The organism is Thermodesulfobacteriota bacterium, assembly GCA_035559815.1.
GTDB lineage: Bacteria > Desulfobacterota_D > UBA1144 > Nemesobacterales > CSP1-2 > DATMAT01.
In genome coordinates this window covers 1-56,743 of record DATMAT010000077.1, presented here as the reverse complement: position 1 = coordinate 56,743, position 56,743 = coordinate 1, and the positions used below count along the sequence as shown (strand labels likewise).

Annotated in this window: 53 protein-coding genes and 1 tRNA gene; 24 read left to right on the top strand and 30 right to left on the bottom strand. The window is 46.2% G+C overall.

Features of this window, described 5'->3' with window-relative positions; genetic code table 11:
- From VNN20_17615 to trxB, 3 genes are all read left to right on the top strand, one after another.
- The coding region (locus VNN20_17615; protein ID HWP94005.1) for a transposase at window positions 1–600 on the top strand (600 nt) is incomplete at its 5' end.
- A gap of 880 nt (window positions 601–1,480) precedes the next feature.
- Window positions 1,481–2,188: an alpha/beta fold hydrolase gene (locus VNN20_17610; protein ID HWP94004.1), complete on the top strand. Its 708-nt coding sequence runs from the start codon at window positions 1,481–1,483 to the stop codon at window positions 2,186–2,188.
- A gap of 328 nt (window positions 2,189–2,516) precedes the next feature.
- Window positions 2,517–3,467, top strand: a complete 951-nt coding sequence (trxB, locus tag VNN20_17605; GenBank protein HWP94003.1) for a thioredoxin-disulfide reductase — start codon at window positions 2,517–2,519, stop codon at window positions 3,465–3,467.
- Window positions 3,468–3,515: 48 nt separating this feature from the next.
- Here trxB and VNN20_17600 read toward each other — a convergent pair whose 3' ends face one another.
- From VNN20_17600 to VNN20_17575, 6 genes are all read right to left on the bottom strand, one after another.
- On the bottom strand, window positions 3,516–4,271 hold the full coding sequence (locus tag VNN20_17600; protein HWP94002.1) for a TerC family protein: 756 nt from the start codon (window positions 4,269–4,271) through the stop codon (window positions 3,516–3,518).
- A gap of 148 nt (window positions 4,272–4,419) precedes the next feature.
- Window positions 4,420–4,524, bottom strand: a complete 105-nt coding sequence (locus VNN20_17595; GenBank protein ID HWP94001.1) for a hypothetical protein — start codon at window positions 4,522–4,524, stop codon at window positions 4,420–4,422.
- Window positions 4,525–4,670: 146 nt separating this feature from the next.
- Window positions 4,671–5,588 (bottom strand): dienelactone hydrolase family protein, encoded by a 918-nt coding sequence (locus VNN20_17590; protein ID HWP94000.1) that lies wholly within the window; start codon window positions 5,586–5,588, stop codon window positions 4,671–4,673.
- 108 nt (window positions 5,589–5,696) lie between these two features.
- On the bottom strand, window positions 5,697–7,937 hold the full coding sequence (gene clpA / locus VNN20_17585; protein ID HWP93999.1) for an ATP-dependent Clp protease ATP-binding subunit ClpA: 2,241 nt from the start codon (window positions 7,935–7,937) through the stop codon (window positions 5,697–5,699).
- Complete coding sequence (gene clpS / locus VNN20_17580) at window positions 7,934–8,275, bottom strand: ATP-dependent Clp protease adapter ClpS (GenBank protein HWP93998.1); 342 nt, start codon at window positions 8,273–8,275, stop codon at window positions 7,934–7,936. Before clpS ends, clpA begins: the two co-directional genes overlap by 4 nt.
- A 596-nt stretch (window positions 8,276–8,871) precedes the next feature.
- On the bottom strand, window positions 8,872–10,080 hold the full coding sequence (locus tag VNN20_17575) for a GNAT family N-acetyltransferase (GenBank protein ID HWP93997.1): 1,209 nt from the start codon (window positions 10,078–10,080) through the stop codon (window positions 8,872–8,874).
- Window positions 10,081–10,253: 173 nt separating this feature from the next.
- On the opposite strand from VNN20_17575, the gene VNN20_17570 reads away from it, so the two are divergent.
- On the top strand, window positions 10,254–10,679 hold the full coding sequence (locus VNN20_17570) for a hypothetical protein (protein ID HWP93996.1): 426 nt from the start codon (window positions 10,254–10,256) through the stop codon (window positions 10,677–10,679).
- 55 nt (window positions 10,680–10,734) lie between these two features.
- On the opposite strand, the gene VNN20_17565 is transcribed toward VNN20_17570, so the two are convergent.
- The 9 genes from VNN20_17565 to miaB form a co-directional block, all read right to left on the bottom strand.
- A complete protein-coding gene (locus tag VNN20_17565) occupies window positions 10,735–11,451 on the bottom strand; it encodes a hypothetical protein (GenBank protein ID HWP93995.1) in 717 nt (238 codons plus the stop codon).
- Window positions 11,452–11,775: 324 nt separating this feature from the next.
- Window positions 11,776–12,006: a TraR/DksA C4-type zinc finger protein gene (locus tag VNN20_17560; GenBank protein HWP93994.1), complete on the bottom strand. Its 231-nt coding sequence runs from the start codon at window positions 12,004–12,006 to the stop codon at window positions 11,776–11,778.
- 460 nt (window positions 12,007–12,466) lie between these two features.
- Complete coding sequence (locus tag VNN20_17555) at window positions 12,467–12,979, bottom strand: NADAR family protein (GenBank protein ID HWP93993.1); 513 nt, start codon at window positions 12,977–12,979, stop codon at window positions 12,467–12,469.
- A 119-nt stretch (window positions 12,980–13,098) separates the two neighbouring features.
- Window positions 13,099–13,551: a hypothetical protein gene (locus VNN20_17550; protein ID HWP93992.1), complete on the bottom strand. Its 453-nt coding sequence runs from the start codon at window positions 13,549–13,551 to the stop codon at window positions 13,099–13,101.
- 176 nt (window positions 13,552–13,727) lie between these two features.
- Window positions 13,728–14,366: a hypothetical protein gene (locus VNN20_17545; protein HWP93991.1), complete on the bottom strand. Its 639-nt coding sequence runs from the start codon at window positions 14,364–14,366 to the stop codon at window positions 13,728–13,730.
- Between the two features lie 239 nt (window positions 14,367–14,605).
- Complete coding sequence (locus tag VNN20_17540) at window positions 14,606–15,988, bottom strand: VWA domain-containing protein (GenBank protein HWP93990.1); 1,383 nt, start codon at window positions 15,986–15,988, stop codon at window positions 14,606–14,608.
- A gap of 2 nt (window positions 15,989–15,990) precedes the next feature.
- On the bottom strand, window positions 15,991–16,650 hold the full coding sequence (locus VNN20_17535) for a PspA/IM30 family protein (protein ID HWP93989.1): 660 nt from the start codon (window positions 16,648–16,650) through the stop codon (window positions 15,991–15,993).
- Window positions 16,651–16,867: 217 nt separating this feature from the next.
- Window positions 16,868–17,344, bottom strand: a complete 477-nt coding sequence (locus VNN20_17530; GenBank protein HWP93988.1) for a bifunctional nuclease family protein — start codon at window positions 17,342–17,344, stop codon at window positions 16,868–16,870.
- A gap of 12 nt (window positions 17,345–17,356) precedes the next feature.
- The gene (gene miaB, locus VNN20_17525; GenBank protein HWP93987.1) at window positions 17,357–18,661 is read right to left on the bottom strand and encodes a tRNA (N6-isopentenyl adenosine(37)-C2)-methylthiotransferase MiaB; all 1,305 of its coding nucleotides are present in this window, start codon (window positions 18,659–18,661) and stop codon (window positions 17,357–17,359) included.
- A gap of 191 nt (window positions 18,662–18,852) precedes the next feature.
- On the opposite strand from miaB, the gene VNN20_17520 reads away from it, so the two are divergent.
- The 10 genes from VNN20_17520 to VNN20_17475 all read left to right on the top strand — a co-directional run bounded on the left by VNN20_17520 (window position 18,853) and on the right by VNN20_17475 (window position 27,586).
- A complete protein-coding gene (locus VNN20_17520; protein HWP93986.1) occupies window positions 18,853–20,208 on the top strand; it encodes an MFS transporter in 1,356 nt (451 codons plus the stop codon).
- 85 nt (window positions 20,209–20,293) lie between these two features.
- Window positions 20,294–20,491 (top strand): hypothetical protein, encoded by a 198-nt coding sequence (locus VNN20_17515; GenBank protein ID HWP93985.1) that lies wholly within the window; start codon window positions 20,294–20,296, stop codon window positions 20,489–20,491.
- A 669-nt stretch (window positions 20,492–21,160) separates the two neighbouring features.
- Window positions 21,161–22,549: an ammonium transporter gene (gene amt, locus VNN20_17510; GenBank protein ID HWP93984.1), complete on the top strand. Its 1,389-nt coding sequence runs from the start codon at window positions 21,161–21,163 to the stop codon at window positions 22,547–22,549.
- 124 nt (window positions 22,550–22,673) lie between these two features.
- Window positions 22,674–24,023, top strand: a complete 1,350-nt coding sequence (locus VNN20_17505; protein ID HWP93983.1) for an outer membrane beta-barrel protein — start codon at window positions 22,674–22,676, stop codon at window positions 24,021–24,023.
- 264 nt (window positions 24,024–24,287) lie between these two features.
- Window positions 24,288–24,360 (top strand) — tRNA-Phe (locus VNN20_17500).
- A 289-nt stretch (window positions 24,361–24,649) separates the two neighbouring features.
- A complete protein-coding gene (locus tag VNN20_17495; protein ID HWP93982.1) occupies window positions 24,650–25,096 on the top strand; it encodes a hypothetical protein in 447 nt (148 codons plus the stop codon).
- A 56-nt stretch (window positions 25,097–25,152) separates the two neighbouring features.
- On the top strand, window positions 25,153–25,500 hold the full coding sequence (locus VNN20_17490; protein ID HWP93981.1) for a PilZ domain-containing protein: 348 nt from the start codon (window positions 25,153–25,155) through the stop codon (window positions 25,498–25,500).
- A 534-nt stretch (window positions 25,501–26,034) separates the two neighbouring features.
- Window positions 26,035–26,448, top strand: a complete 414-nt coding sequence (locus VNN20_17485) for a helix-turn-helix transcriptional regulator (GenBank protein HWP93980.1) — start codon at window positions 26,035–26,037, stop codon at window positions 26,446–26,448.
- Entirely contained in the window at window positions 26,439–27,200 is a 762-nt protein-coding gene (locus tag VNN20_17480) for a hypothetical protein (GenBank protein ID HWP93979.1), read from the top strand. The genes VNN20_17485 and VNN20_17480 overlap by 10 nt, the downstream gene beginning before the upstream one ends.
- Window positions 27,197–27,586: an FxLYD domain-containing protein gene (locus tag VNN20_17475; protein HWP93978.1), complete on the top strand. Its 390-nt coding sequence runs from the start codon at window positions 27,197–27,199 to the stop codon at window positions 27,584–27,586. Before VNN20_17480 ends, VNN20_17475 begins: the two co-directional genes overlap by 4 nt.
- Before the next feature lie 467 nt (window positions 27,587–28,053).
- On the opposite strand, the gene VNN20_17470 is transcribed toward VNN20_17475, so the two are convergent.
- Together VNN20_17470 and VNN20_17465 are read right to left on the bottom strand one after the other, a co-directional pair.
- On the bottom strand, window positions 28,054–29,109 hold the full coding sequence (locus VNN20_17470) for an OmpA family protein (protein HWP93977.1): 1,056 nt from the start codon (window positions 29,107–29,109) through the stop codon (window positions 28,054–28,056).
- On the bottom strand, window positions 29,106–29,528 hold the full coding sequence (locus VNN20_17465; GenBank protein ID HWP93976.1) for a hypothetical protein: 423 nt from the start codon (window positions 29,526–29,528) through the stop codon (window positions 29,106–29,108). The genes VNN20_17470 and VNN20_17465 overlap by 4 nt, the downstream gene beginning before the upstream one ends.
- A gap of 265 nt (window positions 29,529–29,793) precedes the next feature.
- Between VNN20_17465 and VNN20_17460 the strand changes: the two genes are divergently transcribed.
- From VNN20_17460 to pdxA, 5 genes are all read left to right on the top strand, one after another.
- Window positions 29,794–31,896, top strand: a complete 2,103-nt coding sequence (locus tag VNN20_17460; protein ID HWP93975.1) for a sulfatase-like hydrolase/transferase — start codon at window positions 29,794–29,796, stop codon at window positions 31,894–31,896.
- 95 nt (window positions 31,897–31,991) lie between these two features.
- Window positions 31,992–33,239, top strand: coding sequence for a serine hydroxymethyltransferase (gene glyA / locus VNN20_17455; GenBank protein ID HWP93974.1), 1,248 nt, complete (start codon window positions 31,992–31,994; stop codon window positions 33,237–33,239).
- Complete coding sequence (gene nrdR / locus VNN20_17450; protein ID HWP93973.1) at window positions 33,240–33,779, top strand: transcriptional regulator NrdR; 540 nt, start codon at window positions 33,240–33,242, stop codon at window positions 33,777–33,779.
- A 3-nt stretch (window positions 33,780–33,782) separates the two neighbouring features.
- Entirely contained in the window at window positions 33,783–34,550 is a 768-nt protein-coding gene (locus tag VNN20_17445; protein ID HWP93972.1) for a TatD family hydrolase, read from the top strand.
- Window positions 34,551–34,629: 79 nt separating this feature from the next.
- Window positions 34,630–35,598 (top strand): 4-hydroxythreonine-4-phosphate dehydrogenase PdxA, encoded by a 969-nt coding sequence (gene pdxA / locus VNN20_17440; protein ID HWP93971.1) that lies wholly within the window; start codon window positions 34,630–34,632, stop codon window positions 35,596–35,598.
- A gap of 244 nt (window positions 35,599–35,842) precedes the next feature.
- Here pdxA and VNN20_17435 read toward each other — a convergent pair whose 3' ends face one another.
- A complete protein-coding gene (locus VNN20_17435) occupies window positions 35,843–36,607 on the bottom strand; it encodes an NAD-dependent deacylase (GenBank protein HWP93970.1) in 765 nt (254 codons plus the stop codon).
- A 90-nt stretch (window positions 36,608–36,697) separates the two neighbouring features.
- On the opposite strand from VNN20_17435, the gene ndhC reads away from it, so the two are divergent.
- From ndhC to nuoD, 4 genes are read left to right on the top strand one after another with little or no spacing between them, the layout of a single operon-like run.
- Window positions 36,698–37,054, top strand: coding sequence for an NADH-quinone oxidoreductase subunit A (gene ndhC, locus VNN20_17430; protein HWP93969.1), 357 nt, complete (start codon window positions 36,698–36,700; stop codon window positions 37,052–37,054).
- A complete protein-coding gene (locus VNN20_17425) occupies window positions 37,045–37,530 on the top strand; it encodes an NADH-quinone oxidoreductase subunit B family protein (GenBank protein HWP93968.1) in 486 nt (161 codons plus the stop codon). Before ndhC ends, VNN20_17425 begins: the two co-directional genes overlap by 10 nt.
- Window positions 37,527–38,048 (top strand): NADH-quinone oxidoreductase subunit C, encoded by a 522-nt coding sequence (locus tag VNN20_17420; GenBank protein ID HWP93967.1) that lies wholly within the window; start codon window positions 37,527–37,529, stop codon window positions 38,046–38,048. The genes VNN20_17425 and VNN20_17420 overlap by 4 nt, the downstream gene beginning before the upstream one ends.
- Complete coding sequence (gene nuoD / locus VNN20_17415; protein ID HWP93966.1) at window positions 38,048–39,274, top strand: NADH dehydrogenase (quinone) subunit D; 1,227 nt, start codon at window positions 38,048–38,050, stop codon at window positions 39,272–39,274. The genes VNN20_17420 and nuoD overlap by 1 nt, the downstream gene beginning before the upstream one ends.
- A gap of 161 nt (window positions 39,275–39,435) precedes the next feature.
- Here nuoD and lolA read toward each other — a convergent pair whose 3' ends face one another.
- The 5 genes from lolA to VNN20_17390 all read right to left on the bottom strand — a co-directional run bounded on the left by lolA (window position 39,436) and on the right by VNN20_17390 (window position 46,613).
- Entirely contained in the window at window positions 39,436–40,110 is a 675-nt protein-coding gene (gene lolA, locus VNN20_17410; GenBank protein HWP93965.1) for an outer membrane lipoprotein chaperone LolA, read from the bottom strand.
- Window positions 40,107–42,359, bottom strand: coding sequence for a DNA translocase FtsK 4TM domain-containing protein (locus VNN20_17405; GenBank protein ID HWP93964.1), 2,253 nt, complete (start codon window positions 42,357–42,359; stop codon window positions 40,107–40,109). The genes lolA and VNN20_17405 overlap by 4 nt, the downstream gene beginning before the upstream one ends.
- A gap of 362 nt (window positions 42,360–42,721) precedes the next feature.
- The gene (locus tag VNN20_17400) at window positions 42,722–43,069 is read right to left on the bottom strand and encodes a hypothetical protein (GenBank protein ID HWP93963.1); all 348 of its coding nucleotides are present in this window, start codon (window positions 43,067–43,069) and stop codon (window positions 42,722–42,724) included.
- A 197-nt stretch (window positions 43,070–43,266) separates the two neighbouring features.
- The gene (locus VNN20_17395; protein HWP93962.1) at window positions 43,267–44,538 is read right to left on the bottom strand and encodes a glycosyltransferase; all 1,272 of its coding nucleotides are present in this window, start codon (window positions 44,536–44,538) and stop codon (window positions 43,267–43,269) included.
- Window positions 44,539–45,080: 542 nt separating this feature from the next.
- Window positions 45,081–46,613 carry a lipase maturation factor family protein gene (locus VNN20_17390; GenBank protein ID HWP93961.1) on the bottom strand — a complete coding sequence of 511 codons (1,533 nt, stop codon included), beginning with the start codon at window positions 46,611–46,613 and terminating at the stop codon, window positions 45,081–45,083.
- 170 nt (window positions 46,614–46,783) lie between these two features.
- Here VNN20_17390 and VNN20_17385 point away from each other — a divergent pair, with 170 nt between their 5' ends.
- Entirely contained in the window at window positions 46,784–47,242 is a 459-nt protein-coding gene (locus VNN20_17385; protein ID HWP93960.1) for a hypothetical protein, read from the top strand.
- Between the two features lie 289 nt (window positions 47,243–47,531).
- On the opposite strand, the gene VNN20_17380 is transcribed toward VNN20_17385, so the two are convergent.
- The 7 genes from VNN20_17380 to VNN20_17350 form a co-directional block, all read right to left on the bottom strand.
- Entirely contained in the window at window positions 47,532–47,903 is a 372-nt protein-coding gene (locus VNN20_17380; GenBank protein HWP93959.1) for a metallopeptidase family protein, read from the bottom strand.
- A gap of 263 nt (window positions 47,904–48,166) precedes the next feature.
- Entirely contained in the window at window positions 48,167–52,414 is a 4,248-nt protein-coding gene (locus VNN20_17375; protein HWP93958.1) for an isocitrate lyase/phosphoenolpyruvate mutase family protein, read from the bottom strand.
- Window positions 52,415–52,939: 525 nt separating this feature from the next.
- Complete coding sequence (locus VNN20_17370; GenBank protein HWP93957.1) at window positions 52,940–54,262, bottom strand: AGE family epimerase/isomerase; 1,323 nt, start codon at window positions 54,260–54,262, stop codon at window positions 52,940–52,942.
- Window positions 54,263–54,271: 9 nt separating this feature from the next.
- A complete protein-coding gene (locus VNN20_17365; GenBank protein ID HWP93956.1) occupies window positions 54,272–55,204 on the bottom strand; it encodes an SMP-30/gluconolactonase/LRE family protein in 933 nt (310 codons plus the stop codon).
- Entirely contained in the window at window positions 55,167–55,577 is a 411-nt protein-coding gene (locus tag VNN20_17360; protein ID HWP93955.1) for a hypothetical protein, read from the bottom strand. Before VNN20_17360 ends, VNN20_17365 begins: the two co-directional genes overlap by 38 nt.
- 31 nt (window positions 55,578–55,608) lie before the next feature.
- Window positions 55,609–56,076, bottom strand: coding sequence for a hypothetical protein (locus VNN20_17355; protein HWP93954.1), 468 nt, complete (start codon window positions 56,074–56,076; stop codon window positions 55,609–55,611).
- Between the two features lie 50 nt (window positions 56,077–56,126).
- Window positions 56,127–56,743, bottom strand: a 617-nt coding sequence (locus VNN20_17350; GenBank protein ID HWP93953.1) for a Gfo/Idh/MocA family oxidoreductase, incomplete at its 5' end; no start/stop codon positions are given.

Here is a 56,743-nt window from a genome sequence, read left to right as displayed (position 1 = left end):
ATATTACGGGATCCGAGGAGACGGGGGTTAAAACTGGGGAGATTGACCATAGCGGATGGGAATCTGGGGATATGGTCGGCATTGGGGGAGGTGCATCCACATGGGGATGAGCAGAGGTGCTGGAACCATAAGATTACTAATGTTCTTGATGCTATGCCCCGGAGGGTGAGGAACGAGGCAGGAGAGTATATTAAGAGAATTCCCTATGCGGAGAGCAGGGAGGAATGCGAGGGTTTAAGGGATGAATTTATTAACCGATATAAGAGAGAATATCCGAAGGCGGTAGAGAAGCTTCTTAGTGACTGGGAGCGGATGGTGACGTTTTATTCCTATCCCAAGGAGCATTGGGTGCATATAAGGACAACCAATGTTGTGGAATCACCTTTTGGTTCAATAAGACTAAGGACCGATGCAGCCAAGAGGTTCAAGAGAGTAGAGAACGCCACGGCGATGATATGGAAGCTTCTTTGTGTAGCAGAGAAGAACTTTTATGCACTCCGGGGATACTGGTTGTTACCGGAAGTTTATGCAGGGAAGAGATTTGTTAATGGGATAATGGTAGAAGAAGTAAAAGTAAAGCAAAAAAGGAAGGCCGCCTGAATGATTTTTACACACCTATTGAAAAATCCCCCATTTTGGCTTTCTCTTGAGCAAGTTCATCTCGGGCCTTAGTAAAGCATTTTAGGTATAACCTTACTTTTACTTGTTACGCTTAGAATAAACTCCAGCAATATACCAAAGAGAAATTTGAGTTTTTGCATATAGAAATGTGCTTATATATTTGCTTTCGTCAACTTGGGAAATCATGTTTTCCTTGGTTTTATCATACCTCATATTGATGGGTAACCTCAACCAGGATAAATAAAGGACATTGAGCTTTCTTAAAATCAGTAGCTGAAGCGGTTTATTTAACCAAACTCTTAATTTGTGATACAATCAAGCTCATGGATAATAAGACCAGTTTTCATAACCGTTCTTATCAACTGAATGCTTGCAAAAATTAAAGATGAAAGAATATACAGATGAAAAGGTTAAGAAAACAAACACAGAAAAAAGCTAACGAGCCTCCAAAGATAAAAGCTAAAAACCCTACTACCCAACTCAACCTGTGAATGTATATATGACCCGTAACCCATCGGTTGTGCCTCCCGATACCGGAGCAAAAACAGGCTTCCGGATATTACAAACCAAGGGATTTAAACAGCTCCTTGTAATGGGGAAAGCATGTCGGCATCGTTAGCGACAGATAAATTCCGCAACCGAAGCAATCCCTTTTCCGAAAGCTAATGTTATGAATATCACCCACATGATAAGAGTCTACCCGGTCTTTGTCTGAGTTCGCCGTCATGTTAAAAGAAACCGTGTTTGAGAGGATTAGTCTTATTGACCTGCTTAGTTGTACTCACTACAATTGCTATAAAGCCAGGGAGCCTGATTTACAGTTGCTCTTATTTTAACCGGACAGTACTGAAACCGGTATATAAAAAATGTTGTAGATAAGGTAAAAAGAATCTCCGGCTCGGATAAAGTAAACATACTTGGATATTGTATGGGCGGGACGATGTCCGTGATGTACACAGCTCTTTATCCTGAAGATGTAAAGAACCTAGTTCTTATGACTACCGGCATTGATTTCAAAGCTTCAACTGAAGGTCTCTTAAACCTGTGGGGAGATAAATCGTATTTTAATGTGGATAGATTCGTAGAAGCTTATGGCAATGCACCTCCGGAATTTTTACAGGCCGTTTTTATATTTCTCAAGCCGGTTCAGAACCTCATCACAAAGTATGTGAATTTCTACGAAAAGCTCGACGATAAGAACGTCGTCGAAAATTTCCTGGCTATGGAGAAGTGGCTTAACGATAATATACCGGTTGCCGGAGAGGTTCTTAGAGAATTTATAAAGTATTGCTACCAGGAAAATTTGCTCGTAAAAAACAAGCTTAAAATCAACAACAAGGGCGTCAGCTTAAAAAAAATAAAATGCCCGGTATTAAACCTCGTTGCTGAAAATGACCATCTAGTCCCCCCTGCCACCAGCACAGTTCTTGAGAAATTGATATCCAGTAAAGACAAAGAGACCTTAGTTTTTCCGACAGGACACATTGGACTATCGGTAAGTAGCAAGTCTTTGAAAGAACTGTGGCCCAGGGTTTGTAGCTGGTTAGCTAAAAGGTCCGAGAAGTAGGTTAGAGATTTGACACTTCCTTAAAATTATAAACTGGAAAGCCACGACTATATTTGCCGCTCGCATCTATCATGCCGAATGCGTTAACTATAAAGTAGAGACGCAAAATTTTGCGTCTCTACGCTAGTTTCCCCCAACCTCGTATCCAGAAGTCTTAATCAGGGTGAAATAAGGAAATAACAAATTTTGCTCCCCCGCATCTCAAGTGATTTGAGAGCATCTAATATCTGACCCTCGTTGAAACAGTATGCACACATCGGACGTTATTTAATTGGAAATTCGTTTTTCTGATGTAATATAAATAAAAATCCAACTGAAAGGGTCAGAAATGGACAAATCCGAAGGAATAAAAGATAGGTACAAAGTAGTGATTATCGGTTCCGGGCCGGCCGGGCTTACCGCAGCACTTTATGCGGCAAGGGCTAACCTGGAGCCGCTCGTTTTTGAGGGAATACAGGCCGGGGGCCAGCTTACGTTGACCACCGCTGTCGAGAATTACCCCGGCTTTCCCGAAGGAATTATGGGGCCTGAGCTAATGGATGCTATGAGAAAACAGGCAGAGAGATTCGGTGCTAAGTGTATATTAGCCGAGGTATCGTCTGTAGACCTCTCCAGAAGACCGTTTAAGGTTGTAGCCGGTGAAATGGTTATACTGGCGGACACGCTTATAATCGCTTCGGGTGCCTCGGCGAAGCTCCTTGGACTGGAGTCGGAGAGAAAACTGATGGGTCACGGGGTTTCTACTTGTGCTACCTGCGACGGGTTTTTCTTCAAGGACAAGGAACTCGTGGTTGTAGGCGGCGGCGACACTGCGGTGGAAGAAGGAATATTCTTAACTAAGTTTGCTACCAAGGTAACGATAATACATCGACGGGATAAGCTAAGGGCGTCTAAGATTATGCAGGAAAGGGCATTTAAGAATAAGAAAATAGACTTCATCTGGGATTCCGTGGTGGAAGAGATACTTGGGGATAAGGAAACGGGAATTACCGGCGTCAGAATTAAGAACACCAAGACCGGGGAGGTTAGTATAAAGGCATGTCAGGGGGTCTTCGTTGCCATCGGCCACACTCCTAACACCAAACTCTTTGAGGGTCAGGTAGAGATGGACGACAAGGGATATATCATCACAAACAACCATACAAGCGAGACCAATGTGCCCGGAGTATTCGCGGCAGGGGATGTTCAAGACCACCGCTACCGCCAGGCCATAACCGCCGCCGGGACAGGCTGCATGGCCGCTATGGACGCGGAAAAATTCCTCGAAGAAAACGGCTAAATTGCATAATTCTTGTAGGAATAGGCCATGGCGTCTTCTTACTAAATTCTAAACGCTGCTAGCTTGATCGCTGTAGGGCTTACGTAACTTGACCGGTTCAACCTTATATCGCCGCATCCTCAAGTTGAGCATCTCCACGAACACCGAAAAGGCCATAGCGAAATAAATATATCCTTTTGGTATGTGCTGGTCTAAACCCTCCGCAATAAGAGATACACCGATCAACAGAAGAAAACTCAATGCCAGCATCTTAACGGTCGGATGGCGATGGACGAAGTCGCTTATGGGACCGGCAGACACCATCATAAATACCACTGCAATAACCACAGCGGTAATCATGACCCAGAGCTGGTTGGCCATGCCAATCGCTGTTATCACCGAATCCAGTGAAAACACTATGTCCAGTAATATTATTTGAATTATTACACTGACAAAAGAAGAGGCAATCCGCGCCGAGGAATGTCCTTCCTCGCCTTCAAGCTTGTCGTGTATTTCGTATGTGCTCTTGGCCAGGAGGAATAGTCCACCCAAGATAAGAATGATATCGCGGCCGGAAATTTCATTCCCAAACAGGGAGAAAAGAGGAAAGGTAAGCCGCATGATCCAGGTCAGTGAAAATAGAAGCGCTATTCGCATCAGCATGGCCAAGCCTAGACCTAGGGTTCTTGCCCTACCCTGCTGATTCCCCGGCAATTTGCCAGCCAGTATCGAGATGAAAATGATGTTATCTATGCCCAGGACAACCTCCAGAGCAGTGAGTGTAACCAAAGCAATCCATATTTGAGGATCGGTAAGCCATTCCATTTGGCAAACTCCTTTTGCGTGATTTTCGTTAATTATACATGTGAGCTCAGTGCTAGGTCGTTGGTAACAACAAGACGTACGATGAAAGTTTCCGCTTGGTCTAGTACGATATAAGGCTTGTTTTTACCGCTGTGGGATTTACTAACTATTAGAGGTCATATCCGGTTTCACCGTGGTGCGTCAGGTCAAGGCCGGCATTCTCTTCGTCTTCCTTGACCCGCAAGCCAACCGCAAGGTCAATTAGCTTAAGAATAATAAATCAAAGCAGGAAACGCTTACCTGTCCTGAGCTGGTCCCCGATTTAATCGGGGAAGGATATGCGTTCCCTACTTTTAGATTACGCTCAAAGGGGAGTTTAATACCTGTTTTATTCGAAGAGATAGTATTTTCGAGTTCTAATTAACCTTCTTTACCAAAAATCTTCTTGAAAAACGCCTTCATCCTTTCCCATGAGTCCTTATCCGCTTCCTCGTTGTATCCCAGGGGAATATCAAATTTTTCTGCAAAAGAATCTGCTTCTACCACCGTAAAACTGTGTTTGGCATCCGGATAGACTATGACCTCGTAATCGACGTTCAGGTTTTCCATTAGCCCCTTAAACTGTTCGACCTGTTCGTTGGTTAGAAACTGGTCAGCTCCGCCGTGGAAAACAATGACATCGGCTTTAACCTCCCCCGGTTTGGCATCGGAGCTGGTGGGGAGAATCCCGTGAAAACTGGCCACGCCATCCAGGTCTACGCCCCTAAGTGCCATGTTTAGCACGACCGCTCCGCCGAAGCAATAGCCGATTGCGGCGACCCGTTCTGGATCTACCGTCTCTTGACCTTTAAGCAAATTCAAAGCCGCCTCAAACCGGGCTTGGGCATCTTCCATTTTTGACATGACCATACCGGAGAGCTTCCCGGCCTCATCGGGATTGGCCGCCTGTTTAGCATCTCCATACATATCTACCGCCAGTGCAGTATAGCCTAATTCAGCCAGCATAGTGGCGCGCTTACGGGCATAATCGTTTAGCCCCCACCATTCGTGCACTACCAAGACTCCTGGCCTTTTGCCCTCTATGTTCTTGTCATACACCAGATATCCCTTCAACGTCGTCCCATTCGAGCTATATTCAACCTCCTCCCCCACTATGTTTGGACCCTTGGGAGCTTCCTCCGTTACGACTTCTTCTTCCACCACCTCCGGAGCCTTTTCCGCCTTCTCGGTCTTCTCCGCTTCTTCCACCTTTTCCTCCACCTTCTGACAGGCGGAAACGGCGAAACCTAGGATAATAGCCAATACAAAAACTTGCTTGAGCATTTTAAAAGCCGTCATGCGGCACCTCCTGTGGGCTTTAAAGGATTGTTAACTTAGCTAAATCAATAAGGCAACTTAGTCCGGCTTGAATTCGGCCGGCCCTAAGATTTTGTGATAATACAATAATCAGGAATCAAAATCAAAATCCAGTTTGTCTTCCTTCAAGATGATTCTGACATTTCCACCACTGGCTAATTTGCCGAACAAGATTTCCTTGGACAGCCTTTCCGTAATTTCGCTGTCGATCAACCTTTGAATAGGCCTTGCCCCTAACTGGCTGTCGTACCCCTTTTCCGCAAGATAGGACCTGGCTCTTGAGTCGAGTTTTACATTAACTTTTTTGGCTTTTAACCTTTCGGCCAATTGTCCTATGATTTTATCCACTACCATTTCCACTACCTTTTTATCCAGGGAATTAAAGTGTACGATCGCATTCAGGCGATTTCTAAACTCGGGACTGAAGTAGCGTTCAATCGCCTGTGCGGTCTTATCCTCATACTCGCTCTTGCCAAACCCCATGGTGCGCCTGCTGCTCTCCCGGGAGCCGGTATTGGTAGTGAGTATCAGTATTATTTGCCTGAAATCAACCTTTCTTCCGTTGGAATCGGTTAGGGTAGCATGGTCCATCACCTGGAGCAGTATGTTGTATATATCCTCATGTGCCTTCTCTATTTCATCCAGGAGCAATACCGCGTGCGGGTTTTGATATATCACCTCGGTAAGCTGACCGCCCTGGTCGAATCCCACATAGCCGGGAGGAGAGCCGATGAGACGAGAAACGGTATGTTTTTCCATGTATTCGCTCATGTCGAACCGGATGAACTCTATGCCTAAAGCCTGCGCTAGTTGCTTTGCTAGCTCTGTTTTGCCCACCCCGGTAGGGCCGGCAAACATGAAGGAGCCGACCGGCTTATGCGGCTCGTTGAGGCCCGCCCTGGACATTTGGATTGCCGTTACTACTTTATCGACGGCTTCATCCTGTCCAAAAATCACTCTTTTTAGGTCATCGGCCAGCGTCAGCAATCTTTGACGGTCGTCGATTTTTACGGAGCGGGACGGGATTTTGGCTATCTTCGACACCAGGGCTTCTATATCTTTAACCGTGACCTGCTTTATCTCGGATTTGTAATCCCTAAGCTTGACCTCCGCTCCGGCCTCGTCGATAAGGTCTATAGCCTTATCCGGCAACCTTCTGTCGTTTATATACTTGGCCGATAATTCTACGGCCGCCTTCAATGCCGAGGCTGAGTACTTAACCCCATGATGATCCTCGTAGTACTTCTTCAAACCCATTAGTATCTGGAACGATTCCTCCTGGCTAGGCTCGTAAACATCTATTTTCTGGAACCTCCTGGCCAGGGCATGGTCTTTCTCGAAGACGCTGCGATACTCTTTTAAAGTGGTAGTTCCGATACAGCGTATCTCCCCGTTGGCCAGGGCCGGTTTCAACATGCTCGAAGCGTCTAACGTGCCGCCGGAGACCGCGCCTGCACCTATGACCGTATGTATCTCGTCGATGAATAACACTTTGTTAGGATCGCCTTTCACCGCATCGATTATGGCTTTTAATCTCTCCTCAAAATCCCCCCGGTAGCGTGTCCCGGCGGTGAGAGAGCCCATGTCCAAAGCATAGATCTCTAGCTTCTCTAAAGATTTCGGAACCTTTTTCTCGACAATTCTTAGGGCAAGCCCTTCTGCAATCGCCGTCTTTCCGACCCCGGCATCGCCCACGAATATGGGGTTATTCTTTCGCCTTCTCGCCAGTATGTGGATGGTTCGCTCGATCTCCGTTCCTCGTCCGATAAGCGGGTCAATTCTGCCCTCCCTGGCTTTTTTCACCAAATTAGTACAGAACTGTGTGAGCGGGTCTTTTCGCCTGACCTCTTCCTTTTCAGCGTCATCCGAAGGAGTTTTGGATTCTCTATCCTGAGAATATCTAGAAACCCCGTGAGATAAGTACTTAATCACGTCGAGGCGGGTAACACCTTGTTCATTCAAGAAGTACACGGCGTGTGATTCTTGCACCCTGAACATAGCCGCCAGTACATTTCCGCTGGTCAGCTCCTTCTTCCCGGCTGATTCGACATGCATCGCCGCAAACTGCAGTACAAACTTGCTGTCAAGAGAGTATTCCGGCTCGGGAAGGTATTCCGACTTGATAGGCGGCATGTTCTTCTTCATGAACTCATCCAAAGAACTCTTCAACCTATGTATATCCGCACCGCAAGCTATTAATATATCGGCTGCGGCTGTATCTTCAGTTAAAGCAAGCAGAATATGCTCGAGAGTGATAAACTCGTGCCTCCTAGTCTTCGCCTCACGGTAGGCCCTTTGTAAGGTTTTTTCTAATTCTTCCGATATGATCATTCTTCTTCTCCCCCTTCCTCCACTTCTAGAATACATTTGAGAGGATGTTCATATTGATCAGCCAGAGTCTCCACCTGCATCACCTTCGTCTTGGCGATATCGTAAGTGTAAACGCCGACGATGCTCTTTCCGGTCGTATGCGCTTCCAGCATTATTCTAGTGCTCTCCTCCTTGCTTTTATAAAATACCCTCATCAAGACCCACACCACAAAATCTCTGGGGGTATAGTCATCGTTGAGAAGTACAATCCTGTACATGTCCGGTCTTTTTAACTTGACCCTTTCTTCGGTGAGCAGTTCACCTTCCGGGTCATCCCACTTTTTTCTTTCGTCTGACATGATTCTATGCCTCAAACAATCTTCGTTATTACCCTATAGTGAGTTGGAGGGCACAGTCTCACAATATGCACCAGAACCCGGTTTACCTAGCACTGTGCGAAAAGTTCCTCTGTCTTTTTCATCAATCCCTTCCTTAATTTTGACCGCTTCCTTTGTCATTTCAACCCCGTGAGATAATTGCATATCTCATAGGGGGAGAAATCTTACTGACGATATTGGTTAAGACTCCTCACATCCGCTCGGAATGACAAAGAAAGGGATAGATCCTTGAACCTAGCAAGATTCATTACTAGTCCTTCGCCAAATTTACCCTGAGCGATAATCCCCCGATTAAACTGGGGCAACAACTCAGGACAAGGTTCAGAATGACACCTAGTATAAGATTGCTTCACGGAGTCTATTCCTACGCTTCGCTCAGGACAGGCCCTGCGCGCAATCGAAGCCTCACAATGACAGTATAATGAGAATCTCCTAGCATCCCTATGTTAACCCTAATCTTAAATTACAATCACAAACAATTATAAACTCCAAATATCAAACATTTAGAATTTGGAAATTGTTTATAACTTGTGATTTGGTCATTGGAATTTATCTTTCTATGTTTCTTCTTGTCCATGCAAGTACTTCAAAGGCGATTTTCTATTAAGGTCCTCGATTAATTTAGTATTATGGTTTCTCTCCTTTCTAAGGTAATCACTAATCGCTATTCTCGCCCCCTCGTGAAAAATAAAATGCGAACTGTATGTGGGCATGGCGGCGAAACCTCTCAAGAATTTATGGTCGCCCTGTGCTCCGGCCTCAAACACCTCTATTTTATTTTTTATAGCATAGTCAATCAGACTGTAGAAACAACATTCAAAGTGCAGGTTATCATGGGCAGAAGTTGTCCCCCAATAGCGTCCAAAAAGCCTCTTTCCCCCCACTAGGTTAAAAGTCCCCCCAATCCACTTTCTCCCCTCCCTGGCTAAGACCATGACCAGACGGCGTCTGAAATTATCAAAAATTTGGTCAAAGAATTTCTTATTGAGATAGGCGCTGCCCCACTTTCTAGAATGCGTGTCCATGTAGAATCGCCACATGGCATCTATATGTTCCTTCTTTATATCTTCTCCCTCGACTATTTTTATCTCTAGTCCTAGCTGTTCTAGAAACCTTCTCTCCTTTCTTATTTGTTTCTTCCTATTGGAGCGCAAATCATCCAAGAAGTCCTCAAAGTTTTTATAATCCCTATTCCTCCAGTGATATTGATACGTTTTCCTTGAGAGAAAACCCAGATTTTCAAGAAAAACCTGCTCTCTCCCGGTTAAAAATAAAAAATGAATTGAAGATAAATTTTCCTCCCGGCAAAACTCAATCAAATACCTAACCATTAGCTCTGCGCATTCATCAAAAGAATAATGGGGATGGACCAGAATACGCACCCCCGTGGTCGGGGTAAAGGGTATCGCCACCACTGCTTTGGGATAATAAGGGAGTCTTGCATTTTGATATGCCCGGGCCCATTCCCAGTCAAAGATGAATTCGCCGTAGGAATCGTATCGAATATAAAAGGTCACGGCTCCAACTACTTTCCCCTTATCGGAGAGCACTATGTAATAAGGGAGCCAGGTTGTTTTTGGCCCTACGCAGCCCGACTCCTCGAGTGCTTCTAAAAACTCATACTCCAGAAATGGGTTGTCCGGGTCTACAATATGATTGTATTGCTCCTTGTCGATGTGTTTTATGGAGTCATAAATATTGATATTTAGCTTCTCCAAACTATCCTTGCTACCTATTTCTAAATACGGCTTTCCCGCTTTTCCCATCTTTTATCCCCGGCTCATGACCCTGCAATCGAACATCTTTCAAATCAGGCTTTCCACAATCCCTTCCCCGATATAATACTTTTTAATTCTACCTTAGATTTAATTGACAAGTGTTAACTCTTCGTGAGATAATGGTGACAAGAAGTTACCCGTAAGTATCGGATGGTTAAAATATGAAAAAAGATTCGAAGCTTCGTTTAAACATTCAGATAACTCTTCTCTCGATAACGATGGTTCTCTTGATTAGCGTCCAACCAGGCTTGGCCGATCTTCCTCCTAGCGCCTATAAAGAAATGCAAGAATCTGCACCAGAGTACATTGATATCGAGGTCCTAAAAGTAAAAACAGAAAAAGTGACGGACGCTATTATGGTAGACATTGAGGCAAAGGTGACAGGGGTCAAGCGATCAGAATCTAATCTTAAAGCAGGAGATACAATAGTTATAAGATATTTCCACGACACCAGGGGTCTAATCGGTCCAGCGCCAATACCTATACTAGATGAAGGGAAAAGTTACCCTGCATTTTTAGTAAAAGAAGACGGAAACGACTTTTATCAACCGTCGGCAATGGGGAGAAGCTTTTCGGTTGTTAATTAAGTGCTTCTTCATGCTTTAAAAGCAGTGTCTAAAATCTGCCGCACTGGTTTCCAGACTATTTCGTAACCAGCCAGGCCCGGCTCCAGATGCGGTATATTCCGTGATACTGATTCTCCACCATAAACCCAAAACAAAGACTCTCCTTCGCCCAGTCTCCGTCTCCGCCCATCACCCCGCTCAGCTCCTGACTCATACCTGTTCCCCACGTCTTCTGTTGATTCTCGATAAACTTCCAAACAAGCTCGCCAATGCTGATATTCTGGGCAAGTAGAGACTCCGAATCTTTGTCAGTTTCGGCGCGGAACACATTCGCAAGCGCAAAGCGACTTACGATTCTGAGCTGGGTCAGGTAACGCTCTTCAACTGGATTGACCGCATGTCCAATAAAAACAGCATAGTCCTTGAGATGGTGATAAACTCCGAGTAAGCGGAGGAAAACCTGCACCTCTGATTCGCTCGGTCCGTCATCGAAATAAATCACCCCTCCTGCCGGCTCAGTTATAGGAGCGCCGTGGAATGGGTGGTTTGTGTGGGAATGATAACTGTAATAACCGGAGGGCAATCCGGATAACGTGGATAAAGGGTCATCCCAAGGACGTATTGGAAACGGACCTTGAAATCCCATGCCCATAGGGGCAAATAAGCTCAGGTCTCCCGGTTGTATTTCCAATTTCTTACCCGGCCAAATTGGAGGTGAAATCTTAATCAGGTCTTCGAGGTTATCGTGCTTCTCACCCATCTGCTTTTTCCTCTTATTAATAAGGTCTTTCATCTCTCCTCGCCATCTCCTCAAGATAAGCAACAACGCGGTTATATTCATCATCACTCTCTATTGTCTGGAAGATTGTCTGGTTATTCCTTTGAACAAGACGTACAACCACCAAACTATCTTTGTCCATGGGCAAAAGCAAGGCATACTCGGTGTCTTCAAATTCAAATATGTCAAGGAGCTTGCAGGGTATGAATTCCCGTCTTCACCTTCGAGGGTTATGACTGCATCTTTTTCATCATTCATGCTTAATTCTCCTGATATATCATCCAGCTTTCACTCAGACAAATATATGAGCCGACGAAGGCACTGGTAATATGACCCCGCCTACTTGTCTTTAGGCTTGATCCGCCTCCTCCTTTTCTTTACCGTCCAGGAACCGTAGTTCTTCTTCAAGCTCCCGCTTTTACCGATATTTTCCGGGATGACCGTAACTTCGAAATCCCCGCCAACCTCCTCGCTGCACTGGACACACAGCATCGTATCCGGCAGAGCCTCCAGCCGGGCAGCGGGAATCTCTACATCACACCTCTGGCAAAACCTCGTTCCCATAATCATTCAATTTCCTCCTTCCTACGATACAGTAAGATGCCTATATCGGGCAATTCCAGGAAGACTAGCGATTTAGTTTACACATTGCCTGGGCGAAATAGTAGACGGGACTTCCGGCACGAGCTCTACGGCGAATCACCCGCACCACACGGCCATCCCTGCGTGCATTGACAGCAACAAAACGCCCGATCCTACGCCAGCCCTTCTCCGTAAAATAAAATCGGGCACGTTGGTCGGCGATATCGAGTTGTTTCAGATTAAAGCCATCCACCCCGGCCATAAAAGCACCCAAAATGCGAGATGGAATGCGCCCAGGAATGCCTATTGCGCTGCATATGATACGGTAAATCATAATTCAATTCCGATTGGTAAATTAAAAGTCATCTCAAGAATGGCATGTCATGCTGAGTGCAACGAAGCATCTAGGTTTAAGTAGGAGAAGTTGAGAGATTCTTGAAGATAGCTTCTAGCCTTTTTCTCCTGGATTCAGCTTTTTCAGCTCTTCTCGAAGCTCCATCCACAAAGTGCCTAGTACATTTCTCCCCACCCATTCCCCATTTTCCAAAACAGCGCCCCAAAATTTGGCAGAGCCTCCCGGGCGAGCCGTGCAGTCCTCAATAATCAGGGCATCGCCGGTATCAATCAACATCTGCTTAAGCTCCGGATGCTGTTCCAGTTTTAGCTTTAAACATAGCCTCATTCTCTCGATGTCGTCGCTTGCTTCGTCCCACTCGCTGATTCGGTTAAGAAGATGACGGTGCTTCTTGGCAACCATTTTGGCTGACATAGGCGATTTCTGAGCCCGAATTTCTTCCATGATTTCAGGATATTCTTGAAACCGGAGTGCCTGAAACAAGGCTTCGGTAGTACGGTATGTTTTTCCTTCGTATTCAACGGGATAGGGAGACATGTTCCCCAGCCAACCATAGGGCAGCCTGACCTTGGTGAATGCGATGATTCTTGATTCTCCCACTTTCATGATGTTAAGCCTCGTTACCTCATGTGCGTTTTTACTCTTTTGTAAAGTATTGTTTTGCTTCTGGCCGTTCGTCCTGAGCCCAGTTGAAGGGCGAACACCGCTACTTTCCAAGTCATTATTCACCAATCATAGTAATACTTTCTTAAACCTCCAAAAGGGCCTAAGTACCATCCGGTCCACTCGTAGCCGTATGTCCACTGCACTATGCCTTCCACCCGAGTACCAAAAAGAAACCATGGTCCATATCGGCGAAATTTGATATCATGAACCTCGGAGAGCGAATTGGCAGTGGCATAGACACACCATTTGATCTTGTTATCCCCGTCTCGTAATAGCACCGTCGGCGCTGAGTCATTCCCTTTCCTCTTGTAAACCTCGACCCTGCTCGCAGGACTAATAACCAATACCTGTTCAGGATTATCCAACAAATCGCAGTTCTCTCTGGCCTCTCCCGTAAATGGGCTATCCGCCGAAAAAGGGTTTAGGTAGAGAAGAAATACCAAAGCGGCTATAACGAGAAAAACAAAAGCCGCTGAAATCGAGCCTATGGAGATTTTAATAATTCGCCTCATGTTAATTTTTCGAGTAGGGGCTAATCAGATCGACAGGCTCGCTACAGGTTTGTATTCGCCCTGAACAAGCAATGGGCGATCACAAGTCGCCCCTACAATTTTTTGTAAGATTTGGCCACCATGTTATTTTATACTGCTAAAATGCTGACTTCTTAAATTTTTAACAACTCGCCTAATTAAATGTCATTGCCCTGAGTTCCACAGCCAAACCTTGATTCCATCTGGTCTAACTCCCTAAGGATTTGCCGAACCTCGGATTTGAACTCATCCAACTCAGAGAGCGTTTTAAAGTCTTCCTCCGTATCGTCTGTGCTAAATATGGAAATAGTGATAAGGCAAACTCCCAAGCCTATCCATGCTCCCCAGAAAAACCAGAGAAAGAAATCAGAATCAAAAATGCCACTGGAAATACCTGTGATAAGGCCGCCAGTATAGATAAAAAAGGGTAAGACGAAAACACCTTTTATAGTAGAAAAAATTCTATTAAAAAAATCTCCCCACTTACCCTCATCGGCTATCAAACCACCTCCCAGGCTTACCCCGGCAAGCACCGAGGATAAAAAGGGGAAGATGGGCGATAAGACCTGATAAATAAACCCGGAGAGCAGTCCTACAACCAAGGCTCTTATGAACGGTATTCTCAACTCCAAAGTCACGGAAACTATTGAAGTAATTCCGCCAAAAAGGATCGAATAGAATAAAAAAGATGCAATCTGGGATTGATCAAATATAAAAGTTCCGAGAAGGTAAATAAACGTTCCCCAGAAACCACAAATTATTAAAGGTATTAACATGGATTTTAGTTTGTTATTCATGATTGGCTTCTCCGCTTAGTGACCTCGTTCGCCCTGAGCCCAGCCTGCCCTGAACTTGCTGAAGGGTCGAAGGGCAGCTTAAGTGCCTTATACACTTTATGAAACTTAACTTCATCCTTCCCCCGGTTTAACCGGGGGACCTAGGCTCAGAATGAGCGGATTGTTTGCTTTCGTATGTCAAGCGGGATTACAAAACCCGCCTATATTTAGGGCACGCCGCAGCGTGCCCCTACAAAAATCTACTTCTGCTGCTCTCTAGCCTTTGCCTTGTAATCTTTTATTAACTTCTTTCCCGGGTCGGAAGCCGGAGCAGGCGCCGCTACCGACATATCTTCCATAGCCTTACGAAGCTCTTCCTCTTGCTTCACCGTAGCTTCAGTCCTTTGAGCAGAGCTATTAAGCACGGATATTCTTCCCAAGGCCTTTTTAATATTGTCGACTGCGCTATCATAATCTCCACTCTCATAGAATGTAGTAGCCTGGTACATCTGGTATGCGGCATCTACCGATACGCCTCTCGCTGAAACCTCTTTGTTTTCGTTAGAGGCCACCTTATTCATGTCCTCGGTGACTTCATAGTTTAGCTCTTTCTGCAGGCTAACCGACTTTCCGTCTCCAGTGATTTCACTAAACTCCAGGGAGGCGGTTAAAAGTGGGTGCAGTCCAAGGTCATTTGTCGGTGCATTCAACTTCACTAAAATGTTCCGTTCTTGGCCGCCGAAGACATCGCCCAGCCTAATCTGAACTTTGCCGTCTTTGATGGCGTGAGTATATCCATAGATACTGTTTATCTGCACACCGGGAGCAAGGGAAAGGTAAATAACCGAGTCTTTAGCCACGGTCGCCAGTATTTGACCGAACTCCTTCTCGAATATCCGGGTAAGCTGGGTCGGAGACTCGATGAAGTAGTAGTTTCCGGCTCCGTGCTCGGCGATGTTCATCATCAGGTTCTCGTCATAATTCAAGCCCAGCCCCATGGTGGTTATATGAACGCCTCTTTCCGCCGCACTGCTGGCAATACGGCTAAGCTCGCCTATATCGGTTATCCCCACGTTGGCCAAACCGTCGGAAAGAAGAATCACCCGGTTAACGAATCCTTCACCCACGAGCGATTTAAGCTGGTCAATACCGCTAGTCAGACCGCCGGATAGATTCGTCGAATCGGTCGGGTAAAGGGAATCAACTACGGATAACGCACTTTGTTTGTCCTTCAAGAACTGAATTCGATAAATCAACTCCACTTCGGTGGAATAGGCAACGATACCTATTCTGTCGCTGCTTCCGAGACCAGAGATTATCCTTTTAGCCGCTTCCTTTGCGTATTCTATTTTTCCTGCTTCGCTCATGGAGCCGCTTCTATCGATAACCAAGACCAGATTAACCGGTGCTCTTTCCGGCACCCTGATTTCCTGACCCTTGATTTGCAGGTTCACCAAAACCTCTCCGTTAGAACCCCTGTGGACATAAGGATGGCTTGATTTGATGTCCCACGAAACCGTACCCGTGTTTGAGTCTATAGGCCGTGGTATGGTGGGAAAAGCCTTCAAGTATCTTCCCCCTATGACAAGGGCAAATAAACCCAGAATAAGAACCAATAACAGCGCATTACTCTTTAATCTCATTTCTACTTCCCCCCTTTCTTGATGTTTCTTTTGAGTGCTTCAATCTCTTCGTTGATTAACTTCTCTTCCCTCTCCCGAGCTTCCTCTTCCTTCTCCTCTCTTATGAAGGTGTGCTCGCCTTCTTCCTCTATCCTCTCCTCCATCTTCCGCATAATGGAGAAGGGCTCCTCAAAACCAACCTCGTCAACCGCCTCTACTGCTTTTGTCTTATCCGACATGCCTCTTCTCAGCCTAATGTCCTTGATAAGCACGTTCCTTTTTGCTTTCACCATCTGAACCCGGTCTTCCAGCACCTTGAGCGCATCTCCCATTTCTTTTAGCTTCTCCTCGTCCCTTGTCTGGCTGATATTTAGCTTTCTCTCTTCCTCTTCGAAGTCTCTTCTTTTCCGGAGAGAATCCCGGGCATTTTCCTCCATATCCTTCTTGATAAACTCCTCCGCACTTTTCTGCCAGTAGGAAACCTGGTCACGAATTCTTTTAAGAAGACGCTCTCGTCCGTTTGACCTGAATTTGAGTGCAGCATGCCTTGCTCTGGCACTTTCCAGTGCTTCCTCCATCTCCTCAACTGCCTGATTGATTATCTTTTCCGGGTCCTCCGCCCTTGTTATCCAATGGTTCAGCTGAGATTTAAGCAGAACTCCTATTCTTTTCCCGAAGCCCATTTGAATATCCTCTATTTAGGTTTTTAGGGTTTATTACGAATGAGACCAGAAAAGGATTTAAAAGGAAGGTTTTTAATATTTTTGGGTATAACCTGGGTGAGGTTTAAGGTTGAAAATTAAGAATGAATGTGAAGATAGATAATTGCTGGTTTAAGTCAATCCAGTAATGTTTACAGCCGAATTGGCCGTTCCACATATACCATCAGCTTCTGGCAAACTACATCTTGTATTTCCCGAAGTCGCCGGCAGGAATCTTGTCGAGCAGGTCGGATAGCTTATCCTTATCTTCGTCAATCTCTACCTTCTTCGATTTTTCCAGCACCTGGTCGTTCACAAAGATTGGAGAACCAGTTCGGAGGGCTATGGCTATTGCATCGCTCGGCCTGGAATCGATTATATGTTCCTCGCCGTCCCGCTTCAGGTGTATCTCGGCATAGAATGTGTCGTTTCTTAAATCGGTAACCTCGATTCGGGTCACGGAGAATTTCACGCTATCCAGCAGATTTTTGACCAGGTCATGTGTGAGCGGCCGAACCCGTGGAGTTTTTTCTAGCTCCATGGCAATGGAGCTTGCTTCCATGAAACCGATCCAGATTGGAAGCACCTTTTCCCCGGTGAGGTCCTTCAGGATTACGATCGGGCTATTAGTGAACGGGTCTAAAGCAATACCTGACACTTTCATTTCCAGTAACATGCTTCACCTCCATTAAAGATTTTCCGCCAACTCACCCCGGAGGGAGTTTGTAAATCCCTCTGTAATCTTTACCTTTACTATTTTACCCTTGTAATCCTTGGTTCCAAGAAAATTTACGATACGGTTGTGGGTCGTTCGGCCAGAAAGGCACTCCGGGTCATTCTTGCTTTCACCCTCTACTAACACCTCTTCAACCTGCCCGATCCTGCCTCGGTTTTTAGCGGAGGTGATCTCCCTCTGAAACTCTAGTAATTGGGATAGCCTCCTGCCGGCTACGTCGTCAGGAATAGCACCGGGCAAGTCTGCTGCCGGCGTACCCGGACGGGGTGAAAATTTGAAAGAAAAGACACCATCGAACCGAACCTCTTCTAGTAATTTCATAGTGTCGTCAAAATCTTCCTCTGTCTCTCCCGGAAATCCTACGATTATATCCGTGGATATAGCTATATCCGGGACAGCATCCCTAAGCCTGTTCACAGTGTCTTCGTACCATTCTCTTGTGTAAGTCCTTTTCATGTTTGCCAAGACCCGGTTAGAGCCCGATTGAACCGGGAGATGGATATGATGACATATCTTCTCCACTTCCTTTATAGCCTCAATCATCTTTTTAGTAACGTCACGAGGATAAGAGGTGGTAAAACGAACCCGAAGTAAACCTTCTACCTCGGCAACCATCCTCAAAAGGTCTCCAAACTTGTAGCCGTCCATTTTCCAAGAATTTACGGTCTGTCCGATAAGGGTGACTTCCTTTGCCCCTTTTTGCACCAGGCTTCTTGTTTCCCTGAGAATATCCTGGGCTGGTCTGTTGATTTCTTCCCCTCTTACGTATGGGACTATACAGTAAGTACACCTCTTATTGCAGCCCTGCTGTATCGAGACGAACGCGGTGACCTTACCTTCTTCATGATAAGGTTCAACGTCAAAAACCTCTTCTATGTCCAATGCGGTTTCAACGTGCCTCCCATTCTCGCTCTCGACCTTATGAACCACCTCAGATAGCTTGGGAATGGCTCTAGGCCCTAGTACAAAATCGAGATGAGGTATCTTGTCGAGAAGTTTTTCTCCATACAGTTGAGCTACACACCCGGTGACACCCACTATCAGGTCAGGATTCTTAGACTTTAAGTGTTTGAACCTTCCCAAACTGCTGAGGGCCTTTTGGTCTGCTTTCTCTCTGATAGCGCAAGTGTTAATTATCACCACGTCGGCCTTCCGGGGATCATCCGTGGTTTCCATGCCCAGAGTTTCTCTGATCCGGTCGGAGTCGTATTCGTTCATCTGGCAACCGTATGTTTCTAGATACAAATACTTCTTCATATTTAATTAACAATGTAACGCTTTGACAGGGGTAAGTCAAGGAAAAAAGAATGGAAAAACCCACCTGCAGACAGTAGAATTTAATCGAATGTGGTAGCGGTCTTAGTCAGTTAAATTGTGTTGACACATTTATGGAAATTTAGTAGGCTAGAGCCTACATTCAGCCGGGCAGAATCGGTTAGGAGGAAAACATGAGCAATGAGACCGTGGATGCAACTACGGCCAGGCCGGGAGTATTTAGCTGGTACAAAGATATAAACGAGTATCAATGGAAGGCTTTCATAGCGGCATTACTAGGATGGACCCTGGATGCTATGGACCTCCTCCTGTTCGCATTCGCCGTGAGCAGTATAGCAGCAGTATTCGACCTCTCCCCGGCTCAGGTAGGCACGCTTTTCTCGGTAACACTTTTCTCCTCGGCTTTTGGTGGAGCACTATTCGGAGTAGTGGCTGATTACGTCGGAAGGGTCCGCGCTCTGACTTATACCATCTTGTTGTATTCTCTCTTCACCGGGCTTAGCGCCTTTTCTCCCAACGTAGCTTTTCTACTGGTTTGCCGTTTGATCCTGGGCCTGGGCATGGGAGGGGAATGGGCATCCGGAGAGGTTCTTGTAGCCGAGGCCTGGCCACGGCAACACCGGGGTAAGGTAATAGGTATGGTACAAAGCGGCTGGGCAATCGGCTACATATTGGCGGCGTGCCTGGCCACCCTGATAATACCCTTTTTCAAACAGGGAGTTACATATACTCTCCCTACCCCATTCGGCTCGCTGAGTTTTGACGGAATTGACCTTGGTTGGCGAATACTTTTCTTCATGGGGATTCTGCCCGCTTTCTTGGTTTTCTATATCAGAAGACACCTTGATGAACCAGAAATTTGGAAAAAAACCTCGGAGATGAGAAGACAGGGCAAACTGGGAGAGGAAGGACAGAGCTTTACCCTGAGTCAAATATTCAAAGGAGACTTACTTACATACACCATACGTGCAGCACTCCTCACCAGCCTTTGCATGATTGCGTATTGGGGCCTTTATTTTTGGGTCCCACAGTTTCTTTCCAGGCCGGTTGAGGAAGGCGGGGTGGGGTTGGGCCCGAAGGGCTTTGCCTGGATCATTCCCATAAACATCGGGGCTTTTATCGGATGTAATACCTTTGGATGGATAAGCGACCGCCTGGGTAGAAGACCCGTTTTTGTTGCCTATCTCCTAGCCATGGCGGTATTGGTTTACTTCTTTGGCCACGCAAAAACCCTGACTATGGTTCTGATATTGGGACCGCTCGTCGGTTTCTTCGGCACCGGCTTTTACTCCGGCTTCGGTGCTCTTTTCGCCGAGATATTTCCGACACGGGCCAGGGGAACCGCTCAAGGGTTCTGTTACAACTTTGGAAGGGGTGTTTCAGCAGTGGCTCCTCCGTTAGTAGGCTTTGTCGCCAGTATATACGGCTACGGGCTTTCTCTTATCACCGTCTCCGTATTCGCCGTTGCCGCGGCTGCCGTAGTCCTAACTTTTCCGGAAACAAAAGGTAAAGAGCTACAAGCGGAATAGGAGTTTTTGAAAAAATAACAGTAGGGATATTTCACGCAGAGGAAGCAAACATCCCCTTTCAGATAACATTCAAGCTAGCGGCGGAATGGCTTCCCGGGACCAAAAGGTCTTTTATTCGTCCGAAGAGGAAATGGAAAGACTCGATATCAGGGATAACGGACTCAGTGCCCACCCTGATTTTAGACTGGCTTCGAGCGGATTTTCTACGACAGGATATCCTATGATCCCCATGTCCGGAAAAAGGGCAGAAGCGGTAAGAAAAGCGATCTTGGGGGAGGAATAGATTTATTACAAATTAATAGAAATTGCTACAATATAATCTTTCCCATCCTTATGAATTTCAGAAAGCAGCGAAATGGCGTTTTAGAAAACTTCAAAGTTGGATAGCCAGATTAATTCTCTAAAATTTAAAGATGTGCAATTATAGGAATCGGTAAAATTACCTCGGATGCTCTGACTCAACCCCACCAGAGGAAAGACTTTATTCATGAGACTATTACGTAAAGCAAATTCCTAAGCACGTCAGTGCCATGCTTTCTACGTCAATGTATTCAATATTACAGATTAGCTCAACCTTTCCCAAGGCTAACAAGCATATAATATAAGTGCCTTAAAATCGGTCTTGCGTGCTTAATTAGTAGGCAAAACACCAATCATTTCAATCATCGCCTTATCCATAACACTTAGCAAATAGATCATAAAACCCGACTAATATCAGGCAAAACCAAGAAATTATCACCCCGTTACTCTCCTTGGCACACCTTTTGCCATCTCATCCCCCAAATTCCCTCTTAAAGGAGGTGCAAGTTAAATGAGGTGCCTAAACTTCGGTACAAAAAAATCGACAAACCTATTGATCGCCCTGCTTCTTTTCCTCACCATCTTCCTTTTATTTGGAGTGCGTGCGGTAGCGCAGGAGGGTGGGGCAGAGGAAGTTCTCTTCACCCAGGAGATGGCCGATGCCATCGCTTACAACAAGATAGCCATCGACACAGTGTGGGTCCTGGCTACCGCCTTCCTCGTCTTCTTCATGAACCTAGGCTTCGGCATGGTCGAATCCGGCCTATGCCGGGCTAAGAACACCGTCAACATACTGTCTAAAAACTTCATCGTCTTCGCCATCTCTTCCCTGGCCTTCTGGATCCTGGGCTGGGGTCTTATGTTCGGCGACGGGAACAGTTTCCTGGGACTAAAAGGCCTTCTCTTTGTCGGCGGGGCAGACAACAGCCCGGCCACCGGTGACGCCTATCAAGGAGTCTATAGCTCTATAGCTTGGACCGGCGTGCCCCTCTGGGCAAAGTTCTTCTTCCAACTAGTCTTCGCCGGTACTGCCGCCACTATCGTCTCAGGAGCAGTGGCAGAGAGAATCAAGTTTAAATCTTTTATTGTTTTTACTTTCATAATTGTCGCAATCATGTACCCCATAACCGGGCACTGGGTTTGGGGAGGGGGTTGGTTAGCTAAGCTAGGGATGTGGGACTTTGCCGGTTCTACCGTAGTGCATTCCGTGGGGGGATGGGCGGCACTAGCCGGCGTTATTCTCCTTGGGCCAAGAATCGGGAAATACAAGAAGGATGGAACTGTCAATCCCATACCTGGACACAGTCTAACCGCAGCCACTATCGGTGCATTCGTGTTGTGGTTCGGATGGTTTGGGTTTAACCCTGGCAGCACCATGGCTGCCGCATGGGCAGACATCGGAAGGATCGCCGTTACCACCAACAGTTCTGCTGCGGCTGCGGCGTTCAGCGCCACCATAGTGTCCTGGATTTTACTGAAGAAACCAGACCTTACCATGATATTGAACGGCTGTCTCTGTGGGCTGGTGGCCATAACCGCTCCTTGCGCTTTTGTCAGTGTGGGGAGTTCGGTGATAATCGGCCTTGTTGCCGGGGTATTGGCTGTTATGGGGGTGCTCTTCTTTGACCGGGTAAAGATAGACGACCCGGTGGGAGCACTAACCGTGCATCTGGTGAACGGAGTATGGGGGACGTTGGCAGTGGGGTTATTTGCACAGGACGTGATAATGCCGGGCACCACCGGGGACGGGTTACTCTTTGGGGGAGGGGCGAAGCTGTTCACGGCACAGTTGATAGGGGTGCTGGCAGTAGGAGCCTTCACACTGGGAGTGGGACTAATAGCCTGGTATGTGATAAAGCTGGTCATGGGTATCAGGGTCTCTCCCGAAGAAGAAATGGAAGGCCTCGATATCGGTGAACACGCCCAAACCGCTTACCCAGATTTCCAGCTAGCCGCAAGCGCACTTACCACCGGTCTATCGAAGATGCAAGCAGAAGCGGTGGGAAAAGCCGTCCTACAACATGAAGGAGAAAAGGCTTAATCCCCAGGTGGAACACATAAACATAAAGTTCACATTGATGAGAATAAATAAATGCAGAAGAAGTTAAACGATTGAACGATTAAAACAAAAGTGCAAAAAACAGATTAAAGGAGGAGTTGACGTGATGAGAAAGCTTCTAAAAACATTGTTCTTAGGGGTTTTGGTTTTACCCTTGGTTAGTACAGGCTCATGGGCTAAGACCCAGCAGGAGCAAATAGACGAGCTCAAGAGGATGATAGAGCAGAACCAGAGGGAAAACCAGGAACTTAGGCAAAAGCTCGAACAGATTGAAGCCGAGCGAGCTACAGAAAAAATGAAAGTCGAGGAATTTATGACTAAGGAAGAGAAAAAAGACGAGGAACTCTCGACTCTTTATAACATATTCAAGAGGATTGACCTGGGCTTCTCTGTGGACACGACTTATCAATATGTATTCAACCATCCCGAGAATGAACCCATACAGTTGAGGTCTCTTTATACCGAGGATAACCAATTTGCCATCAACGCTTTTACCATCACCCTGGCAAAGACACCGGTTATGGAGGAGAGCTTTTGGGACTTGATAGGTTTTAGGGCCGATATACTGTTCGGCGAACAGGCAGACAACCTGGCATCAACCGGATTTGGAGATGACGTAGTTGCCCCTTATCAACTTTACCTGCATGTTTTAGCGCCAGTGGGCAACGGTATCGGAATCCAAGCTGGAAGATTCGTCACGCTGGCCGGTTATGAAGTAATAGAGGCAAAGAACAATCCCAACATCACCCGTTCAATTCTGTTCGGTTTCGCTATACCGTTTACCCACACCGGGATAAGAACAAGCTATTCCGCCGGCCCTCTGACCTTTTATGCCGGGCTGAACAACGGGTGGGACGTAACCGAAGAGACGAACGATGCCAAGACCATCGAGGGACAAATAGCTTTAGCCTTACCAGACATTGCACCTTCCGTTACTAATATATCTCTTGCCGTTACAGGTTATTTTGGCGAAGAGACTAGCGACGACCCTGCTTTACTATACGACGATTGGCGCAACCTGGTCACCGTCGTTGGTTCAGTCACCTTATTTGACATTTTGAAGTTGGTAGCAGATGTTGACTTCGGCTGGCAGAGGGGCATCACCAGCGTGGATTTAGGCTTAGACGACGACCAGGCATTCTGGTGGGGCGTTGCTGGATACGCCATAGTTGACCTCCACCCGGCAGTAGGATTCGCGGTGAGAGCCGAGTATTTTGACGACCAGGAAGGTTTCAGGACAGGGCTAGAACAAAAGCTATTTGAAATCACCCCGACACTGGCGATAAAACCCTTTAAGGGACTTATTTCCGGTAATAGATATCTGGATAATTTTGAGTTTAGAGCGGAATTCAGGTGGGATCACTCTAATGAAGAGTTTTTCGTAGATGACGATGGCGGTCTAAAGGAAAACCAATATGGTATAACCGGACAGCTTCTTTACTGGATAGATTTATAACGAACTAAGGAAAAATCTCTCCGTATCTCCTTTTGTGGGCAAGGGCAGGACAGCTTAGGTAATACAACTCCCGACTCGGCTGCTCCTGCCCTTTTGTTTCCATAATGTAGATAACCCAAGCCCCCACCAAGCCTTAAAGAGCAATCTCCTACTTGCACGACCGAAAAGGGTTAGGTACACTCAAGCTCTACTCAGCCAGGAATAAATAGATAGAATAGGTAATACAATTCCATATGTTTCGTAATCCCTCGAAATCATTCACACGCCCGGATAGCTCAGTCGGTAGAGCAGAGGACTGAAAATCCTCGTGTCGGCGGTTCGATTCCGTCTCCGGGCATAACCTAAATTCTCCAAATACCACTGCTAGTCCTCAGTAAATTTTTGATTTTCTCTCGTAAATTAAATATACAAACCTGTTTTTCTTAATGGGATTATTCGACCATTGGTTTTATCCTTTTAATAACCCTTTAAAAGACTGAGCGATAATTTTAAGAAGGTAACCCAAGATTTAAGACAAAGGTAATATAACGGACAAAAATTAAACTTTTTTTTCACAAAAAATTTATTCAAAGGTCCAATTGTCTTGCCCCCGGTAAAGGCTCTTTAATTGAATTTGTACAAGGAAAATGGAATTCACAGAACTGGATAGAGAGCTTACCGGACTTTTAGACCTGGAACAGGGCTGTGTTTTTGCACTGAAGCCAAAGAAGTACGACAACCGGCTTGAATTTATTTATCCGGACGAACTTAAAGGGCTTACTGTGCCATTTATCTACCAGGGCATAATTTGGGACAAAGTAGTCATGAACAAAAGCCCGCTTATTCTAAATGACTTTCAGGAGGAAATTGATATTATCTATTTAAATTCCCTGACCATGGAAGGTACGGAATATTCAATAGCCAAGATGATCGCCTACCCGATCTGCCTGGCCCGTCAAATATGCACCGTTATACTGGTTGTGAGAAAAAACCAAGCTGGTACAAATTTTCAAAACTTCATCGGAGAAGACTTGCAAAAGATAAAATCGGCAGTTGATAAGATGACTTACCTTCGACTGGTGAATTCGGCTTAATCAACTTTGTAAACCGTAGCCGCGCCTCTTAATTGAAACGACAAATTAGCACACATATGCAGAATAACCGAAGGCTCTCAGAAAGAATACCGACTAGACTGAAGGTACTGCATGGAGTATCAGGGGCCAACTTTACTGGTCATACCTTGAACATCTCCTCGAATGGATTAGCCATCCAGTCTCCGATTATCTTCCCAGCCAACCGCAGGATTTGCATAGATTTATATATCGGCCATGAAGCCACAAAATTAGACGGCGTTGTGGTATGGTCAATCTGGGATAAAAATACCTTCAATTCAAGAATGGGAATAAAGCTCTCACAAAATATCGACAAGCTGATAAGAACCAAGTTCTCGATCGTTCCCAAGCTCTATAAAAATAACGATGGTAGCACCATGAAGTAGAAAAGATTTAATAATTATCTGAATCTATTCAGGGTTAGAGGGTAAATTCGGAGGAGTCACTCTTGATCTAATTGTTCTTCTCTCTCTTTTATCTGTCTTTCCCTCGTTTCAGTCCGGTCTCTTACTTTTTCCGGTAGGCTAACCGTTTCTTGAAAATAAGAGGGGCTATTTTGCCGTTTACTGTCTAGGGACTCCAATAACCGGATAATTCCCATGACTATTATGATAACCAGAATTAACCCGATTAAGAGATCTTTAAGATTCATAGCTTAAAATATAGCTTACGGGTTAAATCTCTACTTATCTTCCCGGCCTCATGGAGATATATCTCATATAATAATGGCCATTCGGGCCATATCTCCCTAGTCCAATGAGCCGGTATCGGGCTGGGGACCCGCCCCCCCCGCTATATCCTTCCGCCAATTTATCCAAGAAACAAGAAAATGCTTGCTATATCGCATAAATTTAGTATAAAATTAATTAACTAATTCCAGGCAATAGATGTAAAATGCTGCCTTTCCGGAGGTAAAAATAATGAGATTTGGCGACTACCTTAAGAATAGAAGGAAACAAAAGAATATAACCCAAGAAGACTTGGCCCGGGCACTGGGCGTGTCCAGCGTATTTGTGCATCAACTCGAAACGGGCAAAGTCGACGCCCCATCAATGGACCGGTGCCAAAAGATAGCGGATGTCTTGGGAGTACCTTTGAACGAGTTATGGAATGTTGCCAGAAAGGAAAGATTGAAAAGATTCATGGAAAGGGAAGGAATTTACGAGGATGATACCGAGGTTCTGACCGAGGTAGAGAGAATGCTCATAAAGCTATATAGAAGCCTGGACGAGGACCTGAGGCGTGATTTTGGGGGAATGATCTACATGCTTCTCAGACGTTCACAGAACGAAGGAGTCCAAGAAATACTGGAAGAGTTTATGAGATGCGCCTAGAGAACAAGCTGCAAACCATAGCTACTGCTCTTGGAATAGAGCTATGTATCTTTGCTCTTGTTGGATTGGTGTTTCTTTTCCAGTTCGATAAAGCAAAGACCGAGCTGGTAACTAAAACGAGAGCCATTGCCGAAACGATAGGCGACCAAGCCAGTAATTTCTTCTCCAATGTCAGCGAGGATAAAACCAGCGACGCATTCTTCATGTTTTTGGATGAAAGGCTTGGCCGAAAAAAGTTATTCAACACCTTTGAGATAGCACCGAAGTTTTTCAGCGTTGTTTTTAAAAGAGACGTGGAAGCCGGAAAGGCATCTGGCTATTTTATGCAGGATTTTTATCCCGAGGGAGGATACGCCGTAAAAAGACAAAACGGTGTGATCTCCGTCTCCGTTCCCTTTACCGTTCAGGACCAAAGTGGAGAACCTTTTGGGATCGTCAAGATTGATTCGGACACGAAAGCAATAGCCAAAAAAGTAGTAGCCGATAATTTCCTCCTGTACGCGGCCATGCTAATAGTCCTGAATAACCAGGCTTTCATCTTATATATACTCATGAGGAGGAAGAAAGAAGTAGTATTCGAGAAAGGATACCTCAAGGAACATTCCATCGGTGCCCTGAAGATCATGCATAAGGTTCTTGGAGACATAATCCAAGACCACGAAATAGACACAGAACCGACTAAAAAACAGACGGCAGATAGCAATAAAAAGGTTATTTCCATCTCGGAACTGGTTGAGAAAAGAAAGAAATGAAAAAGCTTTTTATCCTTGTTACAGTACTGATGCTTTTCCTCGGGGCTTGCGCCGGGCCGGAGGTAGACGGGTCTGTAACCCTAGACGGACCTGTACTTGAAAGCATAAACAGAGAGGGTTTTCTTGAGTTCAACGGCGTAGTGGTCAATTCTGGAGATACGCCGGTTAGGTCTGTCTACGTAGTTATGATGCTCCGAGACGAGGATGGAAAGGTTATAGAAGCGACTTCTACATCCGTCTTAGGCGATGATCCTAACCGTTTACTTTACCCATCGGAAAGGGCCTTTTTCAGCATTACCGTAAAATCGGACCCTCAAAGTGTGGCTTCAAAAGACGTAGAGATCTATTATGATGAATCAGAATCCGATTTGCCGCCTTCGTCATGAAGCCGTTTTTTAACGGCACTCCCTAATATACTTAAATCTTTAAAAATTATCAGCGTTCAAACCTATCTAAAATAAGAGATTGCTACGCGGGGATCGGAGGTAGTTATGAAATTCCGGGAACCGGAACGCAATGACCTGGAAGGAAGGCGGTGTTTAGTGAGAAACAACGTCCCCCTTCGGTCATTGCGAGGGAGTCCTTCGGCAGCTCAGAGCCTGTCCTGAGCTGGTCCCCGATTTAATCGGGGAAGGAATAAATTCCACGACCGAAGCAATCCCATTTCTAGAAGCCGGTATTACCAAGAATTTCATATGTCATTTGAACTTATATGCTTTGGACAGCATTTACGTAACAAACATAAAGAGGGCAACCTGATTTTAAAGAGTGTTTATATCTGTCTAAAAGCCTTGTTTTACGAGAGTGAACGGTTTGGTTTCTAATTATTTTGGATAGCAGTATCAGCGATAACTTAAATATTATCCGAGCCTGCCAGCCCTATAATAAGCTCTACACGGCGATCAACAGCCCCACTGCTTCCTATAGCTTTATCGACACCAAGCCCAACTGCTTTGAGCCTTTCCGAAGGCAGCCCTCTAGAAATCAGATAGCCTTTGACTGCATCAGCCCTTTCCTGTGATAACTTAACATTATCACCTTCCGATTTGAGGTCATTCGTATAACCGACTACATCAACCGGGAGGCCGGGATATTCGGCCAAGACGGTGGCCAAGGCGTCAAGCGATGGGTAAAAGTCAAAGAGTATGATGGTTCCGGAGGGAGCGAAGAGCTCAGGGAAAACAACTTTGACTCCCCCTTTTATTATTTCCGCTTTCGCACCGTAAATTGAGGATATTTTCCTTCTTATCTCGTCTCCCAGGTCGTATTTGATTTTAGATTCATCAAAAGCCTTCCCGGCAAGGGCGATAGCCTTCTCCGCCATTTCAATCGATCTTTCTTCCTGGCCTAGGTTTAAACTTTCTTCTGCAGCCTTATAGGTCTCGCTCGCTTGGCTCAGTAGCTGTGGGCTAAAATACTCCGCCGACACGCTCTTTGCGGCTTCAATTTTTTGTCCTGCCCTTTCCAGTGTGTCTAGTGCTTTTGAGTACATCAAATCACGGGAAAGAGCTAAACGATCCTTGATTTGCTCTAACTTCAGTACATTCTCCCTCAGTTCATTCTCATGTGCTTTCTTTGTCGAATTTGCCTCTATCAACTCGGAACGTAATTTTTTTACCTCCTCCTCATACAGCCTTTTTCTTCCCATAGAAATGACCGTCTTTGCCCTGATTTCTGAAATCTGACGGAGTTCCTCAGCTCTATCCCCGTTCCCCGCCGCTAGTTCCATTTCCGCTTTCTCGTAGAAAGATTTTGCCTCTTTCATCAGTTCCGGGGCATAGGTTTCACCACCCATTATTCTGGCATCCTCTATAAGAGCGTAGCTAATGGCCATCTCCTCATTGGGAGGAAACGCCCTAGAAGCGCAGGCCATAGTGAGTGAAAGCACCAGAATCATAAGACTTTTCATTTCTGTTCTAAATTATTGATCTCCTCTTTAACCTTTAGGTTCGTAGTCTTTATCTCTTCGGTCTGGCTTCTTATTTTCTGGATCAACTCTTCAATCTCGTCTACCTTTTTCTTGCTCTTTGATTCTTCAAGAAGAGCGTTCAAGTAATCAACCTGGCAAGATGCTTTTTCCATCATCAGACTGCTCATAGGGTCCAGGCCGTCCTGACTTAAAGCCCCCCTGGCTGTCTCTATCCATTCTGAAGCCTTATCCAATTCCTCGTCAGGAATATCAGCACCATCGTTTTTAATATTGATAAGCCTATTTTCCAGTTCTTCCAGTCGGGCTAAAGCGCTGTCATAATCATCTTCTTGCGCCGGGGAGGAAAACGCTAATACCATAAGAAATAGCACGGGGAAAATGAAGATAAGGTTCTTCATTTGTTTGACCAGAAAGGGTTAAATATAAAGAAGAGCTTCATATATCATCGGTAGCCATGATATTAAAAACTTTCGTTTATGTTTTCCGTTTTATTATTGGGAAAGTACCTGAACAAATTGAGCATTACAAGTTACATTTTTATATCCGGGTCTAATTAAAGTTTGACAAGGACCGGTCTAATCACAACAAAAGGCATATGAGTAGGTTCCAATGGATGATTCGTAAGTTATATGATAGCTTTATTGTAAAAAGCGGGATAATTGAATGATATTAAATAGACAAGAAGTAAAGACAATCATAGTAATCGGTATTATTATAAGCCTCATAACCGGGCTTCTGGACATTTCCATAAACATCTCCTCCAGACCGTCTGGACTCTCATCCTTTTCCGCTTTGCTTGCCCCTCTCTCCGCAGCGACAATCTTTTCATTATGTCTTTACTTGGTCTTGTGGTTTTTAGTTATTTATCCAATGAGAAACATCGTACGACTGGAGACGATACCGCTAGCCGTCTCCTTCGCCTCATTTTTAGGGATGACCATAACCCTCCTCTCGTTGAACAGACTTATTTACTTCCCCTTGTCCGGCGTTGACTCGTTCAAATTATTTATATCGGTATTATGCTCCTTACTGATTTCAATCGGTGCCTACTTCACCGCAACATTTATTATCAAAATACCCCGATATAGAAATACGGTATCGGCCTTTATCTTTGCAACACCCTTTCTTTTTGCCGAGACCGCTCTTTTTCTGTGGCTTAACTCATACCGTATGGAATCTTTCCCTCGTCTGTCCCCCTTTCTTTTCTGGACGATCTTTGTACTTCTTTTGTCTTTTACCATCGTATTGCTCCACTACCTAAATCGAAAAATTAATATAGTAAGATTGATTCCTCCGTTTGCGGCTCTGGTTATTCTAAGTCCTATATTGGCACTAGCTTTAAACAAATATTTCCAGTCATCACCGGGCCAAATCACTAAAGCAAATAACCAATTCAAGCATGTGATTCTACTGACTGTGGACACCCTGAGAGCAGACGTGCTTTCCTGTTACGGTTCTGAGGAAGTGTCTACGCCCAACATAGACCAGTTAGCCAGGGATGGTATTTTATTCACGAATGCCATTTCCCCTGCACCCTGGACCTTACCGTCTTTCAGTTCAATCATGACCGGGGTATCCCCAATTGTTCATAAGGTCACAAAGGGCAATTCCCAACTTGATGACAATTTCCATACATTGGCTGAGTATATGAGGGACGCCGGTTACTTTACCTCCGCTATCGTATATAATGGGTATCTCAGCCATTACTCTAACTTATCACAGGGCTTTCTTGAGTATAGATTCTTCCCCAAGTACTCAATCGGCAACTCAGCGGGTGTAAAACTATTAGAAAAATTCTTACCCCGGGAATTTGAATCCGACACGACAACGACCGGATTAACCGAACTGGCGAAGGAATGGATTACAACCAACCAGGATAAGGATTTCTTTCTGTGGTTTCATTATTATGACCCTCACGTTCCCTATTCCCCTCCGCCTGAATTTCTCCCGGAAGGAGAGCCACCGCCTAATATTGGTACCAGCTTTTCAGAACCATGGCGCATTCGAGGTGGAGACTTTGCCCCCACATCGACCGAAAAAAACTGGATAAGAGACCTTTATCTGGGAGAGGTGCGTTACGTGGATGATAGCATTGGGAAATTCCTAGATCACTTAAAGAAGCTGGGCCTGTATGATGAATCCTTGATCGTCCTTACCAGCGACCATGGGGAAGAGTTTTGGGAACATGGAGGCTACGAGCATGGACACAGTCTATTCAACGAGGTGATCCGAGTCCCACTCATAATAAAGCTTCCCGAGTCTATTACCTCAAGAGCAATCGACGATAACGAGAGATCTACAATATCGACGGCTGCAGACGGAAAAATAGACGAAACTGTGACCACCCAGAGCATAATGTCCACTATTCTGGATACTTGTGGAATAAAATACGATGTCGATTACCCTTCTGCAGGCTCCTTGGGGGCCTTGTTGAAGAACTGGGATGGCCACGTTGAAGAACCGATAATCAGTTCCGGCTTGCTCTACTTCGAAGACCAGGAATCGGTGACCTTTAATGGGTCAAAATACATCCGCTTCACGGAGACAAACCGGGAAATACTTTATGATTTAATCCAAGACCCCGGTGAACGGATTTCCGTGTTGAGCTCCTCACCCCAAAAAGCAGAAAGCGCTAGAAATATCCTGAGGAACCATACCAAAGTAGCCGAAAAAATAAGGGAAAATAACGGCATAGCAAGCGGTAAAGAGGTGGAATTTGACCAGGAGACAAAGGAAAAACTCAAATCTTTAGGCTACTTACAATAATATTCAGTATTTCTCCAAGCCCACTTATCAAGCTAAATCTACCTTGCCAATCCCATTAATTTTAGATACCCTTCTAGGGTTTGACGGAGGTCCCTATGCACAATCTACAAAGGGTTGACCCGGAAATAGCAAAGGCCATAAGGTCGGAAACAGAACGCCAGGAGTGGAAGCTTGAGCTAATTGCCTCGGAGAATTACGTAAGCGATGCCGTCCTCGAAGCAATGGGCTCCGTGCTGACCAATAAATATGCCGAAGGACTGCCCGGCAAAAGATATTATGGCGGATGCGAATTTGTGGACGTGGCCGAATCATTAGCCATAGAGAGGGCAAAAAAGCTTTTCGGGGCGGATGCAGTCAATGTGCAGCCGCATTCGGGAGCGCAGGCAAACATGGCCGTTTATTTTACCGCCTTAAAACCTGGGGACACTATACTGGGTATGAATCTGGCTCACGGAGGACATCTCACACACGGAAGCCCGGTCAATTTCTCCGGAACCCTCTATAAAGTGGTTCCCTACGGCGTGAGAGAAGACGATAACCTCATAGACTACGACCAGGTAAGGGAGCTTGCCCTAGAGCACCAACCAAAGTTGATCGTTGTAGGATGGAGTGCCTACCCCAGGAAAATCGATTTTAAAAGATTTCGAGAAATAGCGGACGAATGTGGAGCGCTCCTCATGGCCGACATAGCCCATCCTGCGGGATTGGTGGTGGCCGGGCTCTACCCTACCCCGATACCATACTGTGATTTTGTGACTACCACTACGCATAAAACGCTCCGGGGTCCGAGAGGCGGCATGGTCATGATGAAAAAAGAGCAGGAAAAAGCGGTCAACAGCAAGGTTTTTCCGGGAACGCAAGGCGGGCCTCTAATGCACGTTATTGCGGCAAAGGCGGTAGCATTTCACGAAGCGCTCCAGCCCAGTTTTATCGAATACCAGAACCAAATCGTAAAGAATGCCAATACGCTGGGGGAACGCCTCAAGGAAAGGGGCTTCAAGCTCGTCTCCGGAGGGACTGATACACATTTGGTCCTGGTAGACCTGAGGGAGACGGAGATAACCGGTAAGGTAGCCGAGGAAACCTTGGAAAAGGCCGGGATCACCGTGAATAAAAATGCAATTCCTTTCGACCACCGGCCCCCGGCAGTAGCCAGCGGTATAAGAATCGGCACACCGGCAGTTACCACACGGGGAATGAAAGAGAACGAAATCGAAGTCATCGCCGGGTTCATCTACGAAGCATTAAACAACATTGGAGATGAAAAAACGCTTTCCCGGATTAAAGAGGACGTTAGAGAACTATGCAATAAATTCCCTATATATCGGCATAAGCTAACTTAAATGAAGTGTACTTTTTGCGGTAGCTTGAAAAACAGGGTCATTGATTCCCGCCTAGGAAAAGATGGGCTGGCCATCAGAAGGCGGAGAGAGTGTCTTGACTGCAAAAGGCGTTTTACTACCTATGAGCGTGTAGAAGAAGTAGACCTGCTTGTAGTAAAAAAGGATGGCCGGAGGGAGCCTTTTGACAGAAACAAGATAATCAAGGGCATGCTCAAGGCGTGTGAGAAGAGGCCCATAAGCGTGAAGCTCATCGAGGATTTCGTCTACGAGTTCGAGAGAGAGCTACAGGAAAGAGGGGTGAGAGAGGTAGAAAGCCGGGAGGTCGGAGAAAGAGTGATCAGGAAGCTCTACGAACTGGACGAGGTTGCCTATGTAAGATTTGCATCGGTTTACCGGTCTTTCAAAGATATAAATCAATTCATGGAAGAACTAAAAGAGTTGCTGAAAGATAAGGAAACCACCAAGGTAGTGGAGAGGGCTGAGGGAGGACACGGCTCCAGGCTTCCCCTTGAACTCATCAAGAGCGAGGGCGAGGAATAGAGGATGCTCATTGATACCCATGCACACCTGGAGATGCTTGAGGGTGTGTCGGAGGTTATTCAAAGGGCAGAGGAAGCAGGTCTGGAGAAGATAGTTGCAGTCTCATCCAACCTAACATCATCAGAGAAGACCGTAGATATCGCCAAAAATTTTCCCATGGTGTTTGCTACTGTTGGCATCCACCCGCACGAAGCATCAACCATGAACGACCAGGTGTTCTCAGAAATAGAGAGGCTGGCCAGGGAACGAAAAAAAGTGGTGGCAGTCGGAGAAACGGGTCTAGATTATCATTATATGCATTCGCCACGTGAAGTTCAGGTTTCATCATTCGTAAAACAGATCGATCTAGCTAATAGACTGGCGCTTCCCCTGGTTGTTCACGTTCGGGATGCCCACGATGACGTTATTAAGGTTTTAAAAGAACAAAATAGGAATAACCTAAAAGCGGTCATCCACTGTTTCACCGGGAATTACGAAACGGCAATGAAGTATATTGAAATGGGCTATTATATTTCATTCTCAGGCATAATCACCTTTAAAAACGCCGAGGAGATAAGGGAAGCGGCAACTAAGATTCCAATCGAGAAAATGCTTATCGAGACAGACTCCCCCTATCTTGCCCCTGTACCCTATCGAGGAAAAAAGAACGAGCCTGCTCATGTGAAAGCCATAGCCCAAAAAATAGCGGAGTTGAGAGGGATTTCATTCGAGGAAATAGAAGAAGAAACCACAGCCAACGCCAGGTATCTCTTTTCGTTTGGTACATCTTGATTATTTCCGCTTTGCCCGACACAAGATAATATGGTAGAGACGACCCGGCGGTCGTCTCTACAAATAAAAATTGAAAGACATGTTTACCAAACCAAGAATCGGCATCACCATGGGCGACCCAAACGGAATCGGCCCAGAAGTAATAGTTAAAGCTCTAGCCTGCAGCGAACTCCAGGACCTGTGTACGCCAGTAGTATTCGGAAGCGCAGAAATAATGGAAGAAGCACAGAGACTCACCGGTCTCGGTACCGGATTTGATACGGTGAGCATCGGTCATTTCGGCAAGGATAAACTACATCCCGGATACCCGGAAAAAACGGCAGGAGAGGCCAGTCTTGCCTATATCAGGGAAGCGGTACGGATTGCCCTGGATGGTAAAATAGAGGCGGTTGTTACCGCCCCGATAAGCAAAGAGTCGATCCACCTGGCTGGAGCAAAATATCCGGGTCATACCGAGATGCTCCAGGAACTCACCGGTGCGAAGAGGGTGGCAATGATGTTTGAAGGGGGGAGGTTTCGCGTGGTATTGGTCACGATTCACTGCGCACTTTCCCAGGTCCCCGGCTTAATAAATGAGGAGAAGGTTCTATCCACGATCGAGCTTACTCACGAGTCCTTGATAAGGCTTTTTAGGATAGCCAAGCCCACAATAGTTGTTTGCGGCTTAAACCCTCATGCCGGGGAAGCCGGGGCATTCGGAAACGAAGAGATATTGCATGTCATTCCGGCTGTCATGAGAGCCAAAGAAAGTGGCATCGAAGTCACCGGGCCTATGCCTGCTGATACTTTGTTCTACCACGCTGCTCAAGGTAAGTGGGATGCGGTCATTGCCATGTATCACGACCAGGGGTTAATCCCGTTCAAGATGCTCTCGTTCGATGAGGGAGTCAACATAACTTTAGGGCTGCCGATAATAAGAACCTCACCCGACCACGGCACCGCATATGATATCGCCTGGAAGGGAAAGGCGAATCCTTCGAGCATGATAGCGGCGATAAAAGTGGCGGTTAATTTAGTAAAGAATAAAGACGGCCAGAATAAAAATTGAGTTTAGAGTGCCTTTAACTACTGTCACTTTTGCAGGCACTTCCACATTTCGCTTTTTATTTGTCATTTCGAACGCACGTGAGAAATCTAATAAGCTTTACGACTCGATAATCAACAGCGCCCCACTCTTTCTATTATTATAGATTTCTCCTTTCAGTCGAAATGACATCTCTCCTTATTCCGCCACTCAACATTATTCCCTTCAGTCATTCAAAGACAACAAAGCGTTATGGCAATCTTGTAAACTAAAGCAAATAACTATACGCCTCTCCCGACTTGCATATCAACGGCAGAATTTCCCCCGATTTCCCAAGAATGGTCAGGTCATAAAAGTTGGTATTAATGGTAGGCTCCAAGTTTACTTCGATTACAATTTTCCCGGTCTGCTTGGCCACGAGCCCCATCGAAGCCGCCGGTTCCACGACACCGGAGGTGCCGACAATAAGCATTACTTCGCACTGCTCTATCGCTATAAGAGCCTTGTCAATCAAGGGCATTGGAATTACCTCTCCAAACCAAACTATGTTGGGACGTACTATCGCACCACAGTTGTTACACCTTGGCGGAAGCTCTTTTAGCGGTACGTCGAGGTTTTGTTCGATGATTGCGCAGCGTGTGCATCTTGTTTGCCAAATATTCCCGTGAAGCTCGATTATATTCTTGCTTCCGGCCAGTTTGTGAAGCCCGTCAATGTTTTGGGTTATAAGGTTAAAATTGGGATTATGGCCTTCTAGCTCGGCCAGGGCATAATGCGCATAGTTCGGCTTCGCTTCTTTAACTATTCCCCTCCTCCACTCGTACCATTCCCAAACGAGCTTAGGGTCGTTCTGAAATGCCTCTGGAGTGGCCAGGTCTTCAGCGCGATAATCCCGCCAAAGGCCACCCTGGCCCCGGTAGGTGGGAATTCCGCTCTCCTCGGAGATGCCCGCCCCGGTAAGAACGGTTATACTCGATGCGCGACCTATTAGGTCTGCCGCCTTGGTTATCTTCTCATCAATCTCTAAAATCATAGCTAAAATGTAATGCTATTGCCATATTTTAGCAATACTTAAGCCTTGTTTTCCTTGACAATTCTTCTCTTCCACATAACCTTATAAGACATGCTTGCGGACTACATTCCTATCTTATTAATACTGATACTGGCTATCCTTCTGGCCGGTGTTTTACTGGGAATCTCCTATCTCCTTGGCCCGAGGAGGCAGGCAATAAGGAAGCTAACCCCCTATGAATCCGGCATACCGCCGGTAGGAGATGCCAGGGAAAGATTTACCATAAGGTATTATCTAATCGGCGCGCTCTTCATACTCTTTGACGTCGAATCCATATTCCTCTTCGCCTGGGCCGTTGTATTCAAGGAACTGGGGATGCTGGCCTTCATAGAAATCATAATCTTTTTTCTAATTATCTTAGGTGGTTATTTCTATGTCCTGAAAAAAGGAGCCCTCGAATGGCACTGAACACGAATTCTATTCTTGGAGGGGACGGTTTTATAACTACCAAATTGAGCTCGTTCGTTAATTGGGCGAGGAAAAATAGCCTCTGGCCCATGCCGTTTGGCACTGCCTGCTGTGCAATCGAGATGATGGGTACTCTGGCATCCCGGTTCGACCTTTCCCGGTTCGGGGCAGAGGCAATACGTTTCTCCCCAAGGCAAGCGGACCTTATGATTGTCTCGGGCACTATAACCTATAAAATGGCCTCCGTGTGCAGGAGAATTTACGACCAGATGCCGGAGCCTAAATGGGTAATTGCCATGGGATCATGCACCTGCGGCGGCGGTCCCTTCGACAGCTATGCTGTTGTCCAGGGAATAGACGAGTTCCTTCCGGTCGACGTTTACGTCGGTGGATGCCCTCCCCGACCCGAGGCGTTGATAGATGCGGTGATGAAGATCCAGAAGAAAATAGAGATGGAAGGGGCACCCCTTGTATGAGCCTTGACCTCCAGACCGTTGTCGACTCCTTAAATACAAACCTTCCCGATTCAGTCCTAGATGTAAAAACATTCAGGGGGGAAACTACGCTTATTATCGACAAGAAAAGGGTGAGAGAGGTCTGTTCTCACCTGAAAAATGACTTTGGTTTCAAATTTATAGCCGATATCACCGCCGTGGACTATCTTGGGGTAAAAATTCCCCGCTTTGAGGTTGTTTATCATGTTCACAGATTCGGCCCGAGTTTCGACGACAACGTCAGAATCAGGCTTAAGACCGAGCTTCCAGAAGAGGAACCCAGAATTGATTCCGTAGTCCCGGTGTGGAGCGGTGCAAACTGGCTTGAAAGAGAGGTGTACGATATGTTCGGTATCGTGTTTCTGGGGCACCCAGACCTGAGAAGAATACTGATGCCGGAAGACTACGAGCCGCACCCGCTCAGAAAAGACTTCGACGTCAGAGACCGCGAGGCATCCAAGCGCAGTTTTAAGAGGGCCCTGGAAGAGGGAAGCGAGTAATGGAGAGAATAGAATTCCTCACCGAAGAGATTATAGACAAAGAAACCGGGCTCAAGACCGAGACCATGGTACTAAACATGGGTCCCCAGCATCCATCCACCCATGGAGTGCTTCGGGTGGTGTTGCAGCTTGAAGGTGAAACCGTAGTCAAGGCTATTCCCTACATAGGCTATCTTCATAGAGGGATCGAGAAACTCTGTGAGCATATAACCTACCAGATGTGCCTTCCCTACACCGATAGGATGGACTATGTAGCGGCGATTTGTAACAACATAGGGTTCATACTTACTGCGGAAAAACTCTTGGGTATCGAAAAAGAAATACCGGAAAGGGCGAAGGTAGCCGAGGTAATATTATTCGAACTGGGGAGGATCGAATCCCATCTTCTGGGAATAGGTACAAGCGCGTTGGACTTGGGCGCTTTTTCCGCATTTCTCTATCTTTTCAAAGAAAGAGAGAGGATCTACGACATACTGGAAATGGTCTGCGGGGCAAGGCTTACTACGTCTTATCCTAGAGTGGGAGGGCTGCCCGATGATTTGCCCGAAGATTTTGAGGATGCAATAAGAAATTTCTTAAAAGCCTTCCCGAAAACTTTGATGGAGGTGGACAAGCTCTTAACCAGAAACCGGATCTGGGTCGACCGGACTAAGGATGTCGCCTTCATAAGCGCCGATGACGCAATCGACCTGGGACTCACCGGACCAGTGCTTAGAGGAAGCGGAGTACCTTACGACGTCAGAAAGGCAATGCCTTATTTAGGATATGAGAACTATGATTTTGAGATACCGGTAATCTCAGACGGAGACGCATACGCCCGATATCTGGTCAGGATGGAAGAGATGCGCCAGAGCATGCACATAATCGAACAGGCGATTAATAACCTTCCGGACGGTCCCTACATAGCCGACCTGCCGGAGATAGTTCTTCCCCGAAAGGAACTCACCTATACCAGAATGGAATCCCTGATAAGACATTTCGTGCTGGTTTATGAGGGATTCAAGCCCCCTCCGGGCGAAGTGTATCACGCCGTGGAAAACCCCAAAGGCGAGCTTGGCTACTACATCGTCAGCGACGGTTCGGGAAAACCCTACAGAATGCGGGTGAGAGGGCCTTCATTCGTGAACCTTCAGGCCCTTCCTAAGATGGTGGAAGGTCGATTAATAGCCGACGTGATTGCGGCAATCGGAAGCATAGACATAGTGCTCGGAGAGGTGGATAGATAAAATTTTTGTAGGGGCAATATTTGTGATTGCCCCTACTTATAACCGGAGTAATCTAGGGCAAACACAAGGTTCGCCCACTACTAATTCTCGTTAATACGCACGGCACACCCTTTTTGTAAGCTCTTTCTAGTTCCGTCATGCACTCCGTAGGCCATTTCTTTCTACTGCTTGACCGAAGGCGCCTTTATTAACTCCACTCCCTTCGGGACTTTGAAATTGAAAAGCGAATCGGAAACCCCTTTGTTAATTTTAATGTCGTGCAGGTTGACCCTGGTCAGATTTCCAAACGGGTCGTAAAGATAAATGGTGTTAACGAGCATGCTCTTCTTATTAACCGCTATCGTAACCTTATTGTACTCCTCCTCGGCACTGTTATCCCTCGGCAACAGGTCAACCAGATAGCTTCCATACTGGTCGGGAAAGACGGAAGCAGAAAACCGGGCGATAAACTGCTCTTTTATGTTTCCTAAGCCGGAAAGGAGGGTGGTTGTGGTGGGGGTGTCCATAACCTCTATCAGGGATGACTCGACCACCTGCTTTTCTTCCTGATTATAAAACCAGATTTTAGAGCCGTCAGAAACAATCTCCTCCTTGTTAGGACGGTAATAATTCCACCTCATCTTCCCCGGTTTCTTCAACCAAACCTCGCCATCTGCCCTCTGCACCTGATTGAGAGACCTGATTGTGGCTTCCTGGGTAAATTTGGCATGAAAGTCGTTAATTCTTTCATAGGTTGACTGAACCTGGTCCAATATCGAATCCAGATTTTTATCTTCCCCTATAGCGGTGTTTTGAACCACAAAAAGTACAACTAAACTTAAAATAATTTTTCTCAATTTCTTTGCCTCTCTTTTAATTGGTCTAGGTCGATAAAGACCTCCCTCGGTTTACCCGCTACCTCCTGCGGGCCTACCAGTCCCTCTTTTTCCATGATTTCTACTATTCGCGCCGCCCGGTTGTAACCGATCTTGAGCTTTCTCTGAAGCATAGATATGGAAACCTGACGGGTCTCTTTTATGATTTTAAGGGCCTCGTAATAGAATTCATCTTTTTCTTCCTCCAGGTCAGTATCTTCCTCCGAGTCTTCGATCCTGGTAATCTCCTGATTGTACTCTGGCGCTGCCTGGGCTTTCAGAAACTCGGTTATTCTCTCCCTCTCTCCGTCGGAAATCATGGCACCCTGTATTCTGGTCAGCTTCGATGTTCCTGGCTGGAGAAAGAGCATGTCCCCTCTTCCCAAGAGCCGCTCCGCTCCCCCGGTATCGAGGATTACCCGGGAGTCGATCTTAGAAGAAACCTGGAAAGATATCCTTGCCGGAAAGTTAGCCTTGATAAGCCCGGCCACAATATCTACCGATGGCCTCTGCGTAGCCACTATGAGATGAATCCCGGCCGCACGCGCCTTCTGAGACAGCCTGGTGATGAACTCCCTTACCTCGTTAGGAGAGACCATCATTAAATCGGCAAGCTCGTCCATTACTATAACTATGTAAGGAAGCCACTTCTGCCATTTATCCTCGGACTCTGACTTCTCCACGTTCCGGTTGTAGCTCTCCACATCCCTCACCCCTTCCTCGGACAAGGTTCTATATCTCTTCTCCATTTCCTCGACCGCCCACCGAAGCGCCTGCGCCGCCTTTTTAGGCTCCGTTACTACGGGATGGAGCAGGTGTGGAATATCCTCGTAAATAGACAGCTCTAGCATCTTCGGGTCGATCATGATGAACTTGAGTTCGTATGGGCTGGCTTTGTAGAGCATGCTGTTGATAACCGAATGAAGTAGTACACTTTTACCGGAGCCGGTAGTACCGGCGATCATCAGATGCGGGGCCTTCCGTAAATCCATGTAAAAAGGCCTGCCGGAAATATCCTTTCCTAGCGCCAGGGTTAGGATTGATTTCCTTCCCAGGAATTCCGGGTCTTCTAATAGCTCCCTTAGAACAACCGTCTCTCTTCTCTGGTTTGGCACCTCGATCCCTATGACGTCTTTTCCCGGTATTGGAGCTATTATTCTTATGCTGAGCGCACTCAAGCCCATGGCCAGGTCATTCTCAAGAGAAGCAATTTTATTTATTTTAATTCCCGGGTCCGGCTTATACTCAAACATAGTGATTACAGGGCCCGGCCTTATCTCCGTGATTTTCCCGGAAACACCCAGGTGTTCGAGCTTTTCCTCGGTCAGCCTAGCCTTTTCGTAAATCGCTTCCCGGTCAAACTCCATCTTCGAATCCTTTCTGGGGTCCAGCAAATCGACCGATGGAAGCCTGAAGTTTGCCCGCTCGACCGTATGCTGTATCAGTTTTAACTGAACCTCTCTTTTGGGAGCCTCGACGACAATCTGAGGGAGAGGTTTATTTTCCACTACCGGTTCAGGCTTGGCTTGAAAAATGGGTTGAAAATGGGTCTCCTTCTTCTCCGGAGCCGGCTTTGCTGTCTTTATGCTCAGCTTTGACAGTTCTGTATATAGGTCGTAAGAAGCATCTATAATCCTCCCACCCAGTTGAAGGCCGGACTTCCATAGATAAGTAACTCCTTCTGAGATAATCATTAATGCCCTTCCACTCCAGCTTAGTATTTGATAGAGCGTGAGATTGGACATTATGATTAAACTCATTGCCAAGAGTATGGTTGCAATTATGTATGACCCTATCGCCCCGGCGACCTTGCCCTTAAGCATTGTGGAGAGGTAAGCACCCAGCCAGCCGCCCGGAGGAGAATATCCTAAGAATGATTCCTTGCCGAAAAAGAGTCCGAGCAATGTCGGTATGACGAAGAGAAGAATAAGGGCAGAAATGGCATTTCTATAAAGCCTCTCCCCAAACCTGCTGGTAAAAACAACCACCGCTATGTAGAACATAACAAAGGGAATTAAAAAAGCGGACAGTCCGAAAGTATTTCCGAGTAGATCGGATATAAAGGCGCCCACCGTCCCCATCGCCCCTTTTACGTCCAGCCCCGATTTAGAGCTATAGAATATCAAGCTCAGGGAGGAGAATACACCGATGGTAAAAAGTAATGCAGAAATTACTTCTCTGGCTATATAATCAGAGGACTCTTCTCTTGCGCCGTTTCTTCTTCTAGCCATATATAGCTAAATATTATGACTCTAAATCAGAATATAACAAGTCATTAATATTCCTCAAAAAATATCGGAATTAAAGGTAGTTGTCAAATAAAATTTAGATGTTTGTTTAAATTGTCCAGGTTTTGAGAGCAAATCCTGCTATGAAAATGTATTGCTGTGATATTTTTCAATGATAAAGGATGGATAGGAAAACGGATCGAGTTAGACGGAATAGGCTCCATAAACATCCTTACCTTACAATATTTACTATGCCCTTTATGCTGACAGCGACTGCTAAATCACCACAACTATCGAGTGGGCTATATGGGGAGAGGAGGAGAATGCGGGGATCGCAAGGAAGATTATGAGGAGGATATTCTCTACTAAATAAGGAAAAAGAGCACTAGTATGATAAGCGCCTCTAAGAAAAGAAGCATTTGGACAATTGTCTCACGTCTTTTTATAGCCTTGTATTCATTTGCAGATTTTTGTTTATCTTCATCAGAAAGTTTAGTTTCTGACTTGCCTAACTTCTCGTAAAGATTATTAACACTAATGTAATTTAATATCAGCAGTAAAGAAGAAACGATAGATGAAAAAACGAGGACAAAGATAAACCACTTGTTTGATTTTCCAAAAATAGCAACTGCAGAAAATACAGTTATTAGAATTCCGTTTAGAGTTAAGAGTGCATTCCAATAAGCAAATTTGGATTCACGCATTGCATCCATAAGGCGAATTTTCTCATTACCGTATTTCGACATAGCAGAGTCAGAATTCATTGATCTCAAATGAAATTAGCTATTTTATTCAATCGAGAATGGTATAAGTTATTTTACTCACTTAATCATAATTAAGGCAAATGACTATATTTATCATAAAGCAGAAAAAAGATCATTTACTTGAGAAACCGTCTATAAATTGGTCTCTATTTTGGGTTAGAAGCAACATGCCGGTGAAAAGCCCGAATGGCGTTTGCCACGCCATCCTCTGACCGTATCCGTTGCCCTAATTCGGCTGCCCGTTGTTTCATAGTAGTGTCAGTAGTGGTAATGCTAATAGCATCCGCCAGGCGTTCGGCCGTTAATTCACGGCGAAGAATCGGATATGGCCCAACCCCTAATGCAGAAACCCTCCTTCCCCAAAAATACATCTCAGCCTGAGATGCTATAACCACATTTGGTACTCCGGCACTCAGGCCGGCAGCGGTTGTCCCCGCCCCTCCGTGGTGCACCACTGCCGCCATTTGCGGGAATAGCCAATCGTGAGGGATCGCATCTAAGGCAAAAACGTTGTCCGGCAATTTGTCTTTGCTCAATCCTGCCCATCCTGAAAGTAGAATCCCTCGCTTACCGGACAGCTTTACCGCCTTTAGTACTATTTCCGTAAGTGCCTCCGGGTCGCTTTCGGTCGTGCTCCCAAAACCGATATAAACCGGAGGCGGCCCGTCAGACAGAAAATCAACAAGGTCCGTAGGAGGCTGCCAGTCGGCAGGGCGGCCGAGGAACCAGTAACCGGTTACATGTACCCAATCGCCCCAATCCGGCGGTTTGGGCATAACGTGTTGGCTATATGCAAATAAGTAGGGGTACTTTTTCTTCGCCATACTTCCCCAGGGGCCGAAGAAGGAAGCAGGCGGCAAGTTGAGTGTATTCTGCCTCCACTCGTTAACCATCCCCCGAAACGGCTGCCAGAAGAGCTGCTCGGCCAGAATGTGGGTCAATATATTGACAGTTCCCGAGAAATTAAATTTCTCCGGTAGTACCACATTGGGAAAAGCACTGGTACGTCTTATCGGCTGTAGCGCTGCTATGAGAGAAGGTATGCCTAGCTTTTCAGCAATGTGGTAACCGCCGATCGCCAGAAGGGAATATATGATGGCGTCTGCTCCCTGACAGGCGACCCATGAGTCCTCCAGTGACTCCTCCATGGTAGGTTTCATAATACGGGTCAATCCCCGGATGAATTTAATCGGGTCACTGCCCGATTTGAGCCAGTCTATTCCTTGCTTGCTCTCAAGCCATTTACGCGGGTCGCACCTTACCGGAAAGAATTCCAACCCGCGGCTTTGGACGAATGCCTCAAAATTACCACAGGCAGCAAAACGAACCTTATGGCCGGCGGCTTCTAATCCCAATCCTAAAGCAAGGTAGGGTTGTACATCGCCTAGCGAGCCGATTGCAATGACGGTAATGTTCATGACTTCTCCTTTTCACCATTCCGAAAACATTTTAACGTGTTAATTTCACATAATACGTTTCATTGTTTTTCTCGTCATTTCGACTGAAAGGAGAAATCTTAAAGCACAAAAAGATTCCTCACAATCTCCCTCATAGGAATTTATTCCTTCGTTTCGCTCAGGACAAGCTCTGAGCAATGGTCTCCAGGTTAAACCGGGATCAATCGGCGATCCTCTCTGCATGTCATCCCCGAACGTTCCCCAATAAAAACATTTGGGGACAGGATTAATCGGGGATCCATTTTTGAAAAACTGGATTCCCGCTTCCGCGGGAATGACAAATCAGCAGATTCCCATCCACCGCATACACGAGGGCAAGCTTCGCAGGAATGACAAAATTGTCCTCCCTCACGATAATTCGGGACCGGGCCCGGAATGACAGTCGTAAGAATGTTTAGAATGGCAAAACAATGAAAAATCTTGCTTCGCGGAAATTCTGGCACATTAAAAATATTCTTGACCGTTCCTCCGCACAAGTTCATCCCGACGCAATTTAGGAATCGCTAATCGCCATTCAGAGAAATGGGATAGAAGTACGTTCCTATTAACTCCCTTTGCCACCAATCACCAGTAGCCTCCTTAGTATCAAAATTCGTGAAACGATATTCGTAGAGCTCGGCGCGAAGATACTTGGGCGGTCCGGAGGGAAATGGATTTCTCTCGAATAATCTCAAGACATCCGGCGAGCCTTGGAGTATCCGCACTACCAAATTTACAAACCAGGGATTATTCTGAGAATTGCCTAATGCGGCAAACCACATCTGCCAATCGAGCCGGGGTTGATGTGGCGCTACCCAGGGCGGAGGTCTTTTCCTATCACCAGGCTTGTATTTAAATTCATATTCGCGCCAATTTTTTCCGTCATTACTACCTTCGATTATTATCTCCGGACGAGAGTTGGTCATTACCCTGAAGAGTCCGTAATTGTTTACAACCCTGAACGGAGAGACCCATAGAAAAGCCTGTCTGAAGACTGTAGGCAAGTTCTGCGACCCGATAACCACACTACCCAACTGGATTAATCCCAGGAAAAGTACGATAAGCGCTATAATAGTTAACCCAATCCGTTTATACAAAGGCGTGCGTGTAAGCCGATGGGCAAATTGTCTAACGTCCATGGAATGCTTAATCTTCGAGGGGAGAAGCCTTTTAAGGAAAGCATCATCAAAAAGCAAGACGCATAATGCAATAGTGAGTAGGTTAAAGAAGGCATAATTACCGGTGAGCGCTATGAGAACCTGGAGAAGAATAATCCCCGCTCCAGCAATAAAGCGAAGCCGCCGCGGTGCAAAAATAAAAAAAGGAATTATCAGTTCAGCAAAAAACGTGAACCCTACCGAGAGCTTATGAAACCATTCCGGCAGTTGATACATATACCAGGCGACCGGGTTGGGTAAAGGCTGTGTATAGTAGTGAAAATCGAGTGCGGTGAAATTTCGCCAAGTCGGGTCGCCACTGGTCAGCTTGCCGATTCCGGAAGAAAACATAAGCCGAAACAGCAGAAGCCGACATAGCCAAATCACCACGGATGAAGGAGGCGACTCACGGGAGAGCCTTGGTAGGACCTGAATAGGCGCTAGAAAGATAGCTAGGAACCCGGCTTCCAATAGCAGGTTATCCCACTGAAAGGACATAAAATATTGACCGGCGTTTACTAAGGACAGATAAAAAACCCACAACATAACCAAAACGGGCACGGTGAGAAAACCAAGAATAAGGAGAATGGAAAGAAGCGTCCCTCCAAGCGCAAGAAATTTAAGGAAGGCATCACTTGAATCCAACCATGCCAGGGTGGGCACTAGCCAGTACGCCCTCGACCCGAAATTAGTATCTACCATCTCCAAAAATCTTCCCACTGGTAGGATTCCATCGCTCCCGATAAGACCGGGAAGTTGTAACCACAATGAGAGAAACGCAACAAAATAGACTATCCCTAGGAGCCTCAAGAAGAGCCAGCAGGATAAGACGTATGAGTGAGGCCCTAAGTCGAGAACCCGGGCAACTTTGGAGTAAAGGCTGGAAATATTCTTATACATCTTTATTCCTTATCATCGGTTTCCTCGACCACCCCAATCAATTTATCACATATTTCAAGTATTATCAGATTGTGGGATAATAAGATGGCATGGGCGGTCGGGAGGTAATTCGGGTTTCAAACCGCCTGAAAGATTTGATAAATTCAGCTTAGAGAGGAGGGATCAACAACATGTCTTCAAAAAAGAAAAGCTATAAAGACACGCCTGATGATTTTATTAAGGTCCTAGAAAAGCAGAGGAAGGAAATGGAAAAGCTGACAAAGCAGTTTTTCGATTACCCCAAGCAGATGGAAAAAATGGTAAAGCCATTTTTAGACTATCAGCAGAGGACAGAAAAAATGACCAAACCCATACTTGAATACCAGCAGAAACTGCTCGGAGAATTCAAGAAATTTCAGGAGGCTTGGGTACAGAATGCCGTCGAGACAATGGAAAGGATAACAGGACAGATCATAGAAGAAAAGACCAAGTTAACTGAAGAGGCTAACAAGCTAATGTCCGAGATGAACCTGCCCGATAAAGTCACTGAGTTCATGGAAAATTTTCAAAAAATTCAGGAAAGGTGGACTGAGCAACTGAAGAAGGCTACAGAGTTCATGGAGAGTTTTATGAAGAAGGTTAAAAAGTAGTAAAATGAATAAAGATATGTTTTGAGACTATGACCTACTTCAGGAATAATGAGAAAACGGAATCCATTAAGGAGTACAACACGAGGTCATTCCCACGAAACATGTCCTCGCGCACGCAGGGAGTAGGAATCCAGTTTTTTTAAAAGATGGATCCCCGATTAATCCTGTCCCCAAATGTTTTTATTGGGGAACGTTCGGGGATGACATGCGGGGAGAATCCCCCGATTGATCTCCTGGTTAAACCGGTGATAAACCGAAAAAAAGAATTTCCTGTGGTTTACCGGGGAGCTTAATCAGAACCCATAAGCTCATAAATCTCTTTATCCGATAGCCCGAAGTAATGAGCTATCTCGTGTAAAAGAACTTCATTAACCTTCTCTTCTACTTCTTTTTCGTTTCTGCACATCCTCTCGATGTTACGCTTAAAAAGGACGATTTTATCCGGGAATTGTATGCCCTGCCACACGCTCCTCTGAGGAAGCGGAGTTCCCCGGTAAAGTCCCAGCAAGAATCTGCCGTCATTTATTTTGAGCCCATCCAAATCATACCGGCTAGGAAAGTCCTCCACCGTAATCGCAACGTTTCGGATCTTTTCCTTGAAGTTATCCGGTATATTTTCGAATGCCTTGTCCACGAGTTCTTTAAATTTTTCTCTATCCAAGCCCACCATATACCTAGATACCCTGAATGAATTTCCATCAAGGCTGGGTACAGCTCTCCGTTCAGACCTGCACGTACATTCCCCGACCACAGGTAAATACTACTACCAGAATTATAAAGTTAAACGATTTTTCTGAGAACCTAAAGTCGGTAAAAAGGGAGGCATAAAGTTTGGGCTCGCTCTGCTACGAATAATGTTTGTTTTGGAACCACGGGGAGAAGCAACGGACTGCATCCATGCGCAGTCCGTTGCGGTTTCATTCACTATTTGGCCGCTTTTGTTTTTTTGGTCTTGGAATTTTTGCTGATGAGTTTCTTCAGCTCTTCCTGGTCCGGACTTAACAGCTCTTTAATTCTTTCCGCATTGATCCCGGCCACGATGATATGGCCAACCTCCGTGTTTACATCATCGTAAATACCTAGTCTCTTCATCCCCTTGGCCTGCTTCTGGTTATGGTCGGTAGGGCTAACATAATGGACGGCAAAAATCTTATACCGATGGATCAAGAACAAGTGCATCAAGGTCATTAATCGTCTTTGCCTATATTCCTCTTTGAACGTATTTTGATCTCTGACCGACAGGATGGTTCTGCCCCTCCGGTCTTGTATGGTTGCAAATATAATGTCAGCGATCTTCTCACCGGCTTCATCCACAACGTTTAACTCCAACAACTCGGAGCCGGCCCTATGTGGACGCAGTTGAACACGTAAAGTCTTTGGAATCTGGTTATAATCTGCCCATAACTCAAGCCATTTCTCAAGAATTCTGGGTGGGACTTCCGTCTCAACCAAATGCTGTACCTGGGTGGACCCCTTCCCCATAGCCTTTGTTGTCGCCGTGCGCCCGGATGAAGCAACCAGGGCCGCATCTAAACGAGGACCTCCCACCAAAGTTTGCGGCGTCCTGTAAGGAGAGTTAAGCAACCTAAACTTGCGCTGGACGCGTGCCAGGGCAAGCATCCCATCCTGCATTAGGGCGGTGGCAAATTCTTCGGCAGCCAATCCGTCAATCTGATGACCGCCATATGTAATGAAGTTAAAAACGAACCCGAGTTTCCCCAGTTCCTTTGGGAAATTCCTCATTTCGTCTTCACTCATACCGGTTGTATCCCAATTGAACGATGGGGATAGGTTATAAGCCAGCATCTTGTCCGGGTATACAGCGTGGATAGCTTCAGCAAAATGTCGTGCCTCTTCCAGATTCGCCGTATTGGTCTCCATCCAAAGAATGTCGGCAAAAGGAGCTACGGCAAGTGACTTTGCGATGGCGTACTCGATCCCTCCCTTAACCTGATAGTAGCCCTCGGGCGTCCTGGATAATTCACAATCCCATGTGGCTTCGATGCCCATTGACCGGGCTTTTTCCCGCGCCTTATGAAACGATACTCTTTTATAAAAATCAAACCACTGGTCAACGGTTAAATCAAGCTGCCTGCCCTCTTCGATCTGAAACTTCATCAACTCGGCGACAGCTTCCCCATACGTCTTAAGCTTTGATTCTATTTCCCATATCTCTACGAATTTTGTGACGACGTTATCCAGCGGTTTGGTGATACTCTTTTCCTTACCCTCTTTTAACGCCTGAATATTCTCGTCGATATAGGACATGAGACCAACCTGCTTGAACCATTCATAAGCGGCTTCGTATTCTTCCTCGGATATTTTGTAAAGTAAATGGCCGTTGACATCCCTTACCCCTTTTTCATAAAACCTTCTTAAGACCGCCAGATAACAGTCTTTATAACCGGGCAAGTCCGTATTTGTGGCACCCAATATGAAAGGATGATCCCGTTCATCTCCTCGGCCATCCAGCAGATTCGCTGCCTCTGCATCGGTCCGGGCGACTATTATCCCAGGGACTTTCATGATATCGAGCTGAAAACGCGCGGCATTTAGTCTCTTGATTTGTTCATCGACCGGGACAAGTACTTTCCCCCCTTGATGCCCGCACTTTTTGGTGCCCGGCTTCTGGTCCTCTATGTGGTATCCGGTCACTCCTACCTCGACAAACCGGCGGATAAGGTTTCGGACGTGGGCATCCCCGCCATGTCCGGTGTCGGCATCGGCAATTATAAAGGGGGTATAGTCAACCTTTGGAGTAGCCTTTCGCTCCTTTTCCGTCATTTTAAACCTGGTGTATTTTTGGTTCTTATCCGCAGTGAGCAGGGCACGGACTATAGTGGCTGCCTCGTCCGGCACCTGGCTTAACGGGTAACTAGCCAGGTCAGGCCCGGGGTCTTCCGTCGTCGAACCCTTAGCCGAAGTAGCCCATCCGCCCAAATAGATACCCTCGATTCCCATCCGTTTCATGGTAACTGCCTGGCCGGGCGAATAGGGACCGAAGGTGGTAATTTGCTCTTTCCTGGCAAATAACTCCCTTAGCCGGTTATAAAACCTCTCTGCCGCTTTGCGGGCAACCGGATAGTCCGTTTCGATAGTTCCCCTCTGTTGGGCAACCTGGCGGGCGGAATAAAGACGGGTAATTCCCTTAAACCGGGGCAATGAGAACCATTGCTTTATCTCGTTTACCTCATTCTCGAAAAACTCCGATTCGTTTTCTTCAGTTACTTCGGCATGAGAATACGGCACAAAATCCAAATTCTCGGTGATTCTTGTCCCATCTTTCTTGAACGCTTCCATGTACATTTTTATCCTTTTTTGAGCGATTTTTAAATCATGATTATTTAAATTTATATTAAGAAGATCTATATACCAGGGTGCTTTGACGTCGTCCAGTACATAAGTCTCCACAATCTCCCGGGCGATGGGCAAGGTGGTTTCTTTGGAATCATCATGAACGTCTTTATCCCTTGCCCGGAGCAGTTTCTGGTATTCTTCCTCCAATAACCTTTTGAATATATCTACAGTAAATAAGTCATCCGATTTCAAACCGGTTTCGCGGTCATCTTCGGTCAGCTTGGCCTTTTTGTGTAACCACTCCCAAAGTATGCTCAGACGAATTTCTCCGGTGGCCATATCCTCCATCAGATATAACACGTCGTCGTTTCCGAAGAAGTCGGCTGGTTTTAACGCCGCCGCTTGATACCCCTGAAGGAAAGCATTGCCATATTGCAGGGCGACGCTCAGGAGATTTCGTGCTCCTCTAATTGTTCGAGGGGCCGGTTCGAGTAGGGTCAAACCGTCCGCATCCTCTTTTGTGTAGGTAAGGGGCGGGAAAGGCCTACCGAGCTGGTTATCCTCACCAACCTTTTCCCACACCGGTCTGACGATATGAACCATCTTCCAATGAGCGACCCACTTACCGCTAGCCCCCTCTCTCCGCTCGCGCTCCGCTCCGGCTACCGCTTTCTCCATACTACTCTTGACGCCCTCTTCAGAACCAACCGGTATATTGGTCTCCATCCCTCCCTGCCAGAGTGCAAAATTACCGTTTAAATCCGGGGTGTTCACTGCCCGGCGTACCCGGTCTTCATAATTCCTCATGTAGCCGTAAGTCATGGTAATGGATTCAATGTTTGGATTCACAAAGTCTTTATCCCAGCACATGGCATCGGCAACGCTATTAATGTAGTCCCACCGGCCGGTATTGAATCCAACGAAATGCCTGCCTAGAACTGCTCGGATTTCCATCAACTGGAATGTTGCCTCTAACTGCTCGATGAGTACGTAGACTTTGATGGTTCCGATAGGAAGACCAAGATACTCTTCCAAGGCCGAAATCATTTCATTCCAGAGGGCTGCTTCCTCCGCAGTCTGAATCTTCGGTAGATACAAAACAATAGATGAGCCCGATTCCTGGAGTTGCCGGTAATTGTTCACGACGTAAAGCACCAAATCAACAATCGATGCCGACATGGCCATGCCGTTTTCGTCACGAATGTGCCGATCGTCTAGATGTAATCCCCTAACCCGAAAAATCTTGGTGGTAAAATCTAGTTGTTCTTTCCAATCCCTGATTATCTCTCTACCGAAAAACCCCAATGCCCATTCATTCATCTCCTTTGCCACCTGCTCTGCCGTTTTCATAAAAAGAGGGTCTTTTTGAAATGCCAGTTTGAGGTTTCTCTGATTGTCTAAAGACATGGTGGTGATCTGGCCCAAAGCATCCTCTCCGTCAAACATCCAGCCGTCTGCACCGGAAAGTAAGGCATAGGCAACATTGCGAATACTCTTCTCAATCGGGGAGTTCGGCTTAGCCGCAGGGCCAGTTCCCTGTATCCACTGACGTTGCAGGTCTTTCGGAATCTCCGGGCCGATAAATTTTCCGTCCCTGGCGTCTTGTACCTTTATATTGGTCCGGGGAATAAAGTCATTTGGGTCTAAAAAGGTTATTCTTTGCTTGTTCCGAATCCGCTCCGCCCTTCGCTGGATTCTTTTTGCCATAACCTCCTTCTGGTCCTCATTAAACCTGGCCATGTAGGACAGAGCGGCCAACGCTTCCGCTGTATATACATCCGGATAGGAACTCTCCAGGCCGTCCCGGATGAGTAGATTCCTAGACCGAGAAAGATCGGTAAGGTATTGATTTTCCCTCTTACGAACGGTACTCATATCCGCATCTCCTTAATATTATTTTTATATCAAACTGACTTGAATAGACGAGCGCCATATTATACCTAATTAATCCCCCTTAGTCGAATTGTTAGGTGAGCATTAAAAGTCGGTTAGGATGTGATTAACCTTATTTCACCGGCCAAATTGTGTAATATATACGGAATATAAATCTAATGCCAGGACAGGACCAGCAGGAGAGAACAACTCTATTATTGGCAAATTGCTTGGAAATTGATGATACCTATCAGTGAAATGGCGACTTCCTTAGCCAGGGATATCCTGGTTGAGTTCGTGTATCATTACCGGGTACCGAAAGCCTTCTACTACTTTTTATTCCTCATCCATAATTACCTAAAGTTTATCAAACCTGATTTAAATAAGTCTTCTCTGTATAGCCATCCAGGACGATAAATCTGGGTGGCTGTGTGGTCAAGTCACGCTCGATATTCTTTTAATACTTCGTTGGGAATATCGAATAACTCTGGCTCCAGGGTGACGGCCTCCTCCTACGATTAACCGTGATTAGGAGAAGGGCCGAAGCCACCCCAAGCATTCAATCATCGCCCGACCATTATGGTAAGGGGACTTCCATGCCCCGGCTTTGTCTCCAGATATCCTTCCTTTTTCCGATACCTGTGCATGCCAATCACCGTGTTGCCAATCCGTCTGATGCCTGACGATCCAATCTAAGGTTCGCGAGAAGCATGCAATATATACATTATCTCTGGTAAGCTCGTACATTTTGAGCGCGCCCACCAACCCCTCTGCCTGAACCCACCATATTTTCTCTCTTCCGTCTGCCGGTGCATTGATGGGGCCGGTGTGATAAAATCCTCCTTGTTCCCGGTCAAAACCGTATCGCAGCGAATACTGGAAGAGCGTCTGGCACAGGTCAAGCAAGGGACCGCTAGATACTCCTGCCGCGTTACAAGAGTCGCTCAGCAACCAAAGGTTTTCCAGGTCATGGCCGTAGGAGACCCGGTCATTTGCAGGGCCGTTTAGTGGCATCCAGTTCTCTCGATATTCATTCGTGCAGGCCCCGATTGTCTTCCGAACCACCGCGTTACTCTGGATAAAAATCAACTCTATAAGCCTCTCCCGGGCGACCCTATCCCCGGTAAGAAGATAATATATTGTCATTGCCTCCAGAAGATGGAGATGGGTATTCATGAGCTTTACAGTGGCAGAAGCGTGGATATAGCCCCCGCTGTCCTCTGGTGGTAGTTTCCAATCCCGCTGAAAAAACTCCCTATACCCTCCATATCTCTGGTCGCGCGCCCGATTCTCCAGTAGGGTGAAAAGCTCCCGGGCAAGTGTTGCCGCTTTAGGGTCACCAGAAACTAATGCATATTGCGAGAGTGCAAAAAGCGCAAAAGCTTGACCATAAAGCTGCTTATCCGGTTTGGTGACTATCCCCCTAGAGTTAACTTCCCAATAAAATCCACCAAACTCCTCATCCCACAGCTTCTCTCGCAAAAATTCATAGCCGTGTTTGGCCGCTTCGAGATGCTCAGCCGTTCCATACTCGGTTTCGGTGAGTCGTGAGAAAAACCAGAGGGTTCGGGCTTGGGTCACAAGCCGCTTATTTGCCCGGCCTTTCCATCTTCCTCTGAGGTCATGATTCAGACGATAGCCGCCTTCAGCCATATCCATAACCTGGGGATACCAGAAGGGAATAATGTTCTCGGTGAGAATTCGTTCGAGGGTTTCTTTAAACTTAGGGAAATCTGATGGTTGTGCCACACCGCATAATAACGAATCTGGCCGCCGGGTATCTTTGCCCGGGTTAGATGAAGAATCACTCCATTCGCCAATTAGCCTAAGAATGGTATTTTTAATACCCATAACCTAATATTAAGGGACCTTTATACCGGGAATGTTAACCCGAATCCTATAAATTGACGTACGAGCCGTGATATATAGACTTCTCCAATCATCGTCACCCCATGCACAGTTGAAAGATTGTTCCGGAGTTATGATTGTTCCCAGGTGATTGCCCTCGGGGTCAAAGACCCAAACGCCTTTCGCTCCCGTGCAAAAAACGTTCCCCTGCGTATCTACCTTCATGCCATCCGGCGCACCGGGCTCCTTTACGTTCATATCGTGAAAAACCCTTCCGCCGGAGAGAGAACCATCCGCTTTCACCTCAAAAACGCGGATATGACGAAGATAAGATGAATCGCCAATGTATAGCCTCTTTTCATCCGGCGAGAATGCAAGCCCGTTAGGTCTCTCAAAATCACCAGCCGCTAAAGTAATTTCCTTTTCGTCGGGTGAGATGCGGTAAACCCCCTGTACGGGCTGCTCCTGCTGGCCGGGCATTATACCATAGGGCGGGTCGGTAAAGTAGATAGAGCCGTCCGACTTTACCACCACATCATTGGGACTGTTGAACCTACTGCCCCGGAATTTATCCGCCAGGACCCCAATCGTCCCGTCCCTTTCCGTCCTGGTTATTCGGCGGTTGCTTTGTTCACAGGCGATTAAGCGGCCTTCCTTGTCCCGCGTAAGACCATTAGAATACCCGCTTTGTTGCCTGAATACCTCTATCCTTCCACGTAACGCTAGCCGGAGGATTTGATTAGAAGGAATATCGCTGAAAAGTAAAGATTTTTCTTCTGCGATCCAAACGGGGCCTTCAGTCTGCCGAAACCCTGTTGCCAAGCGCTTGAATTCGGTATTCCTGGGGAAGAGTTTTAAAAAGGCGCTCGACTTGGCTTCAAGACGCCCCCAGGAGAATAGCCTTCGCTTAGAAACTTTCAGGATTTGAAATATTTTTTGCTTCATCTTGGGTGTGATATATTTTGACTTTTGCCGCTAAGTTCATCGCCCACTCTAGTGCACGCTCCGGGAAGTCGACTGGAAACCACGGATAGGGGACCAACTCTATAAATCCGGAGTAACCAACCATCTTGAGTGTCGACAGGACCCTTTCCCAATCAACAACGTCACCGGGAATCCCCGGCGGGCATTGCATAGCAAATGGATAGTAATTTTTCATACCCTTCATGCGTACATGACGGATGGGCCCATTGAATTCGGTTATGACCTTGCCAGGATCGACCATCAGAATAAACAGGTTTCCACAATCCAGGTTGAGCTGTAAACGTCCTGAATTTATATGGTGGCGAAGCAGAACAAAACCGTTCGGGGTGTCAATCAGTTCGTTTTCGTGGTTCTGTACCAGCAGGTCAACGCCGATTTGCTCCGCTGAGCACTTTTATCATATTTTGCCATCCGGCATTATCATCCATTCCGATTTCACTAGACAAAAGAAAAGACCCGAACACTTTCATGGCCATAGGCAAATCGGTTTTCTTTTTCGAGGCTAGAGAGCCGGAAAGGAATTTCACTGCCGGCACACCCAGGTCCGCCGCAAGGTCCAGGGCCTTTGTGTAAAAACGCTCGGTTTTTCCGCTCGGCACGCCGATGACAAAATCCCCAATTCTCCAAGGGTTTAGAATGCACAAATCTATCTTAAGTTCCTCCGCCAATCTTCTACACGATGATTTCTGGCTATCGGTGATGGTAAAGGGATCGAGATGGCAGCCTGGCCCTATTATCGGCCCGCACGCCGCATATCCGACCTCCGCCAATTTGATTATTGCCTCCTCAAAGTGCAAACGTTCAAGACTGCATGTATGAAAACTAAATTTCATTTGCGCTCTTCCTTGTTTTATTTATTTTTCTACTATTAAGGAATAACCGCCTAGCGGGAGGTCGGTAAAAGAGTTTTACCGGAAATTAATTCCTCAAAAAGCTGCTCGCACTCACCTCGATCAATCGGCAAATCAACGGTCCTTTTTCTTGTGGCGGAGAGTAAAATTGCATTAATTAATTCCAGGCTGGGCAGGGTGCTCTCTCCACTGACCAGGGGTTCAGTTCCATTCAGGATCGAATCAACAAAACTATCCATCAGTAAAGAAAGACCGTGGGGTCTTTTTATCTTAATTAGACCCATGCGCTCCATTAGCTTTTTCCACTTAGGTGGGTCCCCAATCAACTTGACAGATTCCCATTTTGTTCTGGGTTGATAATGATAGTCTTTGAGTTCCGTAACCATAGCCGAAAGAGCGGATTCGTACTTGCCCAGCAGTATCCGGTCCTTATGGTCGAAGGTTAAACTGTATACATCGGGCATGACTATGATCCCCTTATCTCCGGCGACCTGGCGGACGCTATAGCCCCTAGGCTGGTTGATAGTCGCCTGAACGGAGGCAAAGGCGCCGTTTTCAAATATTATATTGGAGCAAAAGACGTCCTCTATTTCTACCTTATGGAGCTGATTGCCCATGAGTGCGGCCACTTGAACCGGTTTACCAATCA

What these genes read in the sequence shown, in the direction of transcription:
- VNN20_17575 (HWP93997.1), bottom strand. Translation starts at nt 10,080, where the DNA reads ATGGGAAAAGCGGGAAAGCCGTATTTAGAAATAGGTAGCAAGGATAGT.
- VNN20_17590 (HWP94000.1), bottom strand. Translation starts at nt 5,588, where the DNA reads ATGACGGCTTTTAAAATGCTCAAGCAAGTTTTTGTATTGGCTATTATC.
- VNN20_17520 (HWP93986.1), top strand. Translation starts at nt 18,853, where the DNA reads ATGAGCAATGAGACCGTGGATGCAACTACGGCCAGGCCGGGAGTATTT.
- VNN20_17480 (HWP93979.1), top strand. Translation starts at nt 26,439, where the DNA reads ATGCGCCTAGAGAACAAGCTGCAAACCATAGCTACTGCTCTTGGAATA.
- VNN20_17490 (HWP93981.1), top strand. Translation starts at nt 25,153, where the DNA reads ATGCAGAATAACCGAAGGCTCTCAGAAAGAATACCGACTAGACTGAAG.
- VNN20_17390 (HWP93961.1), bottom strand. Translation starts at nt 46,613, where the DNA reads ATGTATAAGAATATTTCCAGCCTTTACTCCAAAGTTGCCCGGGTTCTC.
- VNN20_17550 (HWP93992.1), bottom strand. Translation starts at nt 13,551, where the DNA reads ATGAGGCGAATTATTAAAATCTCCATAGGCTCGATTTCAGCGGCTTTT.
- VNN20_17535 (HWP93989.1), bottom strand. Translation starts at nt 16,650, where the DNA reads ATGGGCTTCGGGAAAAGAATAGGAGTTCTGCTTAAATCTCAGCTGAAC.
- nuoD (HWP93966.1), top strand. Translation starts at nt 38,048, where the DNA reads ATGGAGAGAATAGAATTCCTCACCGAAGAGATTATAGACAAAGAAACC.
- VNN20_17420 (HWP93967.1), top strand. Translation starts at nt 37,527, where the DNA reads ATGAGCCTTGACCTCCAGACCGTTGTCGACTCCTTAAATACAAACCTT.
- VNN20_17560 (HWP93994.1), bottom strand. Translation starts at nt 12,006, where the DNA reads ATGATTATGGGAACGAGGTTTTGCCAGAGGTGTGATGTAGAGATTCCC.
- VNN20_17445 (HWP93972.1), top strand. Translation starts at nt 33,783, where the DNA reads ATGCTCATTGATACCCATGCACACCTGGAGATGCTTGAGGGTGTGTCG.
- VNN20_17485 (HWP93980.1), top strand. Translation starts at nt 26,035, where the DNA reads ATGAGATTTGGCGACTACCTTAAGAATAGAAGGAAACAAAAGAATATA.
- VNN20_17355 (HWP93954.1), bottom strand. Translation starts at nt 56,076, where the DNA reads ATGAAATTTAGTTTTCATACATGCAGTCTTGAACGTTTGCACTTTGAG.
- VNN20_17395 (HWP93962.1), bottom strand. Translation starts at nt 44,538, where the DNA reads ATGAACATTACCGTCATTGCAATCGGCTCGCTAGGCGATGTACAACCC.
- clpS (HWP93998.1), bottom strand. Translation starts at nt 8,275, where the DNA reads ATGTCAGACGAAAGAAAAAAGTGGGATGACCCGGAAGGTGAACTGCTC.
- VNN20_17475 (HWP93978.1), top strand. Translation starts at nt 27,197, where the DNA reads ATGAAAAAGCTTTTTATCCTTGTTACAGTACTGATGCTTTTCCTCGGG.
- VNN20_17370 (HWP93957.1), bottom strand. Translation starts at nt 54,262, where the DNA reads ATGGGTATTAAAAATACCATTCTTAGGCTAATTGGCGAATGGAGTGAT.
- VNN20_17465 (HWP93976.1), bottom strand. Translation starts at nt 29,528, where the DNA reads ATGAAGAACCTTATCTTCATTTTCCCCGTGCTATTTCTTATGGTATTA.
- VNN20_17400 (HWP93963.1), bottom strand. Translation starts at nt 43,069, where the DNA reads ATGGATGCAATGCGTGAATCCAAATTTGCTTATTGGAATGCACTCTTA.
- VNN20_17385 (HWP93960.1), top strand. Translation starts at nt 46,784, where the DNA reads ATGTCTTCAAAAAAGAAAAGCTATAAAGACACGCCTGATGATTTTATT.
- VNN20_17365 (HWP93956.1), bottom strand. Translation starts at nt 55,204, where the DNA reads ATGAAGCAAAAAATATTTCAAATCCTGAAAGTTTCTAAGCGAAGGCTA.
- VNN20_17545 (HWP93991.1), bottom strand. Translation starts at nt 14,366, where the DNA reads ATGAATAACAAACTAAAATCCATGTTAATACCTTTAATAATTTGTGGT.
- amt (HWP93984.1), top strand. Translation starts at nt 21,161, where the DNA reads ATGGCCGATGCCATCGCTTACAACAAGATAGCCATCGACACAGTGTGG.
- ndhC (HWP93969.1), top strand. Translation starts at nt 36,698, where the DNA reads ATGCTTGCGGACTACATTCCTATCTTATTAATACTGATACTGGCTATC.
- VNN20_17555 (HWP93993.1), bottom strand. Translation starts at nt 12,979, where the DNA reads ATGAAAGTGGGAGAATCAAGAATCATCGCATTCACCAAGGTCAGGCTG.
- trxB (HWP94003.1), top strand. Translation starts at nt 2,517, where the DNA reads ATGGACAAATCCGAAGGAATAAAAGATAGGTACAAAGTAGTGATTATC.
- nrdR (HWP93973.1), top strand. Translation starts at nt 33,240, where the DNA reads ATGAAGTGTACTTTTTGCGGTAGCTTGAAAAACAGGGTCATTGATTCC.
- VNN20_17600 (HWP94002.1), bottom strand. Translation starts at nt 4,271, where the DNA reads ATGGAATGGCTTACCGATCCTCAAATATGGATTGCTTTGGTTACACTC.
- VNN20_17530 (HWP93988.1), bottom strand. Translation starts at nt 17,344, where the DNA reads ATGTTACTGGAAATGAAAGTGTCAGGTATTGCTTTAGACCCGTTCACT.
- VNN20_17540 (HWP93990.1), bottom strand. Translation starts at nt 15,988, where the DNA reads ATGAGATTAAAGAGTAATGCGCTGTTATTGGTTCTTATTCTGGGTTTA.
- VNN20_17570 (HWP93996.1), top strand. Translation starts at nt 10,254, where the DNA reads ATGAAAAAAGATTCGAAGCTTCGTTTAAACATTCAGATAACTCTTCTC.
- VNN20_17495 (HWP93982.1), top strand. Translation starts at nt 24,650, where the DNA reads ATGGAATTCACAGAACTGGATAGAGAGCTTACCGGACTTTTAGACCTG.
- VNN20_17470 (HWP93977.1), bottom strand. Translation starts at nt 29,109, where the DNA reads ATGAAAAGTCTTATGATTCTGGTGCTTTCACTCACTATGGCCTGCGCT.
- VNN20_17425 (HWP93968.1), top strand. Translation starts at nt 37,045, where the DNA reads ATGGCACTGAACACGAATTCTATTCTTGGAGGGGACGGTTTTATAACT.
- VNN20_17405 (HWP93964.1), bottom strand. Translation starts at nt 42,359, where the DNA reads ATGGCTAGAAGAAGAAACGGCGCAAGAGAAGAGTCCTCTGATTATATA.
- VNN20_17375 (HWP93958.1), bottom strand. Translation starts at nt 52,414, where the DNA reads ATGAGTACCGTTCGTAAGAGGGAAAATCAATACCTTACCGATCTTTCT.
- glyA (HWP93974.1), top strand. Translation starts at nt 31,992, where the DNA reads ATGCACAATCTACAAAGGGTTGACCCGGAAATAGCAAAGGCCATAAGG.
- miaB (HWP93987.1), bottom strand. Translation starts at nt 18,661, where the DNA reads ATGAAGAAGTATTTGTATCTAGAAACATACGGTTGCCAGATGAACGAA.
- VNN20_17505 (HWP93983.1), top strand. Translation starts at nt 22,674, where the DNA reads ATGAGAAAGCTTCTAAAAACATTGTTCTTAGGGGTTTTGGTTTTACCC.
- pdxA (HWP93971.1), top strand. Translation starts at nt 34,630, where the DNA reads ATGTTTACCAAACCAAGAATCGGCATCACCATGGGCGACCCAAACGGA.
- VNN20_17435 (HWP93970.1), bottom strand. Translation starts at nt 36,607, where the DNA reads ATGATTTTAGAGATTGATGAGAAGATAACCAAGGCGGCAGACCTAATA.
- VNN20_17460 (HWP93975.1), top strand. Translation starts at nt 29,794, where the DNA reads ATGATATTAAATAGACAAGAAGTAAAGACAATCATAGTAATCGGTATT.
- VNN20_17565 (HWP93995.1), bottom strand. Translation starts at nt 11,451, where the DNA reads ATGAAAGACCTTATTAATAAGAGGAAAAAGCAGATGGGTGAGAAGCAC.
- VNN20_17515 (HWP93985.1), top strand. Translation starts at nt 20,294, where the DNA reads ATGGCTTCCCGGGACCAAAAGGTCTTTTATTCGTCCGAAGAGGAAATG.
- clpA (HWP93999.1), bottom strand. Translation starts at nt 7,937, where the DNA reads ATGATCATATCGGAAGAATTAGAAAAAACCTTACAAAGGGCCTACCGT.